The organism is Pedobacter sp. SYP-B3415 (assembly GCF_004138205.1).
In the GTDB taxonomy this organism is placed as follows: Bacteria; Bacteroidota; Bacteroidia; order Sphingobacteriales; family Sphingobacteriaceae; genus Pedobacter.
The window spans coordinates 173,014-230,684 of record NZ_RXNQ01000036.1 but is presented as its reverse complement, the minus strand read 5'-3'; the positions used below and the strand labels follow the sequence as shown (position 1 = coordinate 230,684).

At 47.5% G+C, this 57,671-nt stretch carries 52 protein-coding genes and 1 tRNA gene (2 of these 53 only partly in view); 26 read left to right on the top strand and 27 right to left on the bottom strand.

Going from position 1 to position 57,671, the window contains the following annotated elements:
- A protein-coding gene (locus tag EJV45_RS18330; protein WP_129718076.1) for an aminotransferase class V-fold PLP-dependent enzyme crosses the window boundary here: on the top strand, positions 1-575 show its final stretch. 682 nt of this gene lie to the left of the window's left edge; the window shows 575 of its 1,257 coding nt (coding positions 683-1,257); the start codon falls outside the window, past its left edge; its stop codon occupies positions 573-575.
- Here EJV45_RS18330 and EJV45_RS18325 read toward each other — a convergent pair.
- Both EJV45_RS18325 and EJV45_RS18320 read right to left on the bottom strand, forming a co-directional pair.
- Positions 559-1,638 (bottom strand): calcium:proton antiporter, encoded by a 1,080-nt coding sequence (locus EJV45_RS18325; protein ID WP_129718074.1) that lies wholly within the window; start codon positions 1,636-1,638, stop codon positions 559-561. The two genes, EJV45_RS18330 and EJV45_RS18325, sit on opposite strands and share 17 nt — an antisense overlap.
- 1,450 nt (positions 1,639-3,088) lie before the next feature.
- Complete coding sequence (locus EJV45_RS18320) at positions 3,089-3,460, bottom strand: MauE/DoxX family redox-associated membrane protein (RefSeq protein WP_129718072.1); 372 nt, start codon at positions 3,458-3,460, stop codon at positions 3,089-3,091.
- A gap of 893 nt (positions 3,461-4,353) precedes the next feature.
- On the opposite strand from EJV45_RS18320, the gene EJV45_RS18315 reads away from it, so the two are divergent.
- The gene (locus EJV45_RS18315) at positions 4,354-5,766 is read left to right on the top strand and encodes a PLP-dependent aminotransferase family protein (protein ID WP_129718070.1); all 1,413 of its coding nucleotides are present in this window, start codon (positions 4,354-4,356) and stop codon (positions 5,764-5,766) included.
- A 22-nt stretch (positions 5,767-5,788) separates the two neighbouring features.
- Here EJV45_RS18315 and EJV45_RS18310 read toward each other — a convergent pair whose 3' ends face one another.
- The 3 genes from EJV45_RS18310 to EJV45_RS18300 all read right to left on the bottom strand — a co-directional run bounded on the left by EJV45_RS18310 (position 5,789) and on the right by EJV45_RS18300 (position 6,935).
- Entirely contained in the window at positions 5,789-6,382 is a 594-nt protein-coding gene (locus EJV45_RS18310) for a MarR family winged helix-turn-helix transcriptional regulator (protein WP_165305103.1), read from the bottom strand.
- Positions 6,375-6,638 carry a DUF2024 family protein gene (locus EJV45_RS18305; RefSeq protein ID WP_129718066.1) on the bottom strand — a complete coding sequence of 88 codons (264 nt, stop codon included), beginning with the start codon at positions 6,636-6,638 and terminating at the stop codon, positions 6,375-6,377. The genes EJV45_RS18310 and EJV45_RS18305 overlap by 8 nt, the downstream gene beginning before the upstream one ends.
- Before the next feature lie 63 nt (positions 6,639-6,701).
- On the bottom strand, positions 6,702-6,935 hold the full coding sequence (locus EJV45_RS18300; protein WP_129718064.1) for a thioredoxin family protein: 234 nt from the start codon (positions 6,933-6,935) through the stop codon (positions 6,702-6,704).
- Positions 6,936-7,216: 281 nt separating this feature from the next.
- On the opposite strand from EJV45_RS18300, the gene EJV45_RS18295 reads away from it, so the two are divergent.
- Positions 7,217-7,591, top strand: coding sequence for a hypothetical protein (locus tag EJV45_RS18295; RefSeq protein WP_205942424.1), 375 nt, complete (start codon positions 7,217-7,219; stop codon positions 7,589-7,591).
- Between the two features lie 617 nt (positions 7,592-8,208).
- Here EJV45_RS18295 and EJV45_RS18290 read toward each other — a convergent pair.
- The 6 genes from EJV45_RS18290 to EJV45_RS18265 all read right to left on the bottom strand — a co-directional run bounded on the left by EJV45_RS18290 (position 8,209) and on the right by EJV45_RS18265 (position 16,689).
- On the bottom strand, positions 8,209-9,204 hold the full coding sequence (locus tag EJV45_RS18290; RefSeq protein ID WP_129718059.1) for a metallophosphoesterase: 996 nt from the start codon (positions 9,202-9,204) through the stop codon (positions 8,209-8,211).
- Between the two features lie 48 nt (positions 9,205-9,252).
- A complete protein-coding gene (locus EJV45_RS18285) occupies positions 9,253-10,845 on the bottom strand; it encodes a RagB/SusD family nutrient uptake outer membrane protein (RefSeq protein ID WP_129718057.1) in 1,593 nt (530 codons plus the stop codon).
- Positions 10,846-10,854: 9 nt separating this feature from the next.
- Entirely contained in the window at positions 10,855-13,857 is a 3,003-nt protein-coding gene (locus EJV45_RS18280) for a SusC/RagA family TonB-linked outer membrane protein (protein WP_129718055.1), read from the bottom strand.
- Positions 13,858-13,878: 21 nt separating this feature from the next.
- On the bottom strand, positions 13,879-14,922 hold the full coding sequence (locus tag EJV45_RS18275; RefSeq protein ID WP_129718053.1) for a FecR family protein: 1,044 nt from the start codon (positions 14,920-14,922) through the stop codon (positions 13,879-13,881).
- Between the two features lie 67 nt (positions 14,923-14,989).
- Entirely contained in the window at positions 14,990-15,505 is a 516-nt protein-coding gene (locus EJV45_RS18270) for a sigma-70 family RNA polymerase sigma factor (RefSeq protein ID WP_165305102.1), read from the bottom strand.
- 71 nt (positions 15,506-15,576) lie between these two features.
- A complete protein-coding gene (locus EJV45_RS18265; protein ID WP_129718049.1) occupies positions 15,577-16,689 on the bottom strand; it encodes an acyltransferase in 1,113 nt (370 codons plus the stop codon).
- A 152-nt stretch (positions 16,690-16,841) separates the two neighbouring features.
- Between EJV45_RS18265 and EJV45_RS18260 the strand changes: the two genes are divergently transcribed.
- Complete coding sequence (locus EJV45_RS18260) at positions 16,842-18,272, top strand: serine hydrolase (RefSeq protein WP_129718047.1); 1,431 nt, start codon at positions 16,842-16,844, stop codon at positions 18,270-18,272.
- A gap of 205 nt (positions 18,273-18,477) precedes the next feature.
- Here the strand turns inward: EJV45_RS18260 and EJV45_RS18255 are convergent, their stop codons facing one another.
- The 4 genes from EJV45_RS18255 to EJV45_RS18240 form a co-directional block, all read right to left on the bottom strand.
- Positions 18,478-18,744, bottom strand: coding sequence for a GIY-YIG nuclease family protein (locus EJV45_RS18255; protein ID WP_129718045.1), 267 nt, complete (start codon positions 18,742-18,744; stop codon positions 18,478-18,480).
- A 119-nt stretch (positions 18,745-18,863) separates the two neighbouring features.
- A complete protein-coding gene (locus EJV45_RS18250; protein ID WP_129718045.1) occupies positions 18,864-19,130 on the bottom strand; it encodes a GIY-YIG nuclease family protein in 267 nt (88 codons plus the stop codon).
- Between the two features lie 63 nt (positions 19,131-19,193).
- Positions 19,194-19,267 (bottom strand) — tRNA-Met (locus EJV45_RS18245).
- A 72-nt stretch (positions 19,268-19,339) separates the two neighbouring features.
- A complete protein-coding gene (locus EJV45_RS18240) occupies positions 19,340-20,578 on the bottom strand; it encodes a hypothetical protein (protein WP_129718043.1) in 1,239 nt (412 codons plus the stop codon).
- Between the two features lie 213 nt (positions 20,579-20,791).
- Between EJV45_RS18240 and EJV45_RS18235 the strand changes: the two genes are divergently transcribed.
- From EJV45_RS18235 to EJV45_RS18225, 3 genes are all read left to right on the top strand, one after another.
- Positions 20,792-21,172, top strand: a complete 381-nt coding sequence (locus tag EJV45_RS18235; RefSeq protein ID WP_129718041.1) for an START-like domain-containing protein — start codon at positions 20,792-20,794, stop codon at positions 21,170-21,172.
- A 30-nt stretch (positions 21,173-21,202) separates the two neighbouring features.
- Positions 21,203-22,645 carry an LptF/LptG family permease gene (locus tag EJV45_RS18230; RefSeq protein ID WP_129718039.1) on the top strand — a complete coding sequence of 481 codons (1,443 nt, stop codon included), beginning with the start codon at positions 21,203-21,205 and terminating at the stop codon, positions 22,643-22,645.
- A 113-nt stretch (positions 22,646-22,758) separates the two neighbouring features.
- Positions 22,759-23,991, top strand: a complete 1,233-nt coding sequence (locus tag EJV45_RS18225; RefSeq protein WP_129718037.1) for a bifunctional 3,4-dihydroxy-2-butanone-4-phosphate synthase/GTP cyclohydrolase II — start codon at positions 22,759-22,761, stop codon at positions 23,989-23,991.
- Between the two features lie 144 nt (positions 23,992-24,135).
- Here EJV45_RS18225 and EJV45_RS18220 read toward each other — a convergent pair whose 3' ends face one another.
- Entirely contained in the window at positions 24,136-24,339 is a 204-nt protein-coding gene (locus EJV45_RS18220; RefSeq protein WP_129718035.1) for a hypothetical protein, read from the bottom strand.
- 10 nt (positions 24,340-24,349) lie between these two features.
- A complete protein-coding gene (tsaD, locus tag EJV45_RS18215) occupies positions 24,350-25,351 on the bottom strand; it encodes a tRNA (adenosine(37)-N6)-threonylcarbamoyltransferase complex transferase subunit TsaD (protein ID WP_129718033.1) in 1,002 nt (333 codons plus the stop codon).
- A gap of 78 nt (positions 25,352-25,429) precedes the next feature.
- On the opposite strand from tsaD, the gene EJV45_RS18210 reads away from it, so the two are divergent.
- Positions 25,430-29,848 carry a translocation/assembly module TamB domain-containing protein gene (locus EJV45_RS18210; RefSeq protein WP_240755341.1) on the top strand — a complete coding sequence of 1,473 codons (4,419 nt, stop codon included), beginning with the start codon at positions 25,430-25,432 and terminating at the stop codon, positions 29,846-29,848.
- A gap of 321 nt (positions 29,849-30,169) precedes the next feature.
- Here EJV45_RS18210 and recA read toward each other — a convergent pair whose 3' ends face one another.
- From recA to EJV45_RS18190, 4 genes are all read right to left on the bottom strand, one after another.
- Positions 30,170-31,186 (bottom strand): recombinase RecA, encoded by a 1,017-nt coding sequence (gene recA, locus EJV45_RS18205; protein WP_129718029.1) that lies wholly within the window; start codon positions 31,184-31,186, stop codon positions 30,170-30,172.
- A 133-nt stretch (positions 31,187-31,319) separates the two neighbouring features.
- Complete coding sequence (gene nth / locus EJV45_RS18200; RefSeq protein WP_129718027.1) at positions 31,320-31,985, bottom strand: endonuclease III; 666 nt, start codon at positions 31,983-31,985, stop codon at positions 31,320-31,322.
- Between the two features lie 52 nt (positions 31,986-32,037).
- A complete protein-coding gene (locus EJV45_RS18195) occupies positions 32,038-32,235 on the bottom strand; it encodes a hypothetical protein (RefSeq protein ID WP_129718025.1) in 198 nt (65 codons plus the stop codon).
- Between the two features lie 184 nt (positions 32,236-32,419).
- Complete coding sequence (locus tag EJV45_RS18190; protein WP_129718023.1) at positions 32,420-33,007, bottom strand: RNA polymerase sigma factor; 588 nt, start codon at positions 33,005-33,007, stop codon at positions 32,420-32,422.
- A 270-nt stretch (positions 33,008-33,277) separates the two neighbouring features.
- On the opposite strand from EJV45_RS18190, the gene uvrA reads away from it, so the two are divergent.
- The gene (gene uvrA, locus EJV45_RS18185) at positions 33,278-36,079 is read left to right on the top strand and encodes an excinuclease ABC subunit UvrA (protein WP_129718109.1); all 2,802 of its coding nucleotides are present in this window, start codon (positions 33,278-33,280) and stop codon (positions 36,077-36,079) included.
- 16 nt (positions 36,080-36,095) lie between these two features.
- Entirely contained in the window at positions 36,096-36,716 is a 621-nt protein-coding gene (locus EJV45_RS18180; protein WP_129718021.1) for a LysE family transporter, read from the top strand.
- Positions 36,717-36,752: 36 nt separating this feature from the next.
- Here EJV45_RS18180 and EJV45_RS18175 read toward each other — a convergent pair whose 3' ends face one another.
- Positions 36,753-37,784 carry a DUF2157 domain-containing protein gene (locus tag EJV45_RS18175; RefSeq protein ID WP_129718108.1) on the bottom strand — a complete coding sequence of 344 codons (1,032 nt, stop codon included), beginning with the start codon at positions 37,782-37,784 and terminating at the stop codon, positions 36,753-36,755.
- A 128-nt stretch (positions 37,785-37,912) separates the two neighbouring features.
- Between EJV45_RS18175 and EJV45_RS18170 the strand changes: the two genes are divergently transcribed.
- The 8 genes from EJV45_RS18170 to fabG all read left to right on the top strand — a co-directional run bounded on the left by EJV45_RS18170 (position 37,913) and on the right by fabG (position 46,932).
- Positions 37,913-38,302 (top strand): septal ring lytic transglycosylase RlpA family protein, encoded by a 390-nt coding sequence (locus EJV45_RS18170; protein ID WP_129718019.1) that lies wholly within the window; start codon positions 37,913-37,915, stop codon positions 38,300-38,302.
- 585 nt (positions 38,303-38,887) lie between these two features.
- Positions 38,888-39,865, top strand: coding sequence for a ribonucleoside-diphosphate reductase small subunit (locus EJV45_RS18165; RefSeq protein ID WP_129718017.1), 978 nt, complete (start codon positions 38,888-38,890; stop codon positions 39,863-39,865).
- Between the two features lie 105 nt (positions 39,866-39,970).
- The gene (locus EJV45_RS18160; RefSeq protein WP_129718015.1) at positions 39,971-42,349 is read left to right on the top strand and encodes a ribonucleoside-diphosphate reductase subunit alpha; all 2,379 of its coding nucleotides are present in this window, start codon (positions 39,971-39,973) and stop codon (positions 42,347-42,349) included.
- A gap of 104 nt (positions 42,350-42,453) precedes the next feature.
- Positions 42,454-42,663, top strand: coding sequence for a cysteine-rich CWC family protein (locus EJV45_RS18155; protein ID WP_129718013.1), 210 nt, complete (start codon positions 42,454-42,456; stop codon positions 42,661-42,663).
- 151 nt (positions 42,664-42,814) lie between these two features.
- Complete coding sequence (locus EJV45_RS18150; protein ID WP_129718011.1) at positions 42,815-43,963, top strand: dienelactone hydrolase family protein; 1,149 nt, start codon at positions 42,815-42,817, stop codon at positions 43,961-43,963.
- 101 nt (positions 43,964-44,064) lie between these two features.
- Positions 44,065-44,940: a carbon-nitrogen hydrolase gene (locus EJV45_RS18145; RefSeq protein ID WP_129718009.1), complete on the top strand. Its 876-nt coding sequence runs from the start codon at positions 44,065-44,067 to the stop codon at positions 44,938-44,940.
- 58 nt (positions 44,941-44,998) lie between these two features.
- Complete coding sequence (locus EJV45_RS18140) at positions 44,999-46,069, top strand: agmatine/peptidylarginine deiminase (protein ID WP_129718007.1); 1,071 nt, start codon at positions 44,999-45,001, stop codon at positions 46,067-46,069.
- Between the two features lie 119 nt (positions 46,070-46,188).
- Positions 46,189-46,932 (top strand): 3-oxoacyl-[acyl-carrier-protein] reductase, encoded by a 744-nt coding sequence (gene fabG / locus EJV45_RS18135; protein WP_129718005.1) that lies wholly within the window; start codon positions 46,189-46,191, stop codon positions 46,930-46,932.
- 55 nt (positions 46,933-46,987) lie between these two features.
- On the opposite strand, the gene EJV45_RS18130 is transcribed toward fabG, so the two are convergent.
- The 3 genes from EJV45_RS18130 to panB all read right to left on the bottom strand — a co-directional run bounded on the left by EJV45_RS18130 (position 46,988) and on the right by panB (position 48,987).
- The gene (locus EJV45_RS18130; protein WP_165305101.1) at positions 46,988-47,392 is read right to left on the bottom strand and encodes a PleD family two-component system response regulator; all 405 of its coding nucleotides are present in this window, start codon (positions 47,390-47,392) and stop codon (positions 46,988-46,990) included.
- Positions 47,393-47,462: 70 nt separating this feature from the next.
- Complete coding sequence (locus tag EJV45_RS18125; protein ID WP_129718001.1) at positions 47,463-48,164, bottom strand: RluA family pseudouridine synthase; 702 nt, start codon at positions 48,162-48,164, stop codon at positions 47,463-47,465.
- Between the two features lie 7 nt (positions 48,165-48,171).
- Positions 48,172-48,987, bottom strand: coding sequence for a 3-methyl-2-oxobutanoate hydroxymethyltransferase (gene panB, locus EJV45_RS18120; RefSeq protein WP_129717999.1), 816 nt, complete (start codon positions 48,985-48,987; stop codon positions 48,172-48,174).
- Between the two features lie 278 nt (positions 48,988-49,265).
- Here panB and carA point away from each other — a divergent pair, with 278 nt between their 5' ends.
- The 8 genes from carA to EJV45_RS18080 all read left to right on the top strand — a co-directional run bounded on the left by carA (position 49,266) and on the right by EJV45_RS18080 (position 55,811).
- Positions 49,266-50,378: a glutamine-hydrolyzing carbamoyl-phosphate synthase small subunit gene (carA, locus tag EJV45_RS18115; protein WP_129717997.1), complete on the top strand. Its 1,113-nt coding sequence runs from the start codon at positions 49,266-49,268 to the stop codon at positions 50,376-50,378.
- 105 nt (positions 50,379-50,483) lie between these two features.
- Positions 50,484-51,251, top strand: coding sequence for an ABC transporter ATP-binding protein (locus EJV45_RS18110; protein WP_129717995.1), 768 nt, complete (start codon positions 50,484-50,486; stop codon positions 51,249-51,251).
- 10 nt (positions 51,252-51,261) lie between these two features.
- A complete protein-coding gene (locus EJV45_RS18105) occupies positions 51,262-52,353 on the top strand; it encodes an ABC transporter permease (protein ID WP_129717993.1) in 1,092 nt (363 codons plus the stop codon).
- A 70-nt stretch (positions 52,354-52,423) separates the two neighbouring features.
- Positions 52,424-52,822, top strand: coding sequence for a hypothetical protein (locus EJV45_RS18100; RefSeq protein ID WP_129717991.1), 399 nt, complete (start codon positions 52,424-52,426; stop codon positions 52,820-52,822).
- Between the two features lie 60 nt (positions 52,823-52,882).
- A complete protein-coding gene (locus EJV45_RS18095) occupies positions 52,883-53,365 on the top strand; it encodes a hypothetical protein (protein ID WP_129717988.1) in 483 nt (160 codons plus the stop codon).
- A 61-nt stretch (positions 53,366-53,426) separates the two neighbouring features.
- Positions 53,427-53,924, top strand: coding sequence for a hypothetical protein (locus EJV45_RS18090; protein WP_129717986.1), 498 nt, complete (start codon positions 53,427-53,429; stop codon positions 53,922-53,924).
- A 168-nt stretch (positions 53,925-54,092) separates the two neighbouring features.
- Positions 54,093-55,385 carry a phosphopyruvate hydratase gene (gene eno / locus EJV45_RS18085; RefSeq protein ID WP_129717984.1) on the top strand — a complete coding sequence of 431 codons (1,293 nt, stop codon included), beginning with the start codon at positions 54,093-54,095 and terminating at the stop codon, positions 55,383-55,385.
- Between the two features lie 126 nt (positions 55,386-55,511).
- A complete protein-coding gene (locus tag EJV45_RS18080; protein ID WP_129718107.1) occupies positions 55,512-55,811 on the top strand; it encodes a septum formation initiator family protein in 300 nt (99 codons plus the stop codon).
- Here the strand turns inward: EJV45_RS18080 and EJV45_RS18075 are convergent.
- Complete coding sequence (locus EJV45_RS18075) at positions 55,808-56,425, bottom strand: trimeric intracellular cation channel family protein (protein ID WP_129717982.1); 618 nt, start codon at positions 56,423-56,425, stop codon at positions 55,808-55,810. The two genes, EJV45_RS18080 and EJV45_RS18075, sit on opposite strands and share 4 nt — an antisense overlap.
- Before the next feature lie 41 nt (positions 56,426-56,466).
- On the bottom strand, positions 56,467-57,671 hold the 3' portion of the coding sequence (locus tag EJV45_RS18070) for a hypothetical protein (protein ID WP_129717980.1). Its footprint extends 880 nt past the window's final position; the window shows 1,205 of its 2,085 coding nt (coding positions 881-2,085); the start codon falls outside the window, past its right edge — the gene reads right to left on this strand; the stop codon is at positions 56,467-56,469.

Sequence of the window (57,671 nt, the reverse complement as noted above, 5' to 3'; positions counted from 1 at the left end):
CTGCCCGAAAGTTTTTGCGCGGTCCGAGGGGAACCGGTTTTCTGTATGTCTCTGACCGGGCCCTGAACGCCGGACTGGAGCCCTTATTTATTGATATGCGCGGTGCGGAATGGACGTCAGCCAGCATCTACAAACAGCGGCCGGGCGCAGTAAGATTTGAGGATTGGGAGTTTGCTTATGCCCTGGTACTGGGAACAGCGGAAGCGATCAGGTACTACCTCGGCATAGGTGAAACACGCATCAGCCGGCAAATTCAGCATGCAGCACATTACCTGAGGTCACGCCTGTCAGAGATCGGCGGTTTAAGAGTGCTTGACCGCGGCGCCGAGCTCGGCGGCCTGGTCACCTTTACTTTTGACGGTTTGTCTGACCCCGCCGATCTTTTCAGGACATTAAGCCGCGCCCGGTTTAATGTAGTTCCCAGCTACAGGCAGTATGCCGTTCTGGATTTTGATGAAAAGAAGGCAGCCTGGGCAGTTCGGGCATCCCCGCACTACTACAATACGCAGGAAGAACTGGACAATTTTATTGCTGAGGTTGCCGGTTTTGCCGTCCGGCTTACGGCGCTATCGTAGTAAACAAATAGACGGCAAATATCAGCAGCAAGACTACACCCTGAAGCACATTGGTGCGCCCGTTTGCCAGCGACAGCATCGATGTAAACAATGCCAGCAAAACCAGCAGGGTTGACTTCATGTCGATTCCAAGCGTGATGTGCATGCCTCCGAATATAGACAGAATTGCGACCGCGGGAATGGTTAGTCCTATGCTTGCCAGCGCCGAACCCAGCGCCAGGTTCAGGCTGGTCTGCAGCCTGTTCCGGCTGGCCGCCCGGTATGCGGCCAGTCCCTCGGGCAGCAGCACGACTGCAGCGATAATAATCCCCACCAGCGATTTTGGTGCACCGGCCGCGACAACTGCCCGTTCAATATCGCCTGACAGCGATTTGGCCAGAATAACAACAATGGCCAGGCTCAGCAGCAGGAATAGCAAACTGATCATAGCGGTTGCACGGTTGGGTACCTCAGCATGCGCGTCGACATCTTCCTGCAAATCTGCGGGAAGAAAATAGTCGCGGTGTCTTACTGTCTGGACTAATACGAATGTTCCATAAAGCACCAATGAAACAATAGCAACAAAACCCAGTTGAAGAGGTGTGTAATATGGACCAGCCTGGCTGGTGGTGTAGTTCGGCAGCAGCAAGGTCAGTACGACGATTGCAGTGAGCGCAATGAGACCCGCGTTTACACCCTGAAGGCTGAATGTCTGTTCCTTGTATTTAATTCCGCCGACAAGCAGGCAGATGCCCACAATGCCCGAAAGAATAATCATGATGGCCGCAAAGACCGTATCCCGCGCCAGCGCCCCGGTCTCTGGTCCGCCTGATAACATGATAGACACAATCAGCGCTACTTCAATCACTGTAATGGCAAGTGCCAGTAACAATGTACCGAAAGGTTCTCCGACCCAATGAGCTACAACCTCGGCATGATGCACGGCAGACAGCACGGCTCCGACCAGGCAGGCGGCAAGCACGAGTTGCACAAGGGTTCCGGAATATAGAAAACTTCCGCCGAAGGCAAGCCAGGCAACAAGCGGGGTGGCGATCGTCCATAAGGGAAGGGAAATATTTTTCATAGGCAGGTAACTTACTTAGCAAACAACAACAGGGGGGCGGTGTTTGATTTTCGGAAGATTAATGCCTGGCAAAATCACAAAAAAAAAGAGCTGCTCCATCCAGAGCAGCATCTTTTTACCTAAAATTAAACCTAAGAAAACCTTCACGCTTCAGCGGCAAGATCTGCCGCCTGTTCGCTAATGAGACAAAAATGCTATGCATGCATCGTATTTAAAAATATGTGTCGTTGAATGGGTAGAATTAGCCGGTAAATGGCCTGGAAGATGCCGGGAGTCGATAGCGCTCCGCACAGAGCCAAAAAAAAGAAGGTGCCTCTCCATCCGGACGGGCACCTCCTACCTAAAATTAAACCTAAGAAAACTCTCACTTTCCGGAAACAAGACCTGTTATCCGGTGTGTTGTGATACAAAGGTGCTTTACAATGCGCTGTTTCAGAAGGGAGTATCGTTAAATAGGAGAAATGAGTGGATGAAAGGGGGCAGGCAGCAGATTGCGGCTTACAATTGCACGGAGCCTGTGATCCGGCGGCTCCCGCAAAAAAAAAGGTGCCTTTCCATCCGGACGGGCACCTTTTTACCTAAAATTAAACCTAAGAAAACTTACACTTATGCAGCATGATGCTGTTGTAGTTAGTGAGACAAAGATGCGTCATAACCGGATGCCAGTGAAGCGGGTACCGTTAAATGGTTCAATTCAGCCGGTAAATGGGTATGTCGATGAGACTAAAGAAAAAAGAACCAAGATGAAGGACCAAGAAATTATAGCTCTCATCAAAACTTCGGATTACGAGGTATTCGTTCCTTTGAAGTTTTTCTTCATGAACGAATGCTCTCGGCCTTACCCGGACCCTTGATACGCTGATTTTTCAGAAGCTTTCCGGACAAATTGGTCGGGGATTACTGGTTCGCGTCTATAAAAGACCTATAGGGGAGGCTAAAAAAAAGGCGCCGCTCCATCCGGAAGGGCACCTTTTACCTAAAATTAAACCTAAGAAAACTGTATCCGTCTTTGCATTCGCGCTTATCCCTGTCACTCACCCTCACGCTTTCTCACTCCTGCCGTCCTGTCCCCTCTGATCCTAACTGACACAAATCAACTTCACATCTCTTTCACCAGGACGACGGTCCAACCCGCTGTTCGCACAAATCATCTTCACATCCCCCGCAACTATCATCTACGCTTCACTACAGCGGGCTGTCACATGCTCTCCAACGCTCTCCAACGCTCTCTTATCGCTTTCTCGTCTCTCTCTCTCACGCGCGAATGTCAGACTTCGTTTACAATACAAAGATGCACAGCCGCCCCGGGGCAACGAAACAGGTGCCGGTAAATGGCAGCGATTTGCCGGTAAGTGGTAAGAATTAGGTGTTTAGAACCAGGAAATCGTGTCGAAGCAGTTAACAGTGGTCACTTGGTCAGGCCTGTATACGGTCAGGCCTGACCGCCTTGTCAGGCTAACATTGGCTGGTATTTTTTTCTGCTATCGAAGATTATCCAGAGATTAATCAGCAGCAGCACGGCCGCCATGGGTAAACCGGTCTGGTCAACAACCAATGCCTGAAGGAAAATCCCTGCCATAACGGGAAGGATCACCAGGGCTCCAAGTGCCCGGGTCTTCGGAATCATAAACAGGATCCCGCCCAGAACTTCAATGGCACCAACCAGTGGCATGAGCCAGACAATCTGACCAAAGGCAGCAAATGACTGCTTCTGCGCCTCGGTAAGCTCCGGCATGGGCATGTAATGAAAAAACTTGTCAAGTCCGGCGTTGAGAAATAACAATCCGAAAAGGATGCAGATAACGAGTTTTACAATTTTCATATCGAGTTTGTTAGAGAAGTTCAAATTAAGAAAATTTATAAAGAATTGATAACTGTATGGTAATTGCACTACCACGAAGCGGGAGCAGCATGTTGCGCGGCAATGTATAGAAGAACTTGTCATGAGCGGGCTAATGTTCGGTCAAGATGTCCGGTGAAAGTTTTGCCAAAGTCTAAAGCCCTTCGGATTCAACAAATGTGAAACTGTGGGATCGGACCGCTCACCGCCGTGGGGCTGCTTCCGAAACCGCAAGCCAAATTGTTCCTGCTGCGAATTGTGCGGTGAGGAATCTGACCTTTGCTCGTTACAAAGCTTTTTCCATCAAGTTGACGGCAATGCCCAGCACCAGGGAGGTCCCTCAGCGTTACACTGCGTTCAGCATAAAATCAAGGCTGTGTATCTTTTCTTGCATAAAAGCATTAAAAGTCCGACGGCGGCGGGAAAATGCCCGGCTGTTCGCAGCTCCAGACTTAAAAACGGCGTTATGAGTGGTTATGCTTATGGCCTTGGGTCCTTATTTGTTACTCGTTATTCCCAAAGAGTTCCACTCCCTGGTTCTTCCCAACTCCTTAAAACATTGCAAGACTTTTAATACTTTTCTGCGGCGAAAAGATACAAGGCCGGTTCACACCCATCAGTGGCAGTAATCAGGCAAAACTGCCATCAAAACCACCGCTGTACCTAAAACCCACAGACACAAAATTCAGGGCTTTGAATCAGAAGATTCAGGCAAATATTGCCTTGAGACTGTTCAGAAGAATCCTATTTTGTTCTGCAAATTTTTACAGGGCAGCAATGAATGTTCAGTGAAGGTGCTACAGACCGGACACTTAATTTAGCGTATATTTGAGCACCACAGACAATCAGATCACTTATAATTCTCCAGTCCGGTAATGCTCAGACCCTGGGATCTTCAGATTAACATCAATGTGCACTGTGAGCGCGCTATCTACGTTCAGATCGCTGACGCAGTCATTGATGCTATTAAATCGGGAAAACTTCAAAGCGGCGATGCCTTGCCCGGCAGTCGGCAACTGGCTACACAGTTAAAGTTAAACCGCAATACAATTATTGATGCGCTCGATCTGCTGCTTGCTGAAGGCTGGCTCGAGGCCCGGGAAAGAAGAGGCACCTTTGTATCCGGCCGTTTGCCGTTTCCTGAGCCGCATGCAGATACGGGCGGGATTTCTGTCGCATCTCCCGCACAGCCGAAAATTGATATTATTTTTGACGATGGAGTGCCCGATACACGGATCGCACCCATCGCTGAGCTTGCAGCGGCGTACCGGCAGATCTTCAGCCGCAAAGGCCGGTGGCAAATGATGGGCTACAGTAACGCCTCGGGCGATCCCGACTTCAAAGAAGCCATTGTGCGGATGTTGAATTACAAAAGAGGCATGCGGCTATCAGCACCCGAAGTCTTTGTCACCAGGGGTAGCCAGATGGCGATGTATCTTGCGGCCCACAGCCTTCTGAAGCCGGGTGATCTGGTTGCGGTAGAAAATCCGGGGTACAAGCCGGCCTGGCAGGCCTTTCAGCATGCCGGTGCGCGTCTGCTGGCTGTGGGCGTAGATGCGGAAGGATTGAAGACCGATGAATTAAAAATCTTGCTGGAGGCGAATCACCCAATTAAGGCGGTATATACCACGCCCCATCATCAGTTTCCTACAACGGTTACCCTTAGCCTGCAGCGGCGGCAGGAACTGATCACTTTATCAAACAAATACGGTTTCACGATTATTGAAGACGATTACGACAATGAGTTCCACTTTGGCCAGCAACCGGTTTTGCCCTTAAGCAGTTCTGAAAACGCTGCCCATTTCATTTATATCGGGACCATGAGCAAGATCGTAGCCCCGGCCCTGCGCATTGGTTACCTCGCTTCTTCGGCAGGCCTGATTTCGCGCGCAGCAGAACACAGAAAAATCATAGATGCACAAGGCGATAATATGATGGAGCAGGCCGTTCTGCAACTGATTAATGAAGGCCATATAAAACGTCATTTGCGCAAGGCTACACAGTTATATGAACGTAAGCGCGATCTGTTCGACAACCTGATCCGGCACCATCTTGATGGAAAGGTGAAGTTCCGGAAACCCGATGGCGGACTGGCTTTCTGGCTTGAACCGAACGAACAGACAGACTTTACCAGGTTGACGGCATCGCTTAACGCTAAAGGTGTTCAGATCCTGCATCCCGAAAGCTTCAGCTTTGCAGACCCGGTAAACGGCATGCGCCTGGGTTATGCATCACTGAATGAGGCAGAGCTGGAGCGCGGAATAAAAACAATAGCTGGGCTGCTGTAGGCACTTTTAAGGCGGCGCTTGTTCAGGCGGGAACGTGTTCCGGGCAATCGATTTGCAGGGATTCGGGACCCAGAACCTGGTCGAGCAGGCTGCAGTAACGCGCACTGCCTGGCTGCCGGTAATGCAGGCAAGTCTGACACATGCGCTGCTGCGGGATAAAGCCACTTCTGTGCAGCGCGGAAACGAGGTCACTTAGTGTCTGATACAGCAATCCACGCTCCTCGTTCTGAAGCATTTTTAAAGCAGAAAGCAGGGGCTCGGTGTACCGGATAACTTTCTGCGCGGTCTGCCGGCCAAATTCGGTAAGCCCGACAATCTTTTGCCCCGGCCGGTTGCCCGGCATCCTGCAGAGCAGCTGCCTTTGTTCCAGGGCACGTAAGGTATCGCTCATGCTGGCCTTACTCACCTGGAATTGGCGCGCAAGACCCGTAACCTGATGATGAGCCGTGCTTTTGTTTGATAAAAACACCAGCAATTGCGTCTGGGCAGGATTAAGCAGCAGCGGCCGTCCCGTTTTCCATGCCGAAGTTTTCAGTACCTGGCCAATGCGTTCAAGTACGGCCAGGATCTTTTCATCGGTCGTTGAAGGGTCATTCAGTTGGCCGGCGCTAGTCACAACCTTCCATTTCGATGATATAAAAACCCTGGGTTCTGATCAGCGCTTCCATTTCGGCGGTGGCGGCTTCCTGGTGGCAATAGCGGCACTGCCGGGCGGATAAGGGCTGACCTTCCTGCCCCTTAAAGGCCAGGTACATTTTGCCCATTTCATAAACTGTTGTCTCGTCAACAATGTGGTCGGGGACCAGGATATCGAAATGCATGGTGCTGCCATCTCTCCTGGTTACATAAGTGTCCCAAACTGCAACTTTCATTTTGTATTTGATTTACCCCTGTGGGGGATGTAGAAAAGCTCCGCCCGGAGGCGGAGCGGTTATTTATCCTTTTACATCAGCCAGTGAGGCGCCGAAATTGATGTGCAGCACATTACCATTTGGTGTAACCAGGGCCGGCACTGATTTGATTCCTGCATGCTCGGCTTCGCTGATACGCGATTTGTCATCGCCGAGGTGTACGACTTCTACGTTTGATTCACCGATCAGGTTGATGATGTCTTGTTCAGCGCTGACACATACCGGGCAGCCTGCATGATAGAAAATTGATTTTGACATGTTGTTTTTGTTTACCGTGACTTAATTGTCTATGCAAACATAGTTAGGAGACCTAACTGGCAGCTGATCCAGTTTAGCGGTTTATTGGCAGGAACTGGACGGGAAGGAAACTTCAATCTTAAGGCGTATAACAGCTTTTGATGAACTGCGCAAATCTGACAAGGCATTATTTTTGGCGCCCTTACGGGTGAATGGCGTGGTACACAAATATTTTTCTGAACGGTTATGGTGACCGGGATTAGCACCTATATTGCCATAGAATGATATGACTTTGCAGTTTTATGAAGTTTAAAATATACTATCTGCTGCTTCTTCCGATATTATGGGTAAGTTGTTCAAGAATGCCCAGACGCCATGAGAAATTTAATAAGACGGAATGGACGCAGAAAGACGATTCGGCATTCCCTCCACCATACCGGGATTTAATGCTTAATGATCTGTTGAAAAATTATCAACTGATTGGGTTGCATTTCTCGGAAATTGTGGAACTTCTTGGCAATCCGGACAGCAAAGAAGATAGTGTTGCAACCTATTGCATCGCTATTGAATATGGAGGTGACACAGACCCGGTTTACGAAAAAAGTCTGAACCTGATTTCTGACAAAGATTCAATCATCCGATCCGTCAATACAAAGATCTGGAACAAGGGCGACTAAAGTTTTATGGCGTTTGCATAACAACTCGTTATAAAGCTTAACGGGCAGTTTATGCGCCGCTATCTGTCCAGTCTGCACATTTGTTTTGGAAAAATATGATGTGGCAAAAAAAAATGTATTTTCATTTCCTATGACGATCTCAGTAAAATCCATCTGTCTTTTTCAGATTTTTCTTGCAGCCGCCGTGGTCTTTGTAGTCTTTGCGCTAATAAGTGAAAGGGTTTTATTCAGGTCAACCTCGTCGATACCTTCCTGGTGTTTAAGGAATCAGGAATCTATTGGGCAACAGCAGCCTTGAGTGGGGTTTTCAGCGTCATTTACCTGGCTCTTGAACAGGGTGGGCGTCCGGTTGGCAGGATTACGGGTTTACTTCATGTTATTCTTTTTGCAGGCAGTATACTCGCGTTCATCTATTTTGCTTCGCTGATAACCGGCCCCCGACTTTACAGCCTGGAGCAAAACTTTTTTAGGGACCAGCTTCCGCGGTACGGACTAAATGCCGCGCTAATTGCCCTTCCGATGAGCTTTCTGGTATTTTTTTATGGCGTGATAGCTGTTTTTGTCAGAAAAAAACGACGCTAGCCGGAGTTCTGCAGGCTTACATCTCTGAGCAGCAATTAACGACTTTGCGAAATTTGTAACTTCTTCAGCAATTTGCCTTTACGGCTGATGGCCTGCACGAGTAACCTGTCGCCCGCAGGCGCAATGGAGAAGGTCATAAAACCCTGGATTGGTGCAAAAAAGTCGAATGGGCCACGGGGTTTAAGTTTTTCATTAGCTTCAGACCCTGCCCCCGAGATGAAATGATGTGTGAATTTGTCTTTCGGCTTATAATATTGCAGATGATGCTCGTGCCCGGAAATGTACAGGTTCACTTTGTATTTCTCAAAAAGTCCTTCCAAACTTTCACGCATTTCTGGTTTGTTCAGCGCACGGTTTCCTGCTGTATACAGCGGATGGTGACCAACAACGATTTTCCACTTAATATTTGGAGAGGGGTCAGACAAAACCTCTCCGAGCCAGCGCTTTTGTTTCGTGCTATCCTGCTTAACCAGTTCCTCGCGGTAGTGTGAACGGTAGGATGAGGGCTCAAGCGGGTTGGTGTCTATAAAAACAAAAAGCACTTCAGCGTTTTCAGCTAGTTTCCGCTTGAAACTATAGTACCTGTCGGGCATGTTCCAGCGCCCGCTTACTTTCGAATAGTCTACTTCGGCCTGCGCATTCTGATGATAATCGTGGTTGCCGAGTATGGCATACCAGGGGCGGTGCAGCGGATACTGGTAGAATACATTTTCGAAAGACAGAGTCCATAGGGGATCCTGCACACTTTGCACACCATCAGGGTAGATATTATCGCCGGTTGAAATAATGAAGCTGGCGTTGATGCCGGTTACGGCCTTAGCCAGTGTAGCGGCGATGTCTTTCTGGAAGTACTCACCTCCCCGGCCAAAATCGCCCAGCACGGCAAACTCAAGCGCACCATCAATCGACTCAAGTTGGCGGATATAGCCACCGCGGTAACCCTTGGCGTATTCTGCATGGTAGTCTTTTGTCTGTGCGGCAACCGGTAACAACCAGGCGGAAAGGATCAGAAAAAAGTAAAGCTTTGTCATATACGAAGAAAAAATATTGCCGGCACATGGCCGGCAACAGGCTTAATGTTAATAACCGGGATTCTGAACAAGGTTGGGATTCAATGAACGCTCGCTGGTAGGAACCGGGTAGATACGTTTGTTGGGATCGGTATTGTTCTTAAAACCCCATGCATCTTCGAACCGGCCAAAGCGGATCAGGTCGTTCCGGCGCCAGCCTTCCCAGGCAAACTCGCGTGCGCGCTCGTCAAGCAGGTCGTTCAGGCTTACCGCGGTCATTGCGGGTGCTTTGGCCCGCGCCCGTATCTTGTTGACCAGGACCAACGGTGTCTGCAGCTCGCCATTTACTGTTGTCGCTGCAGCGCCGCGAAGAATGGCTTCAGCTTTCATCATCATTACGTCCGCGAGCCGGAAAACAGGCATATCGTTACCCTGATACCGTGTGCTTGGGTTGGCATTGCGGTCCGGATAAAATTTGATAGAACGAACGCCCTTCGCCTTACCCAGCTCATCGTTGCCAACATCCATCGTCGCGGGTTTGACAAGCGTCATCTCAGGCGTAAAATTCAGGTGATAGTTTACCGCAGCAGCACCGTCACTGCCGCTGTATGAGGCATCGACACCTTTTTTCGTCGATTTGATAATGATCGGACTTCCGTCATTTTCAAACTGCGGACCGGCCAGCCAGGTATTGTTTCTCACGTCACCGGTCAGGTTAAACTTCTGATAAAATTCTTTGATTGTGCTGAGTGCGATACTCGGTCTGAAAGGAATATTGTATTTGGCCTGTAATGAGGTGTGCAATCCGAAACGGGTAAAGTGGTTGCCATCGGCCAGGTTGGCATCATACGGCACAGCAAAAATCGTCTCTTTTGTAAGCGGGCCGTTTTCAGGGGCAAATACTGTATTATAATCGGCATCGAGCGAATAAATGGTTCTGGCTTTGTCCAGTACGCTGTCTGCCATGGCAACCGTCTCTGTAAATTTCGGCTGGCCGGTGTAATACTGAGCGTTCAGATATAGTTTTTCAAGCAGGGCAAAGGCCATCCACTTTGTCGGCCGCCCATACGTTTGCTGACCGGCAGCAGCGCTCAGGGAAGGCAGAGCCTCACGCAGTTCTTTTTCTATAAAGCCAAAAACTTCTGTTCTGGGCGCCGTCTTAGGCGGCGTTGATACCGGGAAACTGGAAATGATCGGTACGTTTCCATACAGGTCCATCATAAAATAATAGAAGAGTGCCCGCATGGTACGCATTTCTGCGATCGACATTTTTTTTGCGTTGCTTTCCGGAGCGGCCTCAAACAGGCTGATGATGCGGTTACAGGTATTGATACCGCCGAAGCCCCATTCCCAGTTAGATTTTACGTTCGGGTGGTCGGGGTTCCAGGTGTGCAAATGCAAAAACCGGTATTGGCCGCCGTCGTCATAATTGCCATCGCGTGCAGGAATGATCGCCTCGTCTGTAGACAGTTCCTGCATGCGCCAGTATTCAACACCATAAATGGAGCGAAGCTGGGTATATACCGGTCCGGTAGCAGCAATAAAACTTTCTGGCGTGGTCGGGAAATTTGATGGCGTAAACTGTGATTCGACGGCAACATCAAGCTTGGTGCAAGATGCGGCAGCCATCAGAAGCAGTGCGGGTATGAAGATCTTTTTCATTTTTCTGAATTAAAAAGTAACGTTAAGTCCAAGAAGGAATGACCGGGTTTTGGGATAGAAGTTATTGTTGTCGATACCCGGAGTCAGGCCACCCATATTGATCTCGGGATCAATTCCACGGTATTTGGTAATGACGAACAGGTTGTTGCCGGTTGCATAGACGCGCAGCCTGTTAACAGCATTGTTTTTGAAGTTAAAGCTGTAACCCAAAGTCGCGTTATCCAGGCGCAGGTATGAGCCGCTTTCCAGAAAACGGTCGGTGAGCAGGTATGCGTTGTTATCGGTCGGCGACTCATCAAGGGTAAACCTTGGAATATTCACAGACGTGGCATCCAGCGGACTGTTCAAATTAGCAAGTGTAGCGTTCAGGATCTTATTGCCTGCTATACCCCGAACAAAAAAGCTTAAGTCTACATTTTTGTAGCTGAAACTGTTGTTCCAACCATACATCAGGGTTGGCTGCGCGTTTCCGGCGTAGACGAAATCATTAGAAGAAGGAGAAGTTGTAACTGTGCCATCTGCCTTCTGCACCTGCGTAACGCCCTGTGCATTTTTGCCGGCATACTGCCAGATATTGAACGTCCCGACCGGATAACCTTCGCGAACAATCTGCGATGAGTTCCCGGATTGTCCTTTTCCGCCCAGATAGGCCGTATACACGTAAGGCAAGGTGAAACGGTCATTAGAAAGGGATTCTACATTGTTCTTGTTGTGCGAAATGTTTACCGAACTGGTCCACTTCAGTTGCGAACGTGTAAGCGGCCTTACGTTCAGCATCAGTTCAATTCCCTTGTTGCTGATCTTCCCGGCGTTAGCGGTCAGGGTGTTTACAAAATACTGTGTGGTTGATACGGGGTAGGTCCAGATCAGATCAGAAGTACGTTTATCGTAGACCTCAAGCGAGCCGCTTAATACATTTTTAAACAGTGTAAAGTCTAGTCCGAGGTTTAGCATGCCGGTGTGCTCCCATTGCAGGTCAGCATTTTCGTTCTGCGATGGTCCCACCGCATTGATGTAGTTCCCGTTGTAATAGAACCGGCCGGTGGTATTGTATAACAGGATCCTTGTAAATGGGCCGAAACCAAGGCTGTTGCCCGACACGCCGTACGCTGCACGCAGTTTAAGATCATCTACAAATGAAACGCCCTTCATGAAATTTTCCCTGCTGATATTCCAGCCTGCAGATACCGATGGGAAATAACCCCAGCGTTTGTTCGGTCCAAAGGCCGATGAACCGTCGCGGCGTAAAGATGCCTGGAACAAATATTTACCATTGTAGCTGTAGTTCACCCTCCCGTAAAAAGAGATGAGCCGGAGGGTGGAGATCGTTACACCCGGATTGTAGTCAACCACAGTGCCCGCGGGAGGATCGCCGAGGCCCGGGTTATAATAACCGAGTGCATCTGTTATGAAGTTGCGGTTGCTGGTTTGAAACCCGTCATTCAAACGGTCCTGTTGCCAGGAATATCCGGCCAGGAGTTTAAGACTGTGCTGACCAAAGTTCCTGTCATAATTAAAGAACGATTCCAGAATGGTCCTCGTGTTGGTGTAGGTGTTGCGAATCGCATAACCGTTGTAGTTCAGGGCCAGTCCTGAGAGCCGGTTGTAGTAGGTGTCATTATTGGTCTGCTCATCCTGGTGCGATATGCTAAGTGAATATTTTAATCCGGTGAGGATATTTGCCTCGGCCAGCGCGTTTCCAAGAAAGGTTTTTGTCTTGCTTTTAAGGGTATTGTTATCGATCAGCGATACGGGGTTCAGGTAGTTCCGCGTGCGCGAGAAATCCTCAGAGTAACTGCCATTAGGTTGTTTGACCGACACTGTGGGCAGGTAGGTGAGCATATTCTGATAAACCAGATCGGGAACGTTTTGTCGGCCGCTAATGCTGTTCGTTCCGGAGATGTTAAGTCGCAATACATCGCCAAAAAACTTACGGTCTACGTTTGCACGGAGAATAAACCGCTCAAGCGACGATGTTTTGATGATCCCTGCATTATCGAGATAGTTCATGCTTACATTATAGGCGGTTTGTTTGCTCGTTCCATTAAAAGAGAGGTTGTGGTTTTGTGAGTAAGCGGTACGCGTAACCTCCTTTTGCCAGTCTGTATTTGCTCCCGGAATATTGTCTGTAGCATTCAGGCTGCGGTTATTTGCCGCCAGGTAACTGCGCAGGTCATCACCTGAAAGCATTTCAATGCGGTTCGATACGGACTCGGTTGCGCCATAAGCGGTGTACGAAAGGCTGGACTGACCTTCTTTTGCGCGTTTAGTTGTAACCATGATTACACCATTTGCTGCCCTCGAGCCATAAATTGCTGCAGACGAGGCATCCTTTAGTACATCGATGCTCATGATATCATCCGGTGCCAGCAGGTCGATCGATGCACCCGGAACACCGTCAATTACATAAAAGGGCTGCTGCGCACCATCGCGCAGGGTCGAAGGTCCGCGAAGAATAGCGGTACCAGCATCATTGGGATTACCGCTCCGCGTGATGTTTAAGCCGGCCACCTTTCCCTGAAGTAACTGAGCAGGCGAGCTGACTACACCGCGGTTAAATTCATCAGCCTGTACCGAAGTTACTGCACCTGTCAATTCAGACCTGCTTGATCTGCCGTAGCCGGTTACCACCACCTGCGAAAGGGCGGTTGCGCTTTCACGAAGTACCACAGAAAGTGAAATTTTCGCGCCAGGCTGCGCATCGTAGCCGTTCAGGCTTTTAGTGATGTAGCCGATATAGGTAAATGTGAAATTGTAATTCCCCGCAGGCTGGAGACGTGGGAAATTAAAAATCCCCTCGTTATTGGTTACTGTATTGACCGATTTCCCGGTCTGGGTATCTTCTGCCTTAACAGTTACACCAATGATGGGGTTACCGGTGGTATCCCGTACCAGGCCGGTTGCCGAAGCAAAGCCCTGGGCCTTTGCATGATTTGTGGCCAGCAACGTCCAGCTCAGCAGGAGCAGGGCAGCCAGCGTGTTCTTAATTAGTTTGGTAAAAATTTGTCGCATTTTTTTGAGTGTGAGCTGTAATTATTTTTTTATGATGATGTAAGAGCTGTCTGTTTTAATGTATTGTAGCTTGTTTAAAAGCATAATGGTTCGCAATACCTGGCCGGAAGAATCTTTACGCATGTCAAATTCGCCTGTGAAATAGTACTTCTTTAAGGGAAGGTCGGAGTGGATGCGGATATTATAGACGCGTTCGAGATGGCTGATCACTTCGGGCAGTTTCTGATTAACGAATCTGAGGCTGTCGCCCGTCATGCTGGTTGATGAACGCAGCACAGGCCTTGGTGCATAAACAGGTTGGAATGAAGCAACGCTGGTTTTTTCGCTGCGCGCATCAAACCGCAGTTCCCGCCCCGGTGCCAGGTAAACCGTCTCCCGGTTTTTGCTCTTGTACCGCGTTACCTTCACGAGACCGCTCAACAGGTGCACCGTTGTAACAGGATTTGCCGGCCTGGAGCAGATGTTAAAAACCGTTCCGAGCGCCGTGGTAGCGAGCGGACCGGCGTAGACGGTAAAAGGGCGGCTTCTGTCTTTCGCTACATAAAAGCGTGCTTCACCGCGCAGGTAGATCTGCCGGCGCTTTGCATTCGGCGATACCGCATAGCGGATAGCGGCTCCAGGCATCAGAACCACGCGCGACCCGTCGCTTAACCGGATTGAAGACGCTTTGCGCGTTCTGTTTAAAGCTTTTTGCCAGGCCACATCACGGATGACTACAGCCGGACGTATAGAAGCAGTTGTTGGTGGTGAAGCTGGTTCAGAAATATACAGGTACGAAACACAGATGCATAGAAGGACGGCGGCTATTGCAACCGCGAACCGCCAACCCTGGAAATTGCCTCGGTCCGGCGCATGATCCAGACCTGTCTCAATTGATGCCAGCATGTGCATCGACTTTTCCGGTCCGATTGTTCCCGGGTCTTCTGCCGCCCGCCACTCTTCCTCAGAAAAAACGCGCTCCAATACCTCGGGGTGATCCTGAAAGTAGCGGTATACCCGTTCTGCTTCTTCAGCGGTACATTCTCTGTTCAGAAATCGTTGTATCTGGGCGTAATCAGGCTGCATATACCATCAATACGCATGTGGAGCCCGCAGCCCCCAAGGCTTAACAATTTGTTAATGTCCGTCTGGCTTAAAAGGCATCGCGGTAGAGACGCAGGCTTTTAAGGGCAAGGTTGATGTGGTTCTCTACGGTTTTTTCAGCCAGGCCAAGCATTTCTGCAATTTCCGCATTGCTCAGGTGATTGTAGCGACTCAGCTTAAAAACTGTTTTACGAACAGGCGGTAGTTCTTCGATTGCGCGTTCAATCTGGTTGAGCTGCGCTTTTTCGTCTAACCGCAAATGGTCTACATGAATGATATCGTGTTCAAGCTGATTGATGTGGTTGTTGCGGCTGGCGTCTTTGCGCAATTCATCTATGGCGGTTGTGCGCGCAATTCTGAACAACTGAATGTCGAGATCAAGCGTGTCTGACAAGGATTTCCGGCTGTTCCAGAGTTTTATAAAGCTAAGTTGTAAGACTTCTTCAGCAAGGTAGGCAGAAGAGGTCTTTTTTAGGAGAAAGGCATATAACTTAGGGTGATATTGATGATAAATTACTTTGAAGGTGGCCATGCAGCCCCGCTTCAGCGCGTCGATGTCGTTCATTTCGCAAAGATTCGACATGTGTATTACCTTAAGCGATGCGCTGCGTTAGCGAATCGTTAACGTTGAACGCGCTATGCCTGCAAGGATTTTGGTTTTGACAGCCGCTCTTTTCTTTTCCGGGTAAGATAGTTGCGAATGGGAATGTCAAAAACGATCATAACGAGGTATGCGGCAGCTGTGAGCAGCACAACGGCAATGAGAATTATGAGGGTGAGCCGCAGGGTGCCGGGCTTGTTGGCTGTATAGTAATTTCCAAACATCCACAGAACGGCATAATGTGTCATGTAAAGCGGATAAGATATTCTTCCTGAAAACACGCAGACTTTGTGCAGGGCAGGTGATGATGTTGTTCCTGCACCCAGGGCAATAAGCAAGGGGAAATAAAACAGCACGACAAGCGGTTCAGAAACCCGGTTCCAGTCAGAAAAAGGCATGAGGAAAGCCAGTGAGAGCAGAACAGAGAGGCCGGCAAAACCAAGCCCGTTTTTGATGATCCAGTTTGAGCGGTAAATGAGCAATCCCACGAGGAAAGAGTAGGAGATCCGCGCGCAGCCATCCCAGAAGGTCGGACCGCTCCAGCCGCCAAGAAGGTTACCTGCGCGCCAGGCTACCCAGCATAGCGCCGCGCCGGCCACTATGGTGAGAATCAGGATAGCGCGCCGACCCAGTTTATAAAGCACCAGTGCGTAAACGATATTGGCTATGTATTCCCAGAAGAGTGACCAGGATGGTGCATTGAAGCTAAAGAGGTTAAAGCCCCGGTCTTCGACAACCGGAAAGGGGATCAGGAGGATAGAACAGACGAAGACCAGAAGAATTCTGCCGGCGTTGTACACTTCAGGGTGGCCGCCAAAAGGATCAAATAAGAATGCCAGCAGTCCCAATACCGACCCTGCAATAACGAGGGGATGCAGCCTGATGATTCTAGCTTTGAAAAATTCCATCAGGCCGATTTTCCCGATGCGGTCATCATACGCATAAGCGATAACAAATCCGGAGAGACAGAAAAAAAAGTCGACAGCAAGGAAACCGTGAGCGATGAAATTTTTTGTGAAATCTGTATAGGCCCATTCCATAAAGTGAAATACCACCACGGCTAAAGCAGCAACACCACGCAGCCCATCAAGCACATCAAAGTGTTGTTTGATATGCAAAATTGCCGGGGCAGTGTTGGTTCTTTCCATGTGTTGTGCTTTGTGGTGGCAGTACAGACGTAACTGCTGACAGGCAAATTATCGAAAATTTGAGGGGGAAACAAATTGGTGTTATCATCTGGCAATGATTGATTCCGTTTGATTCAAAATCCCTATTTTGTGCTGAACCAGACTATCAAACCATGAAACATACCCGCACTATCCGGTCTGCCGCGCTGATGATCATTTCACTATTGATTTCGGTTAATATCAATGCACAAACCAGTCGGGCGGCGCATGACTCGGCTGCTTATCAGATCCAGGCCTATTACAATGCCGGGAAACCTGACAAAATTTATGAGATGACCTCAGATGTGTTCAGAACAAGAATGACGGGTGAGCAATTCTCAGCCGGAATGAATAAGTACGCGGCAAAGAATGGCAAATGGAAAAGTGTCGATTTTCTGAGTGAAAATGAGAAGGGCAAGGACTACAAAGCAATCTTTGAACAGTCCGAACAGATGCTGTCTGTCAGGCTCGACAAGTCCGGAAAAATAGAACGGCTCAATTTCGCCGCAATGCCTGTTACCATCAGCAACAAAAAATTCGAGGTGGCGTCTGATAACAAATTGCGGACAAGCATGGATCTGGCTGTAGAGCGCCTTGTCAGGCCATACATTCAACAGGAAAACACCTCTGGTCTGGTACTTGCAATTATCGACCGCAATAAGATTTCCAGGTACAGTTACGGCACAGTAGACAAAAATATACAACAGCTCCCTGATGCAGATCAAACGATCTTTGAGATTGGGTCCGTTACCAAAACTTTCAATGCTTTGCTGCTGGCGAGACAGGTTACCGAAGGGACGATGAAGCTGACGGATCCCATAAACAAATATCTTCCAGATTCCATTTCTGCACTCAGCTATCAGGGGCAGTATATCCGCCTGGTGCACCTGGCTAATCACACCGCGGGCTTTCCGCGCCTGCCAGAGAATATCTTCGGCGGGAAGGTCGATCCGGAGGACCCTTACAAGCACTATAATAACGAATTGCTGTTCGCTTATCTTGCTCATTACAAGGCATCGGTGGCCCCGGGTACAAAGTTCAGTTATTCGAACCTGGGTGCCGGCTTGTTGGGAACCATCTTCGAAAGGACGGGGAAACAAAGTTTCGAGCGCCTTCTTATTCATGATATTTGCCAGCCTTTGGGAATGAATAACACTAAAGTATCGCTAAACGCAGGTCAGCTTGAGCGTTTTGCTCAAGGTTATAATGAGCAGGGAAACGCGACCTCACCATGGGATCTTGCCTCATTGAAAGGTTCGGGAGCCATCCGGTCGACACTAAACGATATGATCAGATATGCGCAGGCGCAACTGCGCCCACAGGGCTTACTGGGAAAGGCCATTAAACTGAGCCAGCAAGAGACGTTTGCCGATACAAAGGAAAGCATCGGATTGGGCTGGCGCATCAACAACATGAGCAGGTCACGCTATTTTCACCATTCTGGTGGTACGGGTGGTTTTCGTTCGTTTGTTGGCTTTGACCCGACAGGTCAGTTTGCCGTTGTGATCTTATCGAATGCTGCTGTGGACGTTACAGGCATTGGGCAGGAAATCATGGAGAAATGAATTTTGCGCATTAGCCGTGTTTTGCATAGCAACAGATAAAAAATCCCGTCATAAGATTTAGCGTATAGCACGTAGACGCAGAACATGATCCGGCTTCCTTGTTGTTATCTGAAACAAAAAAAGCCCGTCTTTCAACGAGCTTTAACCAGTAGCGGGGAGCAGGATCGAACTGCCGTCCGCCAGCCGGCGGATATGATCCTGCGCTCTACCCAGGGTTCCGTTTTGAAAAATCTTCGATTAACTGGCGCACGAACAGCCGGCCTTTGGCGGATTTCAATTGTTTTTCGCGGATGATAGCTTCCTTTTTAGTCTCAAAATATTCAGTGTAGACTACGATCCAAGGTCTGAACTTCGAAGTATATCCTTTGTTAGCCAGGAAATTATGAGACATCAGGCGACTTTCCAGGTTGCTGGTATAACCGATATAAATCCGATCATAAGATATGGCGTATAGCACGTAAACGCAGAACATGATCCGGCTTCCTTGTTGTTATCTGAAACAAAAAAAGCCCGTCTTTCAACGAGCTTTAACCAGTAGCGGGGAGCAGGATCGAACTGCCGTCCGCCAGCCGGCGGATATGATCCTGCGCTCTACCCAGGGTTCCGTTTTGAAAAATCTTCGATTAACTGGCGCACGAACAGCCGGCCTTTGGCGGATTTCAATTGTTTTTCGCGGATGATAGCTTCCTTTTTAGTCTCAAAATATTCAGTATAGACTACGATCCAAGGTCTGAACTTCGAAGTATATCCTTTGTTAGCCAGGAAATTATGAGACATCAGGCGACTTTCCAGGTTGCTGGTATAACCGATATAAATCCGATCATAAGATATGGCGTATAGCACGTAGACGCAGAACATGATCCGGCTTCCTTGTTGTTATCTGAAACAAAAAAAGCCCGTCTTTCAACGAGCTTTAACCAGTAGCGGGGAGCAGGATCGAACTGCCGACCTCAGGGTTATGAATCCTGCGCTCTAACCATCTGAGCTACCCCGCCGTTTTTCGAGATGCAAATATAGAATATTTTGCAGTCTGAAAAAAAGAAATGTAAAAATAGCTGAACCTGCGCTTATCTGCCGAAAACATAGGCTACAGAGACAGAAGCCCGGCTCATGCTTAGCGATGTTTCCATTAGTGTTACAAGGTTTGTCAATTCTTTCGACCACGTTATCATTGCGTCTACGTTTCCAAGAGACACACCGGCCCGTACAGGAACGGAAAATGAAAATTTTTGAAAACCGTCCTCATTTACCGAGGGCGTGGGCCTTGATCCGGGAACCTCAACTTGTCGTAAGGTTGTCCGGTCATCGCTGTACTGAAACACGTTCGCTGACAGACCTGCACCGGCAACAATTTTGAAATTTTGTTTATTAAAAAACCGGTATAAGTAAACTGGCGACAAACTATATGACCATTGTGTAAAATTCTTTGTTTCTTCCAGCGACTGGTTTGTCGAATAAAAAGCGGCTTTGGCCTGGACGGCCTGACCCGTTAGCTGGATAACTGCGTTTGGATTCTCAGGGTTTAATGTCCATTCGATACCGATAAGCGGGAATACACTTACGATCTTATCAGGATCCGATCCTGCTATGCCTGCCTCACCAGAAAACGTAAATGTGTTGTAAGCAACCCCTGCACCCGCCATTAGCCGGACAGGACCATGGGCCGCCTTTGACCTGAAATCGGTCTCGCCGTTGTTTAGCAGATCCATCACCCCGAGCAGATCCTCCCGGGCATATTTAGCCCGGTTTATGGCTGTAATTGCAGCCATGGAGCTTCCTGTAGCAATATTTGTTAGCTGCTCGCGGTAGGTAGCTATTTCAATGACTTTTCCGCCTTGCTCACGTGCACGATATATCTGGTATCGCAGCTCTTCTGCAGCACCGCCGGCCTTTCTTATGAAATACCTGGTTTTAATGCTGTCTGTCAGACTCAGCAAAGCCACCTTACTACCTTCTGTCAGCAGCTCCAGAAAAACCGTATCACCTACCGTCCGGTTGTCAGGTCGGGATGGAATGCGCGGATATCTGATACGGTTTAGGCTTTTGTTAACAATGGCACGTTCGAACCGCCTTCCGTCAATGATTTGTACCGATGCTGTGTTTTCCAGGGTAGCCTGTTGCTCAAGTTCTCCAGAGGTTTTGAAAACAAAGCTACGAGGATTATCGATCCAGGTTATTACCCGAACTTCGGCGTCACGGGAAGTTCCGTTCAATGAGGTGATCTTTCCTTGCTTAAAATTTGCCTGACCGAATAACGTTGCGGGCAGTAACACCAGTGCCAGCAGGCCATGTTTGAGTGCGTTCATTCCTGAGTTTAGATTTTGCGCAAACCTAACAATTGTATTGATGCCAAAAAAATTCAGCGCCACCTTTTCCTTTAAACAACAAAGGCACAAACCTTTGCGACAACACTCAACCTATACGAAGCATTTTTGCAAATACAGAATAATTTACTTTTCTTTAGAAATTCATTGGGGAAAACTACCGTCACGAATTAACGATACCAGTGTTGTAAAGGGATGTCAGAAAAGAAAAAATTTACCATGGAGTTTGAATTGAAATCATCTCCGCGTATCCTGTATAGTTTCATCAGCGAGCCGAACGGCCTTTCGCAATGGTTTGCCGATGATGTCACTATCCGCGATCATGTCTATACCTTCAAATGGGACGATGAAGAGCAGAAGGCCCGGTTACTTTCTCAAAAAGAAAACAAGCTTGTCAAGTTTAAATGGACCGATGACGAACCGCATTGTTATTTCGAAATGGAGATTGTTCAGGATGAACTTACAAACGATGTGGCCCTGGCTATCACTGATTTCGCAACCGATGAAACGCTTGCAGAACGCAAGCAGATATGGGGAAACCAGATCGGTTACCTGCTGCACGTGATCGGCGGCTGATTATTCCTCCTTGTTTCTTAACTTTGTAAGGTGAAAAAGATCCACCTGCTGTTGCTTCAGGCATTCCTCAGACCGTTTGTTGTCACGTTTCTTATCGTGATGTTCATTCTCCTGATGTTTTTCCTGTTCAAATATATCGATGACCTGATCGGCAAGGGGTTTGAATGGTACGTGATTGTCGAACTCATGTTTTATGCATCGGCAAGTAACGTAGCCATGGCGCTTCCGCTGGCGGTGCTGCTCTCATCGATTATGACCTTCGGAAGCCTGGGTGAAAATTACGAACTGGTGGCTATTAAATCAGCGGGCATTTCGCTCCAAAAGGCTATGCGCCCTCTGCTTGTACTGATTCTTTTGTTATCATTCGCCTCTTTTCTTTTTTCTGATTACATGTTGCCCAAGGCCAACCTGAAGTTTGGCTCCCTGATGTGGGACGTTCGCAATAAAAAACTGTCGTTCCTTATCAAAGAAGGTGTTTTTAACAACAGCATACCGGGCTATGCCATCCGGGTCGACAGGAAAGACAGCCAGGCCGATTCACTTTTCGGGATTACCATTTACGATCATACCGGCAACAATGGTATCGCAAAGATGATCAAGGCAGAGAAGGGTAGGATGTACAAACTTGACGGCGACAAATACCTTTATCTGAAACTCATAAACGGCGTGCGCTACGAAGAGTCAAACGGGAACAGCGCTACGTATAACCCGAGGCAGCAGTTCAGCCGCATGCGCTTCAAACAAACCGAGCAGAAGTTTGACTTATCAACCTTTGCATTGAACCGCACAGCCGAAGAAAGTTTTAGCAACAACACGCAGATGCAAAACCTGAAAGGTCTTGTCAGGAAACGCGATTCGCTGCAAAAAAAGCTCGACAGTATCGACAAAAGCACAAAGTTTGCCGCCTCAAGTTATTTTAAGCAGAGCAGTACGACACTTGGCTATACTAAAATCCCTGCAAAACCTAAACAATTGGGGGCTGACGTGATCAAAAATGTACCCAAAACCCTATCCCGATACCAAATTTACCAAACGGCTGCAGACCAGGCTGAATCCATCCGGCAGAGCATCAACAACCGCATTTCCGAGCGAACCAATGTTGAGAAAGACAGGCTATTTACAATCGTCGAGTACCAGCGAAAGTTCACACTGGCTGTTTCCTGCCTGCTGTTATTTTTCGTAGGTGCACCGCTGGGGGCCATTATCCGCAAGGGCGGACTGGGCTTACCTGTCGTCATGGCCATTTCTTTCTTTCTGATCTATCATGTGATCTCGACCGTTGCCGAGAAATCGTCAAGGGAAGGGTCGCTTGATCCGCGGTTTGGTATGTGGCTCGCTATCGTAATTCTCTCGCCGCTGGGCGCTTTTCTGACTTACAAGGCCACCGCAGACTCTGCCCTTTTTGATGTAGATTACTACAAAAATCTCATCAAGGGCCTGTTTAAGAAAAAGAAGCGTGATTCTGCTGCTTAATCATCCACACCGATTCCTTTACAGCACCGTGATATATCCGCGCAGCTTATTCTCAAAATAACATCGTAAATTTGTCGCGTCTTTTCGTGACGAAAAGTTCTATTCCGCAACCAATGAAAGTAAAATTAAATACCATCGATGAGGCCATTGAAGACATCAAGGCAGGAAAAGTGATTATTGTTGTCGACGACGAAGACCGAGAGAACGAAGGTGATTTCCTGACCGCTGCCGCAAATGCCAGTCCGGAGGTAATTAATTTTATGGCTACGTACGGCCGCGGGCTTATCTGCGCACCGCTGACTGAAGAGCGGTGTGATGCACTCAACCTCAACCTGATGGTTGGAAAAAATACCGCAGCCTACGAAACAAACTTCACTGTATCAGTAGACCTGACCGGCCATGGCTGTACGACCGGCATATCTGCATCAGACCGTTCAAAAACGATCAAAGCACTCATCGACCCGAATATTCACCCCGACGAGCTTGGCCGGCCCGGACATATTTTTCCGCTGCGCGCGAAAGATGGCGGTGTGATCAGGCGCGCCGGCCATACCGAGGCGGCTGTAGACCTGGCCCGCCTGGCAGGCATGGAGCCTGCCGGTGTTCTTGTAGAGATTCTGAAAGAAGATGGGGAAATGGCCCGTTTGCCCGATCTCATTAAAATTGCCGAGCAGCATCAGCTGAAGATCATTTCTATAGAAGACCTGATTGCTTACCGGCTGGCAAAAGAAAGCCTGATTAAACCTGAAGTAACCATTAACCTGCCGACAGCCTGGGGAGATTTTCGTATGACGGCCTATACACAGTTCGACAACCAGGCAACACACCTCGCTATAAGCAAAGGGGAGTGGAAGGAAGACGAGCCGGTTCTGGCGCGTGTGCACAGCTCATGCGTTACCGGCGACATCTTTGGCTCCTGCCGGTGCGATTGCGGTCCGCAGCTGCACAAAGCGCTGCAGATGATTGAGAAAGAAGGAAAAGGCATTGTTGTGTATATGAACCAGGAAGGCCGGGGTATTGGCCTTATCAATAAACTACGCTCCTATAATCTGCAGGATGCCGGTTTCGATACGGTCGAGGCAAATATCAAACTCGGTTTCAAAGGTGATGAACGCGATTATGGCGTAGGTGCGCAGATTTTGCGCGCACAGGGCGTTACGAAAATGCGACTCATGTCTAATAACCCGACAAAACGTGCGGGCTTAATCGGCTACGGACTGGAGGTTGTTGAAAACATCCCGATTGAAATTGAAAGCAACCAGCATAACGAAAGGTATCTGAAAACCAAACGCGATAAAATGGGGCATTCAATTATGCGCTTCGGCGACGAGTCGGAAGCGTTGTAAGCATTCTGTTCAGCATCTTGTCAAAGATCTATAAAAAAGCCGCCGCGATGGTTAGTGGCCGGTATCACAGAAGGCTTACTGTAAGAGCTGACACACTCATGAGAATTTTTCAGGAGCAATTGCCCGGCGGTGCTGACCTGGTGCTTACGTTCCCGTCTGCTGAAAGCTCGCATCAAAATCTTTGGTTACATAGATGATAACCAGGAAAGCGGCTATGATGAGCACGGTTAAGATGATCAGGCCCCAGCTGCCTGCCATTTTGTTTTTGTCTTTACGGATCAGCCAGTAGACAATGCCGATCAGCGGGATGGCACAGATAAGCCAGAAAATAATTGAAGCAACAGCCATAGTTATAAGATTAAAATTCCATCCGGGCCTGCGGCGCAGTATCCTGCCCGACAAACTCGCCCTTCAGGTATAAGTGATGCGCGGCAATAGCAATCATGCCCGCATTATCTGTACAATACTGAAACGCCGGTATAAAAGTCTGCCAGCCGTGTTTTTTTGCCATGTCTTCCAATCCGGTCCTAAGGCCTGAATTTGCTGAAACACCGCCGGCAATCGCAATCTGTTTAATGCCATATTGTACTGAAGCCTTCTTGACTTTATTCAGCAAAATGCTCACGATCCGCTTCTGCACCGAAGCACAAATATCGGTCAGATTGTTCGCGATGAACTGAGGATCGCGCTGCATGTTGTCGCGAACAAAATACAAAACTGACGTTTTAAAGCCGCTGAAACTAAAATCGAGACCGGGAATCTGTGGCTCCGGAAAAGCGAAAGCATCTGGATTCCCCGATTTGGCCCATTTATCAACCAAAGGCCCGCCCGGATAGGGAAGTTGTAAAATTTTTGCAGTTTTGTCGAAAGCCTCACCGGCGGCATCATCCAGAGTTTCGCCGACAATCTCCATGTCGAAAAAATCGTTAACTTTTACGATTTGTGTATGCCCGCCCGACACCGTCAGACAAAGAAACGGAAACGAGGGTTTGGGCTCATCAATAAAATGCGCCAGGATATGCGCCTGCATATGGTTTACGGCAATAAGCGGCAAATCCAGCGCAAGTGCGAACGATTTTGCAAATGATACGCCAACCAGCAGGGAGCCAAGCAGCCCCGGACCGCGGGTAAATGCAACAGCGTCAAGATCAGTCTTTTCAATTCCCGAATCTTTTAGAGCCTGGCTAACCGCAGGAACAATATTTTGCTGGTGTACACGCGATGCCAGCTCCGGAATTACGCCTCCATAATTTTCATGAATTGTTTGGTTTGCAATAACATTGGCAGTAATTTTGCCGTTGTTAGAAACGGCAACAGACGTCTCATCGCAAGATGATTCTATAGCAAGTATAACCGGCAAATCGTTGATCCTTTAAGCTGCAAAATTATTAAAAAACTATTTAAAATACTTCTTTGGTCAATCGCTTCGCTGCTTTTGTTGCTGATCATCGTAGTTTTTTCTTTACAGTTTAAGCCTGTTCAAACTTACGTCGCCAAACGCGCTGCGAAATTCCTGTCCGATGAACTGAAAACCACCGTCAGCATCGGAAGTCTTTATATCAAACCCTTCAAGTCGGTTGTACTCGAGAATCTGGTGGTTCTCGATCTTGATAAAGACACCCTTCTCAGCACGCCAACATTCATGGTAGATATGAACCGGTTCTCGCTGAAGCAGCGGATTGTGGATATCAATACCGTTCAGATTAATAACGGATCTTTTTATCTGAAACGTTTGAAAAAGGGTGGAAACAACCTGAAGTTTATTATTGACTATTTTGACTCCGGTGCCGCTCCGAAGAAAAAGAAGAAGAAACCTTATGAAGTGCTACTTGATCGCGTTATTCTGAACAATATGCGTTTCAGGTACAAAAATCAGCGCAGGAAAGATACGGTCCTGAACGGTATCAATTATGATGATGCAGACCTGCGCCAGCTGAACGGCATTTTTGAAGGGCTGAACACGCGCGATCACCTGGCGAAACTGCAGATCAAAAATTTCACTTTCAAAGAAAAAAGCGGGTTTTATCTCAAAAATCTTACCGCCGAAACTACGATCGATACCAATTCGATCGAATTAAAGAACCTCTTGCTTGTTACCAATCAAAGCAGGCTGACCAATTATTACAAAATGACCTTCGGCAGCTTCGAGGATTTCGAAGATTACGAAAACAAGGTGCACATGAAAGCCACGTTTCGTAAAAGTCATATCGCTTCGCGCGATATTGCCTATTTTGCACCGGCTCTGCTGCGCATGAAACTGGATCTTGATGTTGATGGTCAGATAACGGGCCTGGTGAACAGCCTGAAGGCGCGCAAACTTTCTGTCAAAGCCGGAAAAGCCACGCACATCAAAGGTGATTTCACCGTTCGTGGTTTGCCTAACTGGCAGGAAACCTTTCTTGATCTCAAAATCGAAATGGCTGGCACCAACAAACGGGATCTGGATGAAATTCTGGGAAACACAACCGGCAAAAAAACCAAGGTGATACCTGCCATCGTTGAAAGATTCGGAAACGTAAATTTCAACGGCTCGTTCACCGGATTCCAAAATGACTTCATCGCCTACGGCGAATTCAAAACCAAGCTGGGCAGGCTCGTTTCTGATGTGAATATGAAAATTGACAAACAGGGCGAGCCGTCTTATTCCGGAAACGTAAGTACCTACGATTTCAACCTGGGTGAGTTGATCAGCGAGAAGAGTCTTGGCCGGATCACTTCCAAGCTGTATGTAAAGGGACGGGGTACTGAAGTAAGTAAGCTCACTGAAGCACTTTCGGGAGATATTGCCTATATCGATTTCAACAAATACCGTTATCGCAACATCAAAGTAAACGGCACCTTTGACAAGAAGTTCTTCGACGGCAGTTTGCGTGTAAACGACAGAAATCTGAAACTAAGCTTTGATGGGGGCATCAACTTTAATCCGAAACTCCCCGTCTTCAACTTCAAAGCTGAAATTGCAGATGCACGCCTGAGATCACTTAAGCTCTACAAGGATTCTCTGAAAATCTCGGCAAGTTTCAGTACAAACTTTTCCGGTACCAACCTGAACAATATAGAAGGAGATCTGCTGATCAATAAAATCCGTTTGCAGAACCCGCGCGGCATTTATAACATCGACTCGTTGCGCCTCACAGCAAACGGGCGTGGAATAGACAGGCGGCTAAGCATCAATTCAGACATTTTCGACGCCAGTATCACAGGTACCTACGATCTTAATACACTCGTTTCCTATTACAAGGCAATTGCCAAGACCTATATCCCCTCGCTCAAAACAGATGTGATCCGTTATAACACCCAGATCTTTAAATTTAATCTGCGCATTAAACGTTTTGAGCCGATTGCCCCATTGATTCTTCCGGGGCTTGATATTGAAGACCAGGCCGTTCTGGTAGGTAATTTCGATTCGCGCAACAATACCGCTACGCTTAACGGTTTTGTAAAGAAGCTGAAGTATCGGGGTATGGTAGCGAACAACATCATCATTGACGAAAGCACGACCGCAGATTTCCTGCAGGCTGTGGTCACCTCAGACAGGGTCGATATCAATGACAGCCTCTTCATCAAGAACGTCAACATTTCCAATATTCTGCGGAAAGACAGCCTCTCTATGAACGTTAAGATGTCGAATTCAGACGATGCAAATCAGCTGGATCTGAACGGCCTGGTCGAGTTCTCGCAGGATACGATGGCAAGACTCAGTATTCTACCCTCCCTGCTTAAGATTAATAATGAAGACTGGCAGATACAGGAAAAGGTCAGGGTTAACTTTGACCGGGGCGAAACGCGGATTACTAATTTTGACCTGAGTAATGGGGAACAACTGCTGACAATTAATGGTGTTTTATCCGGTGACCCGGCAGATGCACTCAAGGTAGGTTTTGAGAATTTTGACCTCAATACACTCAATCCGTTTACGCGTGGCTTTGGTGTAAAACTCGGCGGTAAAGTGAACGGCGAGTCTAACCTCTATGGCGTATTGAAAGCGCCCCGGCTCAATGATAACCTGAAAATTGATTCACTGCGCTTCAATGATACGGACATCGGGAACCTGATCGATACATCGTCTTACTCGTCCGCAGACAAGAAAGTTCATGTCTATACCCGGGTAGTTACCGGTGATGAGGAAACCTTCAAGGTAACGGGCGCCGTAGATCTGGAACAAAAACAGCTGGATATCGATGTGAAAATGGCGAAGAGTAAGCTGACAATCCTCGAGCCGTTTGTTAAAAAGCTTGTTTCGGGTTTACAAGGAAATATTTCGGCTGATATAGACATCAGAGGCAGCATGGATAAGCCTGAAATTAACGGGCAGATCGCGCTTGATGAGGCAAAACTAACAGTTAACTACCTCCGCACCCCCTATACGATTACGGATAAGGTCAGCGTGAAAAATAGTGTTGTTGATCTTGGTGAACTTGTTATTGCCGATGCCGAGGGAAATCTTGCCCAGGCTACCGGTACGGTAGACCTGAATAACATCAGTAATCCGACGCTTGATGTAGAAGTCAATGCGAGGAACTTTATGGCGTTGAATACCACAAGCAAGGATAACTCAGTTTATTACGGCAGGGCCTATGGCAGTGGCGTTTTCAGGTTTAGCGGGCCAACCGATAATATGAAAATCCAGATCGATGCCAAGACAGAGAAAGGCACGGTATTCAACCTGCCACTTAACAGTTCTGAAACGGTAAGTGAGAAAGACTTTATAAACTTCGTTACCAAAGATACGGTCAATACCAAAAAGAAACTGACATCTTTCGACGGACTTACACTCGGGTTTAAACTTCGCATCGATCCCAATACAACGGCAAACATCTATACAGCGCTGGGTAACCTGAGCGGCAAAGGTAACGCCGAACTAACGCTGAATATCAACAGCCAGGGCGACTTCGAGATGTCTGGCGATTATATCATTGAGTCGGGAAGTTTTGACTTTACAGCGCAGGAGATTATCAACAAACAGTTCGCCATCAGGCAGGGGGGGACTATCAGGTGGACAGGCAACCCTACCGGTGCACAGATCAACCTGAAAGCGATCTATTCGCTCCGTGCGAATCTGCGCGACCTGTATACAGCGGCCAACCGCGATGCCAGCAACAGCAACAGCTCTGAGCGGGTGAATACTGAGGTTGAAATGGGTCTGACGGGTTTACTGCTTAAGCCGGATATCAGGCTTGATATCTTCTTCCCGTCTAATCCGGCAATCAAAGAAGAGTTTCAGTCTTATCTCAGCGATCAGAATAACCTGAACCTGCAGGCATTCAGTCTGATTATACGACGCAGTTTTACACCGGGAACGGGAGAAGGGATAGGCAGGCAGCTTACAACAGGGGTGACAAGTACGGCAACGGAGTTGATCTTTAATCAATTCAACAACGTACTGTCTTCACTAAATCTCGATTTCGTCGATTTAAACGTGCGCACCTTTAATGATGTCAACGCATCGTTCAAATTCTTTGATGACCGTCTGATCGTTAACGCGGGTGTAGTAGACAGGAGAAGCTCAAATGATTTTTCACTGATTGATTTTTCGCGAAACACGGTAGCGAGCGAGATCGAGGCGCTCGTATTGATCCGTAAAGACGGAAGCCTGATCGGCAAACTTGCCAACAAGCCGCCGACCCAGCAAAGCATTTTCCTTAATTCGGGCATCAGCGCCACAAACAATGTAACTTCCCTCGGCCTGATCTATACCACCCAGTTTGATACATTCAGTGAGTTTGTGAAAAAACTAACCGGGCAGTACCGCAGAGACATTCGTCGTAAGCAGGCAGGAGAGCAGCAAAAGAAAACACGCCAATCCCTTAATAGGGAAGCCGTACGGAAAGAGGAAAAAAGCAATCAGCGAAGATAGAGGTATGCCTGGCTCTCATCCTCGCGATGTTTTTTTCTTCAAGGGTATCAGATCAAGCAGGGATTCTGCTCCGCACCATACTTATGGCAGTACTGCAGGGGTTAATGGACCGGTTATAGTCGTCCGTCCGGCGCGAATGTTCTACCTTCAATCGCTTACTGCGTGCTCTGTTCGTGATTCATTCTGCCGGTTCAAATCAGTCGAAGTTTTTCAGAAAGGTAACAGGCCGATCAATAAAAAAAACGCGGCCATTCGGCCGCGTTTATACAAGTATGTTATTTTGTGCAGGGTCAGCAGATGCAGGAAGCATCGGCTGAAAACCTAATTTTTGTCTTCAAGTTTCTCGCCGGTAACCTCGGTTTTAATACGTTCCTCAAGCTCTTCCGCGAGTTCGGGATTGTCAAGAAGAAGTTGTTTAACAGCGTCACGGCCCTGACCAAGTTTGGTGTCGCCGTAAGAGAACCAGGAACCTGCTTTCTTGATAATGCCGAAGTCTACACCGAGATCGATGATTTCTCCGGCTTTTGAAATACCTTCTCCGAACATAATATCAAATTCAGCAATACGGAATGGAGGCGCAACTTTGTTTTTAACGATCTTGACCTTAACGCGGTTACCCGAAACCTCATCGGCATCTTTGATCTGTGAGATACGACGAATGTCCAGACGTACTGAAGCATAAAATTTCAGCGCGTTACCACCGGTTGTTGTTTCCGGGTTACCAAACATAACGCCGATCTTCTCACGCAGCTGGTTGATGAAGATACATGCACAGCCCGTTTTAGAAATGGTTCCCGTAAGCTTGCGCAGGGCCTGGCTCATGAGCCGGGCCTGCAGACCCATTTTGCTGTCGCCCATTTCGCCTTCAATCTCTCCTTTAGGAACCAGCGCGGCTACCGAGTCAATAACGATTACGTCAATTGCTCCCGACCGGATCAGGTTGTCGGCAATCTCGAGTGCCTGCTCACCATTATCCGGCTGCGAGATCAGGAGATTGTCTGTATCGACGCCAAGTTTTTTCGCGTAGAACTGATCGAAGGCATGCTCCGCATCAATAAATGCTGCAATGCCGCCTTTTTTCTGTGCTTCGGCGATGATATGTGTGGCAAGTGTGGTTTTACCGGAAGACTCTGGTCCGTAGATTTCAATCACCCGGCCCTTTGGGATACCGCCGATTCCAAGCGCGATGTCGAGGCTTAATGAACCTGTGGAAATGGCTTCAATCGATTCGATAGCGGTATCTCCCAGTTTCATAATGGTGCCCTTACCGTACGATTTTTCAAGTTTATCTAAAGTAAGCTGTAAAGCTTTTAATTTGTCTGTGTTTGCTGTGCTCATGCTAAAAAAATCTGGATCGTAAATATAATGTCTAGGCTGAGCAAATGCTCCGGCTGTTGATAACTAAAAATGCTAAATATATTAGCGAAATTACACAAAAAATTAGTGCTGTCAAGGCTTTGACGAAAATAAATTATCCTGCTCTTTCTGCCGCCTGCAATTTTTTTACCCTTTGTTCAAAATAGCGGCAGATATGACTGATCTGGCAGACCTCGCATTTGGGTTTACGGGCAATACATACATAACGGCCATGAAGAATTAGCCAGTGATGAGCCAGGTGAATGGTGTGTTCAGGCAGGTGTTTGACCAGATCCTTCTCAACGGCAAGGGGTGTTCTTCCGGTTGTCAGGCCAACCCGTCTTGCCACCCTGAATACGTGGGTGTCTACAGCCATGGCGGGCGCCTGGTAAATGACTGACGCAATTACATTAGCCGTCTTCCGGCCTACACCCGGCATTCGTTGCAGATCTTTGATGTCTGAAGGCACCTTGCCGGCAAATTCGGCTTCCAGCATTTTGGCCATCCCGACGAGGTGTTTCGCTTTATTATTGGGGTAACTGACGCTTCTGATGTAATCGTAAACGATATCAGGCGTGGCATCTGCCAGGCTCCGTGAATCCGGGAAACGCTGAAAGAGTGCCGGCGTTACCATATTGATCCGTTTGTCGGTGCATTGTGCAGAAAGAATCACCGCGACAAGCAGCTGGTAGGGGTTTTCATAGTGAAGCTCCGTCTCGGCATCGGGCTGGCGCACTGAGAAATGTTCAACAAATTGCCGGTAACGCTCCTTTTTTAACATCCTGCAAAGATACGCTGAAGCAAAAAAAAAGCTGCATTCCTGCAGCCTGAATTTATTTCTTTGTCGATCTGGAATATTCCAGAATTCTGTCGATCACCTCATCTCCGGGTGTCCTGACCAGACCCTCTAACTGAGGCTTGAGATTTTCATAGAAAAGATCGTCGTCCATGTCAACGGAATTTTGCGCCTTCTCAAAAGGTTGATGTGCCTTTGATGCAGCACCATTTAAAGTAGTAGAGGTTCTTGTCATAAGCCTGGTATAATTTTTAGGAGTCATTTACAGAGTAAACGAGGCTCCATCTAATTTATTTTAAATCCTTGGATTTATTTTAATACCTGACAACTTATTAACAAAGATGTTACCGGCGCCCGTCAAAAACGATGACTTTTTGAAAATGCGGCCTTATTTTCACGCAAATCGACCGCGTTTAGGCCTATTTGATTCCGGTAGCCATTTCTTTGGCGCTGATCATCTTCCTGAGGTTGCTGAGCGCATAACGCATCCGTCCAAGCGCTGTGTTGATACTGACATCGGTCAGGTCTGCAATCTCCTTAAAGCTGAGATCGGCATAATGACGCATAATCAAGACCTCTTTCTGCTCATCAGGCAACAGGCGGATCATCTGTTTCAGGTCTGTTCCTGTCTGATCCCGAAGCATACGCTCTTCGGCACTCTCATCGTGAAACTGCAGGGTGTTCAGCACGTCGGTACCGTCCGAGCTGGTGATGACCGGCGTTCGTTTTTCTTTTCTGAAAAAGTCGATTACAAGATTATGTGCAATGCGCATCACCCAGGGCAAAAATTTGCCTTCTTCGTTGTACCGGCCGGAGCGCAGCGTGTTTATGACTTTAATAAAAGCGTCCTGAAAAATGTCTTCTGCAAGGTATGAATCCTTTACCAGAAGGTATATAGAGGTATAAATTTTGGATTTATGTCTTTTTAACAACTCTTCCAAGACCAGTTCGTTACCAGCAATGTACAATTTTACCAGTTCCTGATCGTTTAATGATTGTAATTTCATAGGATTACCTACACTAATTTCCCTAACTATTTGCTAAAAATTAATTTGTAGATGTTTAGATTCGATAGTTCTTCTCCTATGTTTGGGTTTGGCGAGTGCTTTATTACAGTCGTTGTTAAGTCAAAGAAAGCACAATTTTTGTCAAAAAGCAACAATTAAATTGTTAAAAAAAACAAAAAACCGGTTTATCAACTTAATTTTGTAATCGGGCGGAGCATGAGCAACCGCCTTTTTTATCTGTCCCGGTCAGGAATCCCCCTTACAGCATACATGAAGAAAGAAGTCGAAAAAGACCCCTCAAGAAATATCATTATCAAAGGTGCACGCGTGCACAATCTTAAAAATATAGATGTCGCCATTCCGAAAAACAAGCTTGTTGTCGTAACAGGCATGTCCGGATCCGGCAAGTCTTCGCTTGCTTTTGACACGTTGTATGCGGAAGGTCAGCGCCGGTACGTGGAAAGCCTGTCGGCCTATGCCAGGCAGTTCATGGGACGTATGAACAAGCCTGATGTTGATTATATAAAAGGTATAGCCCCGGCTATCGCTATCGAGCAAAAGGTAATTACTTCAAACCCGCGGTCAACCGTAGGCACATCAACCGAGATATATGACTATCTGAAACTGCTTTTTTCCCGGATCGGAAAAACCTATTCGCCTGTTTCAGGCGAGGAGGTACGCCGGGATACGGTCAGTTCTGTGGTCGATTTCCTGGCAAAACAACCTGAAGGTACCACAGTAACGATCTTCTGCCCGCTTCATCCGCATAACCAGCGCAGTCTGAAAGAAGAGCTGGCCGTGCTGCTTCAGAAAGGTTTTCTCCGGGTGCTCATCGACGGCAAGATCCGCAAAATTGAGCAGGTACTCGAAGATGAAGATGTGAAAGATGACACCCTCAAAGATTCAGACTCTGTTCAGATTCTCATTGACCGGATCGTGCTCAATACCGAAGAAGAGACCCTGAGCCGCATGGCCGACTCTGTACAAACCGGCTTTTTTGAAGGGAAAGGGGATATTTTTGTCGAAGCTGCTGAAAAAACAACCCATTTCTGTGACCGTTTCGAGCTGGATAATATGCAGTTCGAAGAGCCTACGCCAAATTTTTTCAGTTTCAACAATCCGTACGGCGCATGCAAACGATGCGAAGGTTACGGCAATATTATCGGGATAGACCGCGACCTGGTCATTCCCGATAAAAGCAAAAGCGTGTATGATAATGCTATTGCCCCTTGGCGCGGAGAAAAAATGCGCGACTGGCTGAATCGTCTGGTGCGGGTTGCAGATAAATTCGATTTTCCCATTCACAGGCCTTACAGCGAACTGAATGAAGACCAGCAGGAACTGCTTTGGACAGGAAACCAGCATTTCAACGGGTTGAATGCATTTTTCAAAGAACTCGAAGAGCAAACTTATAAAATACAGTACCGGGTCATGTTATCACGCTACCGCGGAAAAACAACCTGCCCTGACTGCCGGGGTTCCCGTTTGCGTAAAGATGCGTCATATGTAAAAATAAATGGTAAGTCCATTATCCAGATCGTTCTGATGCCGCTTGCAACCGCCCTGAAGTTTTTTGAGGAGCTGGAACTCAGCGAAACAGATGAGAAGATTGCGCGCCGGCTTCTTGCAGAGATTACCAACCGCATTCTCTATCTGAATAACGTGGGCCTGGGCTACCTTACACTCAACAGGCTTTCAAATACGCTTTCCGGCGGCGAGTCTCAGCGCATCAACCTGGCCACATCGCTGGGAAGCAGTCTGGTAGGTTCAGTGTATGTGCTTGATGAACCAAGCATTGGATTGCATCCGCGCGATACCAATAAACTGATCGAGGTGCTGCAGTCGCTTAGAAATGTAGGCAACACTGTTCTGGTTGTTGAACATGAGGAAGAGATGATGAAAGCGGCCGACCATATCATAGACATCGGGCCGGAGGCCGGAACGCATGGAGGTAACCTCGTTTTTAGCGGTACTTATGACGAGATTATTGCCGATGCCAACAGCCTGACAGGCAAATACCTGAGTGGTTCGGAACGGATCGACCTTCCGGAAAAACGCCGTAAATGGCACGATCATATTCTTGTAAAGGGAGCGCGTGAAAACAACTTAAAAAATATCGATGTCAAGTTTCCGCTGGGAATTTTTACGGCTGTAACGGGTGTTTCGGGCTCTGGAAAGACAAGTCTTGTCAAGAAAATTCTTTATCCTGCGCTGCAGAAAGCCATCGGCAATTATGCCGGAGAAGCAACCGGCCAACATGACGGCATTTTTGGTGATTACGTGCTGGTAAGCCAGGTGGAACTGGTAGACCAGAATCCGATCGGAAGATCGTCCCGTTCGAATCCGGTTACCTACGTTAAGGCCTGGGATGATATCAGGGCGCTTTTCTCCGGACTACCGGGTGCGAAGGCGGCAGGACTTAAACCGGCAGCATTTTCTTTTAACGTGGAAGGCGGGCGTTGCGATGTTTGTCAGGGCGAAGGCGAGGTAAGGATAGAAATGCAGTTTATGGCAGATATCTATCTTCCCTGTGAAGCCTGCGGCGGAAAAAGGTTCAAACAGCAGGTGCTTGATGTTACCTATAAAGACAAAAACGTTTCTGAGATCCTGGACCTGACAATTGACGAGGCGGTGGCATTTTTTGCCAAAGAGCCAAAGATTCTCGCCAAACTGCAGCCATTGGTAGATGTGGGCCTGGGTTATGTTCACCTCGGGCAATCGTCGAATACCTTATCGGGCGGCGAGGCGCAGCGCATTAAACTCGCTTCTTTCCTGATCAAGGGAAATAACGCAACCAAAACCGTGTTCATATTTGATGAACCGACAACCGGCCTGCATTTCCATGATATAAAGAAGCTGCTGAAAGCATTGCATACGCTTATTGAGCAGGGAAACACGGTTATTGTGATTGAACACAATATGGACATGATCAAGTGTGCAGACTGGGTGATCGACATCGGTCCGGAAGGCGGGGATGGCGGCGGAGCACTTGTGTTTGAAGGACTTCCGGAAGACCTGATAAAAGTTGAAAATTCGTACACCGGTAAGTTTTTGAAAGAGCATTTGAAATAATTGTACATTTGCAGCCATGCTTTTTCTCACCTTCGTATTGGGTGTTGTTTTGAACGCCATCGGATACATCCCGCCCGGTAACATCAACCTCACGGTGGTGCAGATCTCCATTACCAGGGGAATCAGGCAGGCATATGCCTTCATCATTGCCTTTGCTTCTGTAGAGGTGTTCTTTACTTTCTGCATCATGCGTTTCGTGCAATGGCTAAGCAGTGAGTTCAAATTCGGCGAAGTGATCGATGTATTTATGATCATTATGTTCAGCGTGCTGGGGGTTATTACCTGGCGAAGCCGGAAAGAGATGCCGAAAGCCGAAACCTCAAACCGCGACAGCATTAAATACGGGATGCTTCTTGGCGTGCTGAACCCGATGCAATTACCATACTGGCTCTTTGTGGGGACCTACCTCATTGCGCATGAGTGGATTGAGATCGGAAACGTTTCCCTGATCATTTTCAGTATCGGTTCGGGGATCGGCGCAGGCCTTGCCCTGTACGGTTTCTCTCACTTTGCCCGTTACATCCAGGAGAAATTTGACCTGAGCAGTTATATCATCAGCAAAAGTATTGCTTTTCTTTTTCTGGGGCTCGGGGCCTACCATGTAGGTAAGCTGGTGTATGTGCATCTGATTAAGTAATCTATAGACGCCGGATCGTGGAGTCCCGGCGACAGCCTACTTCAAAAAATCGAGATTCCATATCTTTTCTGCCTTCCGGCCGATCAGCCAGAACGAAGCGGCCAGTACCGAAAAAAAGAGTGCTTTATGCCAGCTATCCCAGAAATACTCAAAATAGCGGGTATAAAGGTTGATAAACAGGAAAGTAATACCAAACTCGCGCGCAATGTCATCGCGGTATTTCAGGCCGATCCAGGTGCTCAAGACGCAGGCCGCAGCTGAGATGATTCCCCAGTAGAAGAGACTGAGCTGCCGAACCTTGTACCAGTCATCAAGGTTACTGAAATTCCCGAAAACGGAAAGAAACCAAAGCGATATAAAAAGGTACATCATTCCGCTCAGGTAACTTACCTGGTAAAAGTAAGACAGGGTTTTGTGCTTTTTAAGCAGGAGCGAAAGACCCGTAAGTGCTGCACCGAAACATACAAAGCGCAGCGGGTAGTTCATTCCCAGGTAGTAGTCGTTGCGGCTCAGATAACCGGTTTCTGTGCCAAACCATGCGCCCAGAGAAATCAGGGCAAATGCCCATATCATGCGGGAGCGGAAGAAGTATCCGATCAGTCCGTACACAAAGACAGATGCAAGAATAAGCAGGCTGAAGTGGCCGGTGCCGCGGTCTATTGATTTGCCGAAATATGCAATGCCATTGGCCGTAAACAGAACCGCCATGAACAGGATTGCTTCGTTGCTGAAGCGGAGGCTGGCCCGTTTTTTCTTGCGTCTGAAACCAGCTACATACAGCCATCCGGCAAGGGCAAACGACACAAGCGCGATAACGATATCTGATGTTTCGTAAATGCGTTCCAGCTGTTTCAGAATAGAAGGATCTATGAGCAGCGCCCCAAGCGAGATCACGCCGCAGGCCAGGGCTACCCAGAAAGAGTATTGGGCAAGTCGCAGCCAGTCAAAAGATTTCACTTCATAGGTTCGCCGCAGCTTTTGTCCTGTCTCTTCCGTTATAAGGCCCCGGCTTTCCCATTCCGCAATGGCATCGTCAAGAAGCTCGCTTTTTTCTTTGTCTACTTTCATCGTTCTGTATTCGAAGATAGGCATTTCAGTTTACCCCTGGAACGGATCAACTGCCTGGATTGCATGTAAACGCAGGTTTTTTTTGGTTAGTGACCGCGTTTGTTATATTTGCTTTTTGACAAACCGCAATGAAGCACGCTTTAACGGTCATCTGTTTCTTGTTTTTAGCGCTCGGTCTGGCTTCTGCACAGCAGTCAGACAGCAGTGCTGACTCGACAGCAACGGTAAGAACAGGTCTGGCAACATACTATGCAAAACGTTTTGAGGGGCACCACACAACAAGCGGGCAACGCTACCGCGCGAAGAAATTCACCGCCGCTCACCGCAGCCTGCCCTTCGGCACCGTAGTCACCGTGACCAACCTTAGCAATGGCAAATCTGTAGATGTAACTGTCAATGACCGGGGTCCTTTTACCCGCCGGTTTATTATCGATGTGTCGGCAGCCGCAGCAAAAGCCCTCGGCTTTTACCGCCACGGCCAGGCACGCGTACAGATTACCTACATGCTGAAAAAATAAGATGGTCTGCGCTACCGCTGGTTTACCATTCAAGGTCAGGAACGATCATCTACGGCTGACCAAATCAGTTTTGTTAACGCGCTGTCTGCAAGCATGGTCTATTGACTTTTGAAGGGGTATAAGTCAATAAAAAAGCGCCTTTTCAATACTTATTAACACTTGTGAAGTTTCGCTAAGCCCTTAAAAAGAAATGATTAGCATTTTTTCGCCCCGATTATGACTTTGGACTGATCGACTTTTCCCCATCCTGAGCGTTTGTGTTAACAACTTTTGAAAAGGAAAAGTGCCCCTTGTTATATATTTGTTTTAGCGAATTCTAAGGGAAATCCGTCGTTCATTATGTAGTTTAAAGTATTGTGATCTAGAGTTTTAGAAAGCATCGTTCTGATTCGATTTACCAAAGATTTCTTTGGAATTGCACCTGCAAGCTCAGTCACAATATGATTATCTGATGAAACGGATTTGTTTTACGAAGGAGATAAAATAAGGGAAATAGTTATGCATTTTTTTCAGTGGTGAAATTCACCGCCGGGATAATTGTCGGCTTTTCCCAAAGATGATGTGTTACAAAAACCTGATGCGCTTATGCAAAACGAAGAAGAAGTATTATTAAAAGAGAATAAGGATCGCTTTGTTATCCTTCCGATTAATTATCCGGCCATCTGGGAGATGTACAAAAAAAGCGAGGCCAGTTTCTGGACTGCTGAGGAGATCGACCTTTCAGATGACTTGAAAGACTGGAATAACCTGAACAGTGGCGAAAGACATTTCATTTCGCACATTCTTGCATTTTTTGCGGCAAGTGATGGTATTGTGAACGAGAATCTGGCCGTGAATTTCATGAGCGAAGTGCAGATTCCTGAAGCGCGGTGTTTCTATGGCTTTCAGATCATGATGGAAAACATCCATTCTGAAACCTATGCCTTATTGATCGATACTTATGTAAAAGATCCTGAAGAAAAAGACCGGCTGTTCCACGCTATTGATACTGTGCCCTGCGTAGCCAAAAAAGCTGAATGGGCGCTGAAATGGATTGAGAACGGAACCTTTGCCGAGCGGCTGGTTGCCTTTGCTGCGGTAGAAGGGATTTTCTTCAGCGGCAGCTTCTGCTCAATATTCTGGCTGAAAAAACGCGGTCTGATGCCAGGCCTGACCTTCAGCAATGAACTCATCTCGAGGGATGAGGGTTCTCACTGCGAATTTGCCTGTCTGCTGTATGGCATGCTTAAGAATAAACTCAGCGAAGAACAGGTACATACAATCATAAGAGATGCGGTTGAAATTGAAAAGGAATTTGTAACCGACGCACTGCCGGTTGCGCTGATCGGTATGAATGCAAAGCTGATGTCTCAATACATTGAGTTTGTGGCCGACCGCTGGTCTCAGGAACTTGGTTATTCGAAAATATACGGGGCTACCAACCCATTCGATTTTATGGAAATGATCTCCCTGCAGGGAAAAACCAACTTTTTTGAAAAGCGCGTAGGCGACTACCAGAAAAGTGGTGTGCTAACCGCTGCAGAAGACAAAGCACAAAGTTTCTCACTCGACGAAGATTTTTAAAAAAATACCGCCGGAGCGCGCAGGGGTCAAGACCGTGTGCTCCGAATAATTTAATGATTTGATGCCGGCGCTTGATCACCGGCACGCTACCTTAAATAAAAAAACATGTTTGTAATCAAAAGAGACGGTCGCAAAGAAGCGGTGCAATTCGACAAGATCACCGCGCGGATTCAAAAACTGTGCTATAGCCTCAACCCGGAACTGGTCGATCCGATTGACGTAGCAAAAAAAGTGATCGAAGGTTTGTATGACGGAGTAACTACCTCTGAACTGGACAACCTCGCGGCAGAGACAGCTGCTTCTTTAACTACAAAACACCCTGATTACGCGCTTCTCGCATCACGTATCGCGGTGTCAAACCTGCACAAAAACACCATCAAATCGTTCTCGGGAACCATGAAAATGCTCTACGAGTACGTAGACCCGAAAGCAAAAAAAGAGGCACCTCTTATTGCCGATGATGTTTGGGAAATCATCGAAAAAAATGCCGACATTCTTGACAGTTCGATCATCTATGACCGCGACTTCGGCTTCGATTATTTTGGCTTTAAGACCCTTGAAAAATCCTACCTCCTTAAGGTAAACGGACAGATCGTTGAGCGTCCGCAGCACCTGTTTATGCGTGTGTCGGTGGGTATCCATAAAGAAGACATTGAAAGCGCCATTAAGACTTACCACCTGATGAGTGAGCGGTGGTTTACGCATGCTACCCCAACGCTTTTCAATGCAGGTACACCAAAGCCCCAGATGTCTTCATGTTTCCTGCTTACCATGCAGGACGATAGTATCGATGGCATTTACGACACACTGAAACAAACTGCTAAAATTTCGCAAAGCGCCGGTGGTATCGGCCTGAGCATCCATAATATCCGCGCGACCGGTTCTTATATCGGTGGTACAAACGGTACCAGCAATGGAATTATTCCAATGCTGCGCGTCTTCAATGATACCGCACGTTATGTAGATCAGGGCGGCGGCAAACGCAAAGGTGCTTTCGCTATCTACCTTGAGCCATGGCATGCAGATATTTTTGAATTCCTTGACCTGCGCAAGAACCATGGTAAAGAGGAAATGCGCGCGCGTGACCTGTTTTATGCGCTCTGGATGTGCGACCTCTTCATGCAACGCGTAAAAGACAATGCCGACTGGAGCCTATTCTGTCCGCATGAAGCACCAGGCCTCGCCGATTGCTTTGGCGCAGAGTTCGAAAAATTGTATACCGGCTATGAGCAGGAGGGACGTGCCCGTCGTGTTGTAAAAGCTCAGGAGCTTTGGTTTGCAATCCTGGACTCGCAGATCGAAACAGGTACGCCATACCTGCTGTACAAAGATGCTGCAAACAGCAAATCGAACCAGCAAAATCTTGGTACTATCAAGAGCTCAAACCTTTGTACCGAAATCATCGAATATACGTCTAAAGACGAAGTAGCGGTTTGTAACCTGGCCTCGCTTGCGCTGCCAAGGTTTGTAAACAACGCTACGTTCGATCATGAAAAATTGTATGAAGTGACTTATCAGGCTACCCTGAACCTGAACAAGATCATTGATCACAACTACTATCCTGTAGAACAGGCACAGACTTCAAACCTGCGTCACCGCCCGATCGGTCTTGGTGTGCAGGGGCTTGCAGATGCATTCATCCTGATGCGCCTTCCATTTGAAAGCGACGAAGCGAAGCAGCTGAACAAAGAGATCTTCGAAACCATTTATTTTGCTTCGATGACGGCTTCCAACGACCTTGCAAAAAAAGAAGGCCCATACGAGACCTTCAAAGGATCTCCGCTTTCAAAAGGTCAGTTCCAGTTCGATCTCTGGAATGTTAGCCCTGACAGTAACCGCTGGGATTGGGAATCACTGCGCAAAAGCGTGGTGGAGCACGGTGTTCGCAACTCCCTTCTGGTGGCGCCTATGCCAACCGCATCAACCTCGCAGATTTTGGGTAACAACGAATGTTTTGAACCTTACACGTCAAACATTTACACCCGCAGGGTATTGAGCGGTGAGTTCATTGTGGTAAATAAACACCTGCTCCGGGACCTCGTTGCGCTGGGCTTGTGGAATAATGATATGAAAAACCAGATCATCCTTGCGAATGGATCGATCCAGGCAATTCCGGAAATTCCATCTTACATTAAAGATCTTTACAAAACGGTTTGGGAGATCAAAATGCGGAACATCATTGATATGGCGGCAGACCGCGGTGCATATATCTGCCAGTCGCAGTCGCTAAACCTCTTTGTGAATGCCCCAAACACTGCGAAACTTACTTCAATGCATTTCTATGCATGGGAGAAAGGCCTTAAAACAGGGATGTATTACCTGCGTACACAGGCAGCGTCTCAGGCGGTTAAGTTCACCGTTGAGAACCAGGGCGGCAAAGCCATTGAACCGGTTATTCCTGCCAGAGTTGAGGCCGTCGTCGACGAAATCCCTGATGGCCCGGTTTGCAGCATGGAAGAAGGCTGTATCAGCTGCTCCGGTTAAAGACATAAAGGTGCGTGCCTTTATACAATTACATTACAATGCCATTTTTTCGAGGTCCCGGCAGGTTTTGCCGGGACCTTGTTTTTTGTGCTTATTTTTGCTCCATGCAACTGCATAGTAAACATGAAATTATAGCCTGTGAACGCTGCGGTGGTTCTATTGAATGTAAGGCTAACGCATATACGAAATGTCAGTGCAGCGCTGTACAACTGAGCATCAATGAAGTGCAGTACATCAGCGAATTGTACGATGGTTGCCTGTGCGCAAAATGCCTTGGCGAATTGCAGCAGGAATACCAGCAGGAGATGCACTAAGCGGTATAATGACCGGCAACCGCATTGCCTGACGGTCCGCGTACAGACCTTTCCAATGCAGCCTGGCTCCCCCGCCATGCACGCCTCACACTCCCCAAAGTCTTTTTCAGAATATCTTTTCTGCTACGTATTTTCGCAGCAAACTTTTTACATGAACAAGATACTCCTGATCTGCACTTTTCTGGCTCTTTATGCAACTGCCAACGCACAAAAGCTGGACAAGGCAACTGCGGCAAAGCTTTCAGTTTCGGCTGTCGACGCTGCTAAAACTGATCACCGCCGGCAGGCTGCCGCCGCATGGCAGAAAAAATCGATCAGTTATGGCGATAAGGTCATGAAATTCGAAACCAGGGTGTTTGGCCAGGCTGATGCTGGCAAGAGAAGTCTCTATATTTCACTGCATGGCGGCGGCAACACCCAGCCAAAGGTGAACGATGGGCAATGGGAAAATCAAAAGAAACTGTACAGTCCTGCAGAAGGCTTGTATTTTGTTCCGCGCGCACCGACCAATACCTGGAACCTCTGGCATGAAGAGCATATTGATGCCATGCTTGATGAAGTAATTAAAAGCGCTGTCGTATTTGAAGGTGTCGATCCAAACCGGGTCTACCTGCTTGGTTACTCTGCCGGAGGCGACGGCTTGTATCAGCTGGCGCCACGCATGGCCGACAGACTGGCAGCTGCGTCGATGATGGCGGGACATCCCGGCGATGCCTCGGCACTTCCGCTCAGAAACCTCCCGTTTGCAATTTTTATGGGCGGCAACGACGCAGCATATGACCGGAACAAGCTGGCCGCCGTATGGGGCAAAAAACTGGACAGCCTGGAGGCTGCCGACCCGGGCGCCTATAAACATGATGTGCACATCTACGAAGGCCTTGGACACTGGATGAACCGGAAAGATACGGTTGCCATCTCATGGATGGCCGGATTTAAAAGAAATGCCCTGCCCGAAAAAGTGATCTGGGTACAGGACGATCGCCGGCACTTTGATTTTTACTGGCTTGGAACAGATACTGCATCCAAAGCAGGCGATGCAGCGCGGGTCCTCATTCGCAAAGATCGCAATGAAATTGTGCTCGAAGCCAATACCTTTCAGTCGTTGGCAATCTATCTTAACGATGATATGCTCGATCTTGACAGGCCGGTTTGGCTTACTTCAAACGGTAAAACGCTGTTTAAAGGTAAGCTCAAACGATCGGCAGCATTGATACGCGCATCCGCAGCAAAAAGACTGGATACAGCGCAGGTCTTCAGCGCCGGATTACGTATCACCCACGGGCGTGCCACCGCCCTTTGAAATGATCGTGTCAGCAGCAGGTAAGCATCTGATGCCTATGCAGGTCCTTATGAGCTGTTACGGAACAAAATCGTAACTTTGCAGCAAAATTTTTCAAGCAGATGAGTAAAGTAAAAGTAGGCCTTGTACAGATGACTTGCAGCAAAGACAAGCAGGAGAATCTTGATAAGGCTATAGTGAAAGTGCGGGAAGCCGCAGCAAAAGGTGCGCAGATCGTTTGCCTGCAGGAACTTTTTACGTCCCTTTACTTTTGCGATGTTGAAGATTATGACAACTTCGATCTTGCAGAAGCCATTCCGGGACCATCGACAGACGCCTTGTCTGCGGTTGCGAAAGAACTGAACGTAGTAATCATCGCTTCTTTATTTGAGAAGCGTACTGCGGGGCTCTATCACAATACAACTGCCGTTCTGGATGCAGACGGCACCTATTTGGGTAAATACCGGAAAATGCATATCCCGGATGACCCAGCTTTTTATGAGAAATTTTATTTTACGCCCGGCGACCTTGGCTATAAAGTTTTCCAGACGAAGTTTGCCAAGATTGGCATTCTGATTTGCTGGGATCAGTGGTACCCTGAAGCCTCGCGGATCACTGCACTGATGGGCGCAGAAATTTTGTTTTACCCTACAGCCATCGGTTGGGCTACAGACCAGGACGAGGAGACCAATAAAGATCAATATAACGCATGGCAAACCATTCAGCGCTCGCATGCTGTAGCCAATGGCGTACCGGTTATCAGTGTGAACCGTGTTGGTTTTGAGCAGGACGGTGCCATGAAATTCTGGGGTGGAAGTTTTGCTGCAAACGCGCAGGGCCGCATTCTCTATCTGGCGTCTCACGAAAACGAAGAAACCGAAGTCGTTGATCTCGATCTGACACAATCTGACTTTTTCAGAAAACACTGGCCGTTCCTGCGAGACAGGCGTATCGACTCTTACCAGCCGATTACCCGCCGTTTTATTGATGAAGACTAAGCAGTCTGAACAGATTTTTAGATATACATGATCTCGGGACATTCCCGAAGCTAAAGATATGAATGAATTTGCAGCCGAATTACGTAGCCGTGTAGACTCAACACCGAAGGCAAAAGGTTTTCGCTTTCCCGCCGAATGGGCGAAGCAGGAAGCCATGTGGCTAAGCTGGCCGCACAAGGAGGCATCCTGGCCAGGCAAACTTGACAAAGTCTACAGACCCTATGCACAGTTTATTGCGGCGGTAGCGCGCGGACAGAAAGTGCGCATCAATGTGCGTGATTCTGCTATGGAGGCGTTTGCCCGGCAGCAGCTTGAGGCGGTTGGCGCGGCGCTCAGCGCAATAGAGTTCTATCATATTGAAACCAATGATGCCTGGTGCCGTGATCACGGACCAGCATTTCTGACCGATGATCAGGGCAATAAAGCCATTGTAGACTGGGGGTATAATGCCTGGGGCGGGAAATATCCGCCTTATGATCTTGATGATGTTGTCCCCACCCGGGTAGGCGAACATTTCGGGCTGCCTGTTTATCATCCGGGTATTGTTATGGAAGGCGGCTCGGTTGAATTTAACGGGGCAGGCACCGTGCTGACCACAACCGCCTGTCTGCTGAACGAAAACCGTAATCCTGATCTTACCAAAGAAGAAATTGAAGCCTATCTGAAGGAGTTTTACGGGCAGGAACAGGTTCTCTGGCTTGGTGATGGCATCGTTGGCGATGATACGGATGGTCATATTGATGATATTACCCGTTTCGTTTCAGAAGATACCGTTCTTACCGTAGTTGAAGAAAACCCTGAAGACGAAAATTACCACATTCTACAGGAGAATCTTGAAGCATTAAAAACGCTGCGTTTGCCTGACGGGCGTCCGCTGAGAATAGTCGAGTTACCTATGCCTGCTGCGGTGATCTATGAAGATACCCGCCTGCCAGCTTCTTACGCGAACTTTTACATCGCAAATGAAGTTGTGGTGGTTCCCGTTTTTAATGATCCGAATGATGGCCGGGCGTTGGAAATTATTCGGGGTTGTTTCCCCGGCAGGGAGGTTCTCGGTATCGATTCTGTTGATATTATCTGGGGACTGGGCAGTTTCCATTGCCTGAGTCAGCAGGAACCGGCAGTATAGAATGCGATAGCCATAGATGGACAGCATTTCGATCTTCCGAAACGTTTCGAAGCTGGAAAAGAAATGATAAATTTGGCGTTTGCCGGCACTGTCCGGTCTCAGATCAAATCAAATTAATAATGAAACTACTTGAAGGAAAAACGGCGCTGGTTACCGGTGCTTCCAAAGGAATAGGCAGAAAAATTGCCGAAGTCTTTGCTGCGCAGGGCGCGAACGTGGCGTTTACATATCTCTCATCTGTTGAAAAGGGGCAGGCTCTGGAGGCTGAACTCCAGGCTGCCGGAACAAAAGTAAAGGGTTACCGCTCTGACGCGTCGAAATTTGCAGAAGCCGAGCAGCTCATTACAGATATCGTTGCAGAATTCGGTACGCTTGATATTGTGGTGAACAATGCCGGTATTACGAAAGACGGCTTGCTCATGCGCATGACAGAAGAAAACTGGGACGAAGTGATCGATGTGAACCTGAAGTCGGTCTTCAACGTTACAAAAGCAGCCTCTAAAATCATGATGAAAAACCGTAAAGGCGTTTTCATCAATTTAAGTTCTGTTGTTGGCGTGCAGGGAAATGCCGGTCAGGCCAACTATGCAGCTTCGAAAGCAGGAATTATTGGCTTTACGAAATCTGTAGCAAAAGAACTGGGTTCACGCAATATTCGCAGCAACGTTGTGGCGCCAGGTTTTATCCGCACCGAAATGACCGATGTGCTGGATCCGAAAGTTGTTGAAGGTTGGGAGGCCAATATTCCTTTAAAACGTGCCGGTCAGCCTGAAGATGTAGCTAATGTATGCGCATTCCTCGGCTCTGATCTCAGCGCCTATATCACCGGACAGGTTATTCCTGTTGATGGCGGCATGTTATAGCATGGTTATTTAATAAAATAAGGCCCGTTAATCTGGTTAACGGGCCTTTATATTTTTAGTTTAATCTGAATTTTTCTTCAGGTTCCTGGCTCAGCTGGTTCAAAAGCGTTTTGATCTTTTTTAGCAGCACATTGATGTCGAACGGCTTTGGCAGAAAGTCGTCAGGAGCATGTTCCTCATTCATTACATACTGGTAATCACGAAGACCTGACATCATCAAAATCGGAATGTCTTTTGTGTCCTCATCCATCTTTAACTGCTCACAGATTACACGGCCATCCATCTTGCCGAGAACAACGTCCAAGATAATGAGTTCAGGCCTGAACTCCTCGATACGCTCAAACACCTGTTCGGCACTCAGCAGGGTTGAAACTTCATAATTCCCTATCTCAAGGACCAGTTCAATGGTCTCTAAAACGTCTTCATCATCATCAATTACAAGTATTCTTTTCTGCTCCATGATCGGGTTAAATTGAAATCCGGTTGCAAGTATAACAAAAAAATAATGTGCCGGTTTTGTTAAAGAAACATTAATTTTCTGCTGGTTCAAAGCGCTCAAAACGCTCCCAGAACCCATCGCGCGGCAGCGATGCAAAGAGGGTAACAGGCTCTTTTTTTACAGGATGTATAAACTCTAATCGTCTGGCGTGCAGGCATATACTTCCTTTACGGCTTCCTCTCGGATAACCATATTTATTATCGCCAACGATGGGCGTGCCAAGCGTGGACAGCTGAACGCGGATCTGATGCGAACGACCGGTCAGCGGGTCCACCTCTATAAGAAAATAGCCATCCAGTTCACCCAGCAGGCGGTAGCTGAGTTGTGCGCGCTGACTGCCCTGCACCTCTTTCAGATATGGGGTTACGACGTTTTTCTTGGGGTCTTTAATCAGCCAGTGTACAAGTGTTCCAGCCGGCTCCTGGGGTCTCTTGCGTGCAACTGCCCAATACGTTTTTTTTACTTCGCGATTTTTGAACATCAGGTTCATACGCTCCAGGGCTTTGCTGGTCTTCGCAAAAAGTATAACCCCGCTAACCGGTCTGTCAAGGCGGTGAACAACCCCTAGAAAAGCGCTTCCGGGCTTATTGTATTTTGCGGCAAGGTACTTTTTAACCTGTTCATCAAGCGGCTCGTCGCCGGTTTCGTCAACCTGGACAATATCGCCCGCTTTTTTATTAACGGCGATCAGGTGGTTGTCTTCAAATAAGATGTCTCTATCGGTTACCGGCATCCCGTAATTAGTATTGTTCTTTGTCGTTAGGAAAGTCCTCGCGTTTCACGTCGGCGATAAAGGCCTTCGCTGCGTCATGGATCTGGCTATACAGATCAACATATTGACGCAAAAAGCGGGGTTTGAAGCCTTTTGTCAGGCCAAGCATATCGTTCACGACGAGTACTTGTCCGTCGCAATGAGGTCCGGCGCCAATGCCGATAACCGGAATACTTACGCTTTCGGTAACGATTTTAGTTAGCGCTGCGGGTATTTTCTCCAGCACAATAGAGAAACAGCCAGCTGCCTGAATGGCAAGCGCGTCAGATTTTAGTTTTGAGGCTTCAGCTTCTTCCTTAGCCCGCACAGTATAGGTGCCGAATTTGTAAATCGACTGCGGCGTTAGGCCGAGGTGTCCCATAACGGGGATGCCGGCATTTACGATCCGCTCTATAGATTCAACGATTTCCACGCCACCCTCAAGCTTTACTCCATGTGCCCCCGATTCTTTCATAATGCGGATTGCAGAGTTAAGCGCCTCTTTTGAATTGCCCTGGTAAGATCCAAAAGGAAGATCGACAACAACAAAGGCCCTTTTCACAGCCCTGATAACTGATGATGCATGATAGATCATCTGGTCAAGGGTAATGGGCAGGGTGGTTTCGTGACCGGCCATGACGTTTGATGCAGAATCACCGACCAGAAGAATCTCCAGCCCGGCATCATCCAGGATGGTTGCCATCGAATAATCGTAGGCGGTGAGCATGGAAATTTTCTCGCCCCGCTGTTTCATCTCCTGCAGGATATGGGTTGTAACCCGTTTTACTTCCTTGTGTATGGACATGGCCTTGTTTTGTTTAGGGCTCAAATGTAAAAAGTAATCGGCACATTATTCTGTCAATAACTTGTAAACATGAAGACAGGTTACCTGTTCACGAAGCAAATCGTGCTAAAAGTATTTAACTATATTGTTTTCTGCTTTCAGATATGCTACCTAAATACTATCTTTGTACCCCGAAATGAACGGGTTTGATTTTTACCTTTCCTGCGTAAAACCTTCCGGCCAAAGGCCTTCCAAATGGCTTTTTTCTTTCTTTTTACCGATTAATTTATTGACAAAACATGACTAACTACACCAAGTTACCTGCAGTATTATTATTGGCCGACGGAACTGTCTTTCATGGAAAGGCCGCCGGAAAGATCGGCACCACAACCGGTGAGATCTGTTTCAATACAGGCATGACCGGATACCAGGAGATCTTTACAGATCCATCGTATTTCGGACAGATCATGGTAACAACGAATGCTCATATCGGTAATTACGGCATTCATAAGGAAGAGATCGAATCCGGTTCGATCAAAATAGCTGGCCTGGTTTGTAAAAACTATAACATTTTGTATAGCCGTAAAGAGGCATCGGAATCGATCCAGGACTATTTTCAGAATGATAACCTGGTAGCGATTTCAGATATTGATACCCGTGCACTTGTACGTCATATCCGCGACAAGGGGGCAATGAACGCCATCATTTCTTCTGAGATTACAGATCTTGAAACGCTTAAGTCAATGCTGGCTGAAGTGCCTTCTATGGAAGGGCTGGAACTGTCTTCACAAGTCTCGACAAAGGAACCCTATTATTATGGCAACCCTGAAGGATCACTGCGTGTAGCGGTTCTTGATCTTGGTATTAAGAAAAATATTCTTCGCAACTTTGACGACCGCGGTATTTACGCTAAAGTGTTCCCGGCAAAAACGCCATTTACTGAAATGGAAGAATTTCAGCCGAATGGATATTTTATCTCAAACGGGCCCGGCGATCCCGGCGCCATGCCGTATGCTGTAGAGACTTTCAGGGAAATTCTCGCTGCAGAAAAACCAGCCTTCGGGATTTGCCTTGGGCACCAGCTGCTGGCAGAGGCAAATGGTATCGGTACTATGAAAATGTTCAATGGTCACCGCGGACTCAATCACCCGGTAAAAAATGTGGTTAAAAACCACTGCGAAGTGACCTCACAAAATCATGGCTTCGGCGTTATTCCGGACGAGGTACGTGCATCCGATAAGGTAGAAATCACCCACGTTAACCTGAATGATCAGTCTATCGAAGGAATCAGGGTTAAGGGTAAGCCTGCATTTTCTGTGCAGTATCACCCTGAATCATCTCCGGGCCCGCACGATTCGCGCTACCTGTTTGATGACTTTGTTGACCTGATGACAGGGAAATTGAGCTGGTAAAACGGCGGAAGCCGATCAGGGGACAGCATATACTGTTTTTGAAGCGCAGGGTTATTTGACCCTGCGCTGTTCCATTATCCTGAAAAGCTTCCTACCTTTAAACGTATGGGCGAGAAGCAGGCAATGATCCGGGTAACCGACCTGGTGAAAAAATATGATGATTTTACGGCGGTAAAAGGTATTTCTTTTGACGTCTACGAAGGGGAAATCTTTGGGCTTCTCGGACCGAACGGTGCCGGGAAGACAACCACGCTTGAAATTATTGAAACGCTGCGTACCAAAACATCAGGAGCGGTTCATGTGAACGGTTTTGCTGTTGATGAGGATGCGCATGCAATCAAACAAATTATCGGCGTGCAGCTTCAGGCAGCCGGTTATTATCCCAATCTGAATCTTGTTGAATTGCTGGAGCTTTTCTCCGGTTTGTACGGAGTAAGGGTAAAGCCGATGGATATGCTTGCAAAGGTAAATTTGCAGGAGAAGGCAAAGGCAAAATACAAGGCCCTGTCTGGCGGGCAGAAACAGCGGTTTTCGATTGCCACAACGCTTATAAACTCGCCAAAGATCATTTTTCTTGATGAGCCGACTACCGGACTCGACCCACAGGCCCGCCGTAATCTCTGGCAGCTGATCGGTGAGATCAGAGACAGCGGTACAACGGTTGTGCTGACAACGCACTATATGGATGAGGCCGAGCAGCTTTGCGACCGCGTAGCCTTTGTTGAACGTGGTGAAATCATTGCGCTTGATACGCCTGACCAGCTCATCGACAACCTTCTTCAGGCAGGTTTCGAACGTAAAAAGGAAGTCAAACGAGCAAATCTCGAAGATGTGTTTATTCACCTGACGGGCCAGGAATGGCGTGAGGGCTAAAAATTATACCATGCAAAAAGCCTACAGCAATACAACTGCGACACTGGCCCTCGCAAAGGCGAGCTTTCGCTCTATTTTGCGCAGTCCTTCAGCCGTGATCTTTACCCTGGCCTTTCCGCTGATCTTTATTCTTGTGTTCGGTTTTCTGAGTAATGGGGGGATCCGCGTAAAGGTTGGCATTGTTCCGGGCTCCCACCTGGCAAACCCGGTCATGAAGGGATTGAAGGAAATTGACGTCATCAGATTGATCACAGATAAAAGCGCGGCAGAACTTGAGCAAAGTTTGAAAAAGGGCCATATTGATGCGCTCGTCGGCGTACATAAAAATGCCGTTCCGGGCCCTGCATACCGTGCAGATGTAAAATATACCTCGGCGTCGGCAGATAAAGGCAATATTTTCCGTTCCCTGCTGACAAACCTGATGTACAAGTTAAATATGCAAAATGCAAAGCCGAGCCTTGCAGAGCTGCGGGAACAAACTATAAAGGGCCGGGTTTACAGGACCATTGACTTTATTCTCCCCGGTCAGCTGGGTTTCTCGTTATTGAGTACAGGCGTGTTCGGTACCGCTTTCGTGTTTTTCAGTCTCAGGCAAAACCTCGTTATCAAGCGATTTTTCGCGACGCCCGTGCGGCGGTCGAGCATTGTACTTGGAGAAGGTATCGCAAGAATCGGCTTTGCCCTGCTGGGAGCCTTATTTATCATTCTGGTCGGTCACTTCTTTTTTCACTTTACGCTGGTACACGGCGCGGTAACTGTGATCAATATGCTGATCCTGTCCTTTCTCGGTGTGCTTGTCTTTATGGGGTTTGGCTTTGTTGTTTCCGGGCTCGCGCGAAGCGAAAGCACCATTCCGCCCATATCAAATATCATTACGCTTCCGCAGTTTCTTCTCGCCGGAACATTTTTCTCGATTGAAGCTTTTCCTGAATGGTTGCAGCCCCTCAGCCGGATTCTTCCGCTCACGTATCTGAACGATGCCATGCGCCTGGTAGCTTTTGAAGGCGCCGGGTTATGGGACGTGAAAATCCAAATTCTGATCCTGCTGGCATGGGGTGTGGCCATTTATGCCCTGGCGGTAAAAACATTTAAGTGGGAATAACAACTCAATTTTTCAGGTCCTGTAGCGTTCGCAGCATGCCCGGCGTTCCTGTCGGTATAAAATAAACTGAATGAAAAAGCTGCTCTTATCTGCCCTCATTTTTTGCTGTATCGCTGTAGGCTGTACAAAAACCGACGTGCCGGCCGCACCTGAAGAAAGCATATCACCAATTGTCAAGACAGACCTGCCCACCAGCGTAAACTCGCTTGACCCGCTTCAGTTTAACGTATATCATATCGTGTTTAACGGCTGCGGCCGGTTTCAGCGCGCAGACACCCGGGTAAACGGCAAGACTGTTACCGTTCGTTTTCTGGCTGTCTATGCCGACCAGATGTGTACCATGGACATTCCTACGCGCATAACGCCCTATACCTTTATTCCAAAAGAAAAAGGAACGTATACGTTCAGGTTTCGTTCAGGAAATCCTCAGAAAGAAGAATACATCGAGGAGCAGCTTGAAGTCAGGTAATCCGGCAGCTGCCAACCTTTTTTGCGCTTATGTGTTATAGAGATAACAATCTCGTTAAACATGAAAAAAGTCTTTTTTGCGGCCGCGTGTGCTGCGGCCATTGTCGCAGGCTGTAACCGCAGCGAAAAACCAACTGCAGCCAGCGAACTTGCTGACAGTTCTACCGCTACAAGCTCATCACCAATCGAAAGCTCAACGTGTTATACCTATATAAAAGGTAAAGACACTGCGCAGGTGCACCTGGTAACAAAAGATCTCGCTGTAACCGGCCATATGCTTGTTAGTTTCTATGAAAAGGACCGCAATTCGGGATCTTTAACAGGGAAGATTATGGGCGATACAATCATAGCCGATTACAAGTTTATGTCTGAAGGAATTGAATCTGTGCGCCAGGTTGCTTTTCTGAGGAAAGATGGGAAGCTGATTGAAGGTTTTGCGGAAATGGAAGAAAATGAAGGGAAGATGGCCTTTAAGCAGTCAGCGAAACTTCAGTTTGATGGTAAGTTCCCCCTGACGGAAACTGAATGCCCGACAAATATGTAAACATCACATAGCGGCCGTATACGAAATTATGCGGCGATTCGTTTTAATGGAAGGAGGCAAGATGCTCATACAGAATGAACTAAGGAATGAAGAGATAAACGTGTTGAGCGTTCCTGTGCACTATCCCAAAGAAACGCTTCTGCGAAGTAAATTACGGGCATCCTGGAAAAAAGGAATTTTACTGGTCGTGGTAGCGTCGCTGCTTGCCGCAGGTTTTTTCAGCCTGTTTGATTTTTCGAACTTTGCCCTGCAGTTTATCATGACCCTGATTATTTTTTCAGTGCTTGGATACGTACTTGTTGCCTGGTCTGTAAAAAGAGAGTCGGAGAAATTACGGAACATGCAGCTGGAACTGGAACTTAGCGAAGACGGTGTCAGTTTTGTAAATCATACGCAAAACAAAAGAAGTTCCTTTAGCTGGGATGCTGTGCGTGCTACCTATACGCCGGGTAAAGACTGGGAATTTTTCTTTCCGCGAATCGAGAAATATGCGTTCATCTCTGAGAAGATGCTCACCGAGCGTAAACACAGCAAGATCCTTTCCTGGTCAAAGCATTAAATGTGCCCATTCATTTGTCGGCCGCGTTGTAATGTGCTGTGTTAATGAACTTTTTCTTAATTTTCCACTCGCAAAACTGATTATTTAAAATTTATTATAACTTTGAATCGAAACTTAGGAGTGTGTAAAAAATACACTAAGTGATTTATTCAACAAAAATCAAATAGAATGAGTTCAATAATTAATGTCCATGCCAGACAGATCCTCGACTCAAGGGGAAATCCGACCGTCGAAGTAGAAGTAGTTACCGAAGCCGGCGCGATGGGAAGGGCTGCAGTACCTTCAGGTGCCAGTACCGGAACACACGAAGCAGTTGAATTGCGCGACAACGACAAAAAAACTTACATGGGTAAGGGTGTTTTAAAAGCCGTTGAAAACGTAAACAGCAAGATCTCGAAAGCACTTAAGGGCATTGAAGTATCTGAACAAAACCAGATCGACAAGATCATGATCGATCTTGACGGTTCTGAAAATAAAGGTTCCCTTGGCGCCAACGCCATTCTTGGTGTATCATTGGCAGCGGCTAAAGCGGCTGCGCAGGAGAGCGGACAATCGCTGTACCGGTATATTGGCGGTGTGAACGCAAATACGCTGCCTGTTCCGATGATGAACATTCTGAACGGCGGTGCGCATGCAGACAACAAAATTGACTTTCAGGAATTTATGATCATGCCGCTTGGCGCATCGTCTTTTTCTGAGGCCCTGCAAATGGGAACAGAAGTATTCCATCACCTGAAAACGGTTTTGAAGAAAAAAGGATATTCTACGAACGTTGGTGATGAAGGTGGCTTTGCTCCAAACATCGGATCAAACGTTGAAGCCATTGAGACAGTATTGACTGCTATTGAGGCAGCTGGTTACACGCCGGGTAAAGACATCTGGATTGCTATGGATGCTGCTACTTCTGAAATGTACGATAAAGAGAAAAAGACATACAGCTTCCATAAATCATCGGGCGAAGTGTTGACTTCAGCTGAAATGGTAAAATATTGGGTGGATTGGGTTGAAAAATATCCGATTATCTCTATCGAAGACGGTCTGGACGAAGATGACTGGTCAGGATGGGAAGCATTAACCCTTGCTATCGGCAATAAGGTGCAGTTGGTTGGCGACGATTTATTCGTGACCAATGTTAAACGCCTGCAGACTGGTATTGATAAGAACATTGCAAACTCAATTCTTGTAAAGGTTAATCAGATCGGTTCCCTTACAGAAACAATTAATGCGGTATCCCTTGCTCAGATCAATGGTTATACCTCGGTAATGAGTCACCGCAGTGGTGAAACTGAAGATACAACGATTGCCGATCTTGCTGTAGCCCTAAATTGCGGTCAGATCAAAACGGGTTCCGCATCGCGCTCAGACAGGATTGCAAAATACAATCAGTTACTGCGTATCGAGGAAGAACTGGGAAGTTCGGCACGTTTTATCGGTAAAGACTTCAAGTTTCTTAAGAAATGATCATCCGCAAGTCTTTAGGCTGTGGATAAGTTGAAAAACTGATTTCCAAAACATCCGTAGATTTTAAAATCTTCGGATGTTTTTTTTATTTATGTTTGTACGTCAATCGCAATTCGTATGAAAAGTATCAAAAAGATGGTCGACCTGCTCCGGAATAAATATTTTCTGGCTACGCTCGTTTTTGCCGTATGGATGTTGTTTTTCGATCGCAATGACATCGCCTCCCAGTATGAATATGGCCGTCAGGTAAGCAAGTTGCAGGAAGAAAAAGATTTCTACGAGAAGGAAATCAAACAGGTAAAAAAAGATCTAAACGAGCTAAACACCGATCTGCAGACTGCAGAGAAATATGCGAGGGAGCGTTACTTTATGAAGAAGGACAACGAAGATGTCTTCGTCATTATCCGCGAAAATAAGGAAGACTAACTTCTGAAATAGGAAGCGGGAAGCGAAAGTTTGTAGCGGACAACGACTACACGCAGTCCAAAGATGAAGGCAATCACGATAACCTTGGCAACGTCTGCCTTCAGGTTGAAATAAACAAGTATGAAATAAAGAATACCGCCGAGTATGCATACGGTGGCATAGATTTCTTTTCTGAAAACCAGGGGAATCTGGTTAAGCAACGTGTCACGAATAATGCCGCCGAAGCATCCCGTAATGGTTCCGAGCGCCACACACATCCCCGGCTCGAGGCCGAAAACGATGCCTTTCTGCAGGCCAAGCATGGTGAACAGCCCCAGACCCATACTATCGAAAACAAAGAGTGTTACCTTAAACTTCTTAATATGGGTTTTAAAATAGATCGTAGCAAGTGAGGTGAGCAGAATAAGCAGACAGTAGTTCACGTCGCGCATCCAGGCTACGGGTGTGTCGCCAAGCAGCAGGTCCCGAACGGTACCTCCGCCGATAGAAGTCACAAAGGCAATGATCAGCACGCCGAAAGGGTCCAGGCGTTTCTGCATGGCTGCAAAAGTTCCCGATATCGCAAAGGAAACGGTTCCTAAAATTTCAATGATCTCTGAGGTGCTGAATTGCATGCAATGAATATAAGCATAAGAAAGGGGAACTTCTTTGAACCCTAAACTGCGCCGTTTCTTTTTCTTAACAGCCATTCAGCGCTTAAAAGGAGAAGGATGATAAAAAAGATCGTTTTAATGCCTACTGGCTCTTCGTAACGAAGGTTCTCGTAGCTGATCGTTTTAATTTCTGGATTCTTTTCAATTTCATCAAAGATCTGTGCAAGATCAGCAGGCTGAAACAATTTACCACCGCTTTGTGAGGAAATGCTGTTTAGCAACTGGTGATCTGCTATTGCCTGTCTGTATTCGAGTTGCGTTGAGCTTACAAAAAAGCGACCGATAAATGCATATTTCTTACTCTTGTAAACTGCAGATGCCTGAAATGTATAATCTCCAAGGGGAAAGGTTCCTGCATCAAGCTGGTATTGCCCCGCCGATGGTGCGAATGCGAAATTATAGCGCCGCCCCTTATCGTTCTTTACCTGCAGGCTGATGTCTGCATCAGCAATAGGTTTATAGCTGTCGTCATATAAGTTCGCACTGAATGTTACATGCTCAGACTCGTCAAAGCCAGGTTTCGAGACAGTTACCCGCAACTTGCGCTTGTCATCTTTTATGCTGAGGTATTGTGCAGACTTTTGAATAAGTTCATTGAACAGTGGTGCAGATTCATCCTCCCGGGCTTCGGTCAGACGCCAGCGCCACAATCCTTCACCGATAAAAAATCCTTTTTTCCGGTTTTGCTCCATTGCGAAAAAAAGCATTGGTACACCGGTTTCCTCGCGGCCATTGCGCCGGTAAAGTACGGGAACTGCCTGGCCGGCGACCTGGAGATTGACAGAGGGAAACTGAAGTGCATCGAAATTTTTAAGTTTCGCTGCTTTAACAGGATCAAGTTGGAACGATGTACCGGCGGGCGCCAGATACGGGTAGGTTTCCTGAAGACTTGCCCCGCCTGAAGAAAAACGCACGATTGTCTGAAGACTGTTGAGAGCCGCAAGGTCCGTTTGCGCACCGGCGAAATGCCAGACAGGAACCGTGCTCTTCTTTACTTTTTCAAGAAAACCTTTGCCCGCAGACGGCTGCGCCGGAAGCTGGTAAAGCAGGATCAGGCTATAGTCGGCCGGATTCAGACCCTCCAAATCATCTGCCAGCGCTAATTTTACCTCATAATGTTTATTTGCTTCAAGGCTTTGCCTGATGGCTGTCAGGTCGGGATGGGGCATTGCTGAGGCTAGCAAAATCTTTTGCCTGCTGTCAATAA

Coding starts and splice junctions, on each gene's coding strand:
- EJV45_RS18165 (WP_129718017.1), top strand. CDS start 38,888: ATGCAAAACGAAGAAGAAGTATTATTAAAAGAGAATAAGGATCGCTTT.
- EJV45_RS18125 (WP_129718001.1), bottom strand. CDS start 48,164: ATGCCGGTAACCGATAGAGACATCTTATTTGAAGACAACCACCTGATC.
- EJV45_RS18255 (WP_129718045.1), bottom strand. CDS start 18,744: ATGTTCTGCGTTTACGTGCTATACGCCATATCTTATGATCGGATTTAT.
- EJV45_RS18295 (WP_205942424.1), top strand. CDS start 7,217: ATGAAGTTTAAAATATACTATCTGCTGCTTCTTCCGATATTATGGGTA.
- EJV45_RS18305 (WP_129718066.1), bottom strand. CDS start 6,638: ATGAAAGTTGCAGTTTGGGACACTTATGTAACCAGGAGAGATGGCAGC.
- recA (WP_129718029.1), bottom strand. CDS start 31,186: ATGAGCACAGCAAACACAGACAAATTAAAAGCTTTACAGCTTACTTTA.
- EJV45_RS18160 (WP_129718015.1), top strand. CDS start 39,971: ATGTTTGTAATCAAAAGAGACGGTCGCAAAGAAGCGGTGCAATTCGAC.
- fabG (WP_129718005.1), top strand. CDS start 46,189: ATGAAACTACTTGAAGGAAAAACGGCGCTGGTTACCGGTGCTTCCAAA.
- eno (WP_129717984.1), top strand. CDS start 54,093: ATGAGTTCAATAATTAATGTCCATGCCAGACAGATCCTCGACTCAAGG.
- EJV45_RS18105 (WP_129717993.1), top strand. CDS start 51,262: ATGCAAAAAGCCTACAGCAATACAACTGCGACACTGGCCCTCGCAAAG.
- EJV45_RS18300 (WP_129718064.1), bottom strand. CDS start 6,935: ATGTCAAAATCAATTTTCTATCATGCAGGCTGCCCGGTATGTGTCAGC.
- panB (WP_129717999.1), bottom strand. CDS start 48,987: ATGTCCATACACAAGGAAGTAAAACGGGTTACAACCCATATCCTGCAG.
- EJV45_RS18280 (WP_129718055.1), bottom strand. CDS start 13,857: ATGCGACAAATTTTTACCAAACTAATTAAGAACACGCTGGCTGCCCTG.
- EJV45_RS18225 (WP_129718037.1), top strand. CDS start 22,759: ATGAAAGTAAAATTAAATACCATCGATGAGGCCATTGAAGACATCAAG.
- EJV45_RS18095 (WP_129717988.1), top strand. CDS start 52,883: ATGAAAAAAGTCTTTTTTGCGGCCGCGTGTGCTGCGGCCATTGTCGCA.
- EJV45_RS18170 (WP_129718019.1), top strand. CDS start 37,913: ATGAAGCACGCTTTAACGGTCATCTGTTTCTTGTTTTTAGCGCTCGGT.
- EJV45_RS18275 (WP_129718053.1), bottom strand. CDS start 14,922: ATGCAGCCTGATTACGCCCAGATACAACGATTTCTGAACAGAGAATGT.
- EJV45_RS18290 (WP_129718059.1), bottom strand. CDS start 9,204: ATGACAAAGCTTTACTTTTTTCTGATCCTTTCCGCCTGGTTGTTACCG.
- EJV45_RS18110 (WP_129717995.1), top strand. CDS start 50,484: ATGGGCGAGAAGCAGGCAATGATCCGGGTAACCGACCTGGTGAAAAAA.
- nth (WP_129718027.1), bottom strand. CDS start 31,985: ATGTTAAAAAAGGAGCGTTACCGGCAATTTGTTGAACATTTCTCAGTG.
- EJV45_RS18155 (WP_129718013.1), top strand. CDS start 42,454: ATGCAACTGCATAGTAAACATGAAATTATAGCCTGTGAACGCTGCGGT.
- EJV45_RS18260 (WP_129718047.1), top strand. CDS start 16,842: ATGAAACATACCCGCACTATCCGGTCTGCCGCGCTGATGATCATTTCA.
- EJV45_RS18130 (WP_165305101.1), bottom strand. CDS start 47,392: ATGGAGCAGAAAAGAATACTTGTAATTGATGATGATGAAGACGTTTTA.
- EJV45_RS18265 (WP_129718049.1), bottom strand. CDS start 16,689: ATGGAAAGAACCAACACTGCCCCGGCAATTTTGCATATCAAACAACAC.
- EJV45_RS18320 (WP_129718072.1), bottom strand. CDS start 3,460: ATGAAAATTGTAAAACTCGTTATCTGCATCCTTTTCGGATTGTTATTT.
- EJV45_RS18315 (WP_129718070.1), top strand. CDS start 4,354: ATGCTCAGACCCTGGGATCTTCAGATTAACATCAATGTGCACTGTGAG.
- EJV45_RS18100 (WP_129717991.1), top strand. CDS start 52,424: ATGAAAAAGCTGCTCTTATCTGCCCTCATTTTTTGCTGTATCGCTGTA.
- carA (WP_129717997.1), top strand. CDS start 49,266: ATGACTAACTACACCAAGTTACCTGCAGTATTATTATTGGCCGACGGA.
- EJV45_RS18190 (WP_129718023.1), bottom strand. CDS start 33,007: ATGAAATTACAATCATTAAACGATCAGGAACTGGTAAAATTGTACATT.
- EJV45_RS18175 (WP_129718108.1), bottom strand. CDS start 37,784: ATGAAAGTAGACAAAGAAAAAAGCGAGCTTCTTGACGATGCCATTGCG.
- EJV45_RS18140 (WP_129718007.1), top strand. CDS start 44,999: ATGAATGAATTTGCAGCCGAATTACGTAGCCGTGTAGACTCAACACCG.
- EJV45_RS18075 (WP_129717982.1), bottom strand. CDS start 56,425: ATGCAATTCAGCACCTCAGAGATCATTGAAATTTTAGGAACCGTTTCC.
- EJV45_RS18285 (WP_129718057.1), bottom strand. CDS start 10,845: ATGAAAAAGATCTTCATACCCGCACTGCTTCTGATGGCTGCCGCATCT.
- EJV45_RS18150 (WP_129718011.1), top strand. CDS start 42,815: ATGAACAAGATACTCCTGATCTGCACTTTTCTGGCTCTTTATGCAACT.
- EJV45_RS18220 (WP_129718035.1), bottom strand. CDS start 24,339: ATGGCTGTTGCTTCAATTATTTTCTGGCTTATCTGTGCCATCCCGCTG.
- EJV45_RS18235 (WP_129718041.1), top strand. CDS start 20,792: ATGTCAGAAAAGAAAAAATTTACCATGGAGTTTGAATTGAAATCATCT.
- EJV45_RS18240 (WP_129718043.1), bottom strand. CDS start 20,578: ATGAACGCACTCAAACATGGCCTGCTGGCACTGGTGTTACTGCCCGCA.
- uvrA (WP_129718109.1), top strand. CDS start 33,278: ATGAAGAAAGAAGTCGAAAAAGACCCCTCAAGAAATATCATTATCAAA.
- EJV45_RS18195 (WP_129718025.1), bottom strand. CDS start 32,235: ATGACAAGAACCTCTACTACTTTAAATGGTGCTGCATCAAAGGCACAT.
- EJV45_RS18090 (WP_129717986.1), top strand. CDS start 53,427: ATGCTCATACAGAATGAACTAAGGAATGAAGAGATAAACGTGTTGAGC.
- EJV45_RS18145 (WP_129718009.1), top strand. CDS start 44,065: ATGAGTAAAGTAAAAGTAGGCCTTGTACAGATGACTTGCAGCAAAGAC.
- EJV45_RS18180 (WP_129718021.1), top strand. CDS start 36,096: ATGCTTTTTCTCACCTTCGTATTGGGTGTTGTTTTGAACGCCATCGGA.
- EJV45_RS18270 (WP_165305102.1), bottom strand. CDS start 15,505: ATGAACGACATCGACGCGCTGAAGCGGGGCTGCATGGCCACCTTCAAA.
- EJV45_RS18250 (WP_129718045.1), bottom strand. CDS start 19,130: ATGTTCTGCGTCTACGTGCTATACGCCATATCTTATGATCGGATTTAT.
- EJV45_RS18325 (WP_129718074.1), bottom strand. CDS start 1,638: ATGAAAAATATTTCCCTTCCCTTATGGACGATCGCCACCCCGCTTGTT.